At 61.3% G+C, this 55143-nt stretch carries 61 protein-coding genes and 1 pseudogene (2 of these 62 cut by a window edge); 25 read left to right on the top strand and 37 right to left on the bottom strand.

What is annotated here, in order from left to right; translation table 11 throughout:
* The 3 genes from M1D51_RS21780 to M1D51_RS21770 form a co-directional block, all read right to left on the bottom strand.
* Window positions 1-687: the 5' portion of a bile acid:sodium symporter family protein gene (locus M1D51_RS21780; RefSeq protein WP_458108013.1), read on the bottom strand. The gene continues 309 nt to the left of window position 1, outside the view; 687 of the gene's 996 nt are visible here — the first part of the coding sequence; the start codon lies at window positions 685-687; its stop codon lies off the left edge, out of view.
* A 151-nt stretch (window positions 688-838) separates the two neighbouring features.
* Complete coding sequence (locus tag M1D51_RS21775; protein ID WP_458108012.1) at window positions 839-2335, bottom strand: SulP family inorganic anion transporter; 1497 nt, start codon at window positions 2333-2335, stop codon at window positions 839-841.
* A 42-nt stretch (window positions 2336-2377) separates the two neighbouring features.
* Window positions 2378-3484: a GTP pyrophosphokinase gene (locus M1D51_RS21770; protein ID WP_172323360.1), complete on the bottom strand. Its 1107-nt coding sequence runs from the start codon at window positions 3482-3484 to the stop codon at window positions 2378-2380.
* A 110-nt stretch (window positions 3485-3594) separates the two neighbouring features.
* On the opposite strand from M1D51_RS21770, the gene M1D51_RS21765 reads away from it, so the two are divergent.
* The gene (locus tag M1D51_RS21765; protein WP_172323362.1) at window positions 3595-4416 is read left to right on the top strand and encodes an alpha/beta hydrolase fold domain-containing protein; all 822 of its coding nucleotides are present in this window, start codon (window positions 3595-3597) and stop codon (window positions 4414-4416) included.
* Between the two features lie 40 nt (window positions 4417-4456).
* Window positions 4457-5392, top strand: a complete 936-nt coding sequence (locus M1D51_RS21760) for a carbohydrate kinase family protein (protein ID WP_458108011.1) — start codon at window positions 4457-4459, stop codon at window positions 5390-5392.
* Window positions 5393-5451: 59 nt separating this feature from the next.
* Here M1D51_RS21760 and M1D51_RS21755 read toward each other — a convergent pair whose 3' ends face one another.
* Complete coding sequence (locus M1D51_RS21755; RefSeq protein ID WP_458108010.1) at window positions 5452-6513, bottom strand: glutathione S-transferase family protein; 1062 nt, start codon at window positions 6511-6513, stop codon at window positions 5452-5454.
* A gap of 139 nt (window positions 6514-6652) precedes the next feature.
* Between M1D51_RS21755 and M1D51_RS21750 the strand changes: the two genes are divergently transcribed.
* From M1D51_RS21750 to M1D51_RS21735, 4 genes are all read left to right on the top strand, one after another.
* Complete coding sequence (locus tag M1D51_RS21750; RefSeq protein WP_026540958.1) at window positions 6653-6994, top strand: helix-turn-helix transcriptional regulator; 342 nt, start codon at window positions 6653-6655, stop codon at window positions 6992-6994.
* A gap of 387 nt (window positions 6995-7381) precedes the next feature.
* Entirely contained in the window at window positions 7382-8224 is an 843-nt protein-coding gene (locus M1D51_RS21745; protein WP_458108009.1) for a HipA domain-containing protein, read from the top strand.
* A 38-nt stretch (window positions 8225-8262) separates the two neighbouring features.
* Window positions 8263-9072, top strand: coding sequence for an HAD family hydrolase (locus M1D51_RS21740; RefSeq protein ID WP_458108008.1), 810 nt, complete (start codon window positions 8263-8265; stop codon window positions 9070-9072).
* 68 nt (window positions 9073-9140) lie between these two features.
* The gene (locus M1D51_RS21735; protein WP_458108007.1) at window positions 9141-9965 is read left to right on the top strand and encodes an isocitrate lyase/PEP mutase family protein; all 825 of its coding nucleotides are present in this window, start codon (window positions 9141-9143) and stop codon (window positions 9963-9965) included.
* A 31-nt stretch (window positions 9966-9996) separates the two neighbouring features.
* Here M1D51_RS21735 and M1D51_RS21730 read toward each other — a convergent pair whose 3' ends face one another.
* Window positions 9997-10902, bottom strand: coding sequence for a methyltransferase family protein (locus M1D51_RS21730; protein ID WP_458109634.1), 906 nt, complete (start codon window positions 10900-10902; stop codon window positions 9997-9999).
* A gap of 2 nt (window positions 10903-10904) precedes the next feature.
* Complete coding sequence (locus M1D51_RS21725; RefSeq protein ID WP_458108006.1) at window positions 10905-11771, bottom strand: NAD-dependent epimerase/dehydratase family protein; 867 nt, start codon at window positions 11769-11771, stop codon at window positions 10905-10907.
* Window positions 11772-11935: 164 nt separating this feature from the next.
* On the opposite strand from M1D51_RS21725, the gene M1D51_RS21720 reads away from it, so the two are divergent.
* From M1D51_RS21720 to M1D51_RS21695, 6 genes are all read left to right on the top strand, one after another.
* Window positions 11936-12208 (top strand): hypothetical protein, encoded by a 273-nt coding sequence (locus M1D51_RS21720; protein WP_458108005.1) that lies wholly within the window; start codon window positions 11936-11938, stop codon window positions 12206-12208.
* A 13-nt stretch (window positions 12209-12221) separates the two neighbouring features.
* On the top strand, window positions 12222-13019 hold the full coding sequence (locus M1D51_RS21715) for a glycerophosphodiester phosphodiesterase (protein ID WP_172326138.1): 798 nt from the start codon (window positions 12222-12224) through the stop codon (window positions 13017-13019).
* Between the two features lie 126 nt (window positions 13020-13145).
* Window positions 13146-13424 (top strand): hypothetical protein, encoded by a 279-nt coding sequence (locus tag M1D51_RS21710; protein WP_172326134.1) that lies wholly within the window; start codon window positions 13146-13148, stop codon window positions 13422-13424.
* 5 nt (window positions 13425-13429) lie between these two features.
* The gene (locus M1D51_RS21705; RefSeq protein ID WP_172326135.1) at window positions 13430-14032 is read left to right on the top strand and encodes a flavodoxin family protein; all 603 of its coding nucleotides are present in this window, start codon (window positions 13430-13432) and stop codon (window positions 14030-14032) included.
* Between the two features lie 57 nt (window positions 14033-14089).
* Window positions 14090-14308 (top strand): hypothetical protein, encoded by a 219-nt coding sequence (locus M1D51_RS21700; protein ID WP_172326136.1) that lies wholly within the window; start codon window positions 14090-14092, stop codon window positions 14306-14308.
* Window positions 14301-15440, top strand: coding sequence for a baeRF2 domain-containing protein (locus tag M1D51_RS21695; protein WP_458108004.1), 1140 nt, complete (start codon window positions 14301-14303; stop codon window positions 15438-15440). Before M1D51_RS21700 ends, M1D51_RS21695 begins: the two co-directional genes overlap by 8 nt.
* Window positions 15441-15510: 70 nt before the next feature.
* On the opposite strand, the gene M1D51_RS21690 is transcribed toward M1D51_RS21695, so the two are convergent.
* Window positions 15511-17331 (bottom strand): glycoside hydrolase family 2 protein, encoded by a 1821-nt coding sequence (locus M1D51_RS21690; protein WP_458109633.1) that lies wholly within the window; start codon window positions 17329-17331, stop codon window positions 15511-15513.
* Window positions 17332-17396: 65 nt separating this feature from the next.
* Here M1D51_RS21690 and M1D51_RS21685 point away from each other — a divergent pair, with 65 nt between their 5' ends.
* Both M1D51_RS21685 and M1D51_RS21680 read left to right on the top strand, forming a co-directional pair.
* A complete protein-coding gene (locus tag M1D51_RS21685) occupies window positions 17397-18368 on the top strand; it encodes a D-2-hydroxyacid dehydrogenase family protein (RefSeq protein ID WP_458108003.1) in 972 nt (323 codons plus the stop codon).
* A 62-nt stretch (window positions 18369-18430) separates the two neighbouring features.
* On the top strand, window positions 18431-19573 hold the full coding sequence (locus tag M1D51_RS21680; RefSeq protein ID WP_458108002.1) for a glycerate kinase: 1143 nt from the start codon (window positions 18431-18433) through the stop codon (window positions 19571-19573).
* On the opposite strand, the gene M1D51_RS21675 is transcribed toward M1D51_RS21680, so the two are convergent.
* Window positions 19574-19816 carry a DUF2630 family protein gene (locus tag M1D51_RS21675; RefSeq protein ID WP_172326051.1) on the bottom strand — a complete coding sequence of 81 codons (243 nt, stop codon included), beginning with the start codon at window positions 19814-19816 and terminating at the stop codon, window positions 19574-19576.
* 88 nt (window positions 19817-19904) lie between these two features.
* Between M1D51_RS21675 and M1D51_RS21670 the strand changes: the two genes are divergently transcribed.
* Entirely contained in the window at window positions 19905-20348 is a 444-nt protein-coding gene (locus tag M1D51_RS21670; RefSeq protein WP_458108001.1) for a YdeI/OmpD-associated family protein, read from the top strand.
* Window positions 20349-20352: 4 nt separating this feature from the next.
* Here M1D51_RS21670 and M1D51_RS21665 read toward each other — a convergent pair whose 3' ends face one another.
* The gene (locus M1D51_RS21665) at window positions 20353-21096 is read right to left on the bottom strand and encodes an MBL fold metallo-hydrolase (RefSeq protein ID WP_458108000.1); all 744 of its coding nucleotides are present in this window, start codon (window positions 21094-21096) and stop codon (window positions 20353-20355) included.
* Between the two features lie 149 nt (window positions 21097-21245).
* Between M1D51_RS21665 and M1D51_RS21660 the strand changes: the two genes are divergently transcribed.
* The 3 genes from M1D51_RS21660 to M1D51_RS21650 all read left to right on the top strand — a co-directional run bounded on the left by M1D51_RS21660 (window position 21246) and on the right by M1D51_RS21650 (window position 23139).
* Entirely contained in the window at window positions 21246-22229 is a 984-nt protein-coding gene (locus M1D51_RS21660; RefSeq protein ID WP_458107999.1) for an alpha/beta fold hydrolase, read from the top strand.
* Window positions 22230-22270: 41 nt separating this feature from the next.
* Window positions 22271-22714, top strand: a complete 444-nt coding sequence (locus M1D51_RS21655; protein WP_458107998.1) for a hypothetical protein — start codon at window positions 22271-22273, stop codon at window positions 22712-22714.
* A gap of 125 nt (window positions 22715-22839) precedes the next feature.
* A complete protein-coding gene (locus M1D51_RS21650; RefSeq protein ID WP_458107997.1) occupies window positions 22840-23139 on the top strand; it encodes a hypothetical protein in 300 nt (99 codons plus the stop codon).
* A gap of 76 nt (window positions 23140-23215) precedes the next feature.
* On the opposite strand, the gene M1D51_RS21645 is transcribed toward M1D51_RS21650, so the two are convergent.
* Window positions 23216-24469 (bottom strand): MFS transporter, encoded by a 1254-nt coding sequence (locus tag M1D51_RS21645; protein ID WP_458107996.1) that lies wholly within the window; start codon window positions 24467-24469, stop codon window positions 23216-23218.
* A 55-nt stretch (window positions 24470-24524) separates the two neighbouring features.
* Between M1D51_RS21645 and M1D51_RS21640 the strand changes: the two genes are divergently transcribed.
* Entirely contained in the window at window positions 24525-25478 is a 954-nt protein-coding gene (locus M1D51_RS21640; protein ID WP_458107995.1) for a DUF5937 family protein, read from the top strand.
* A 47-nt stretch (window positions 25479-25525) separates the two neighbouring features.
* On the opposite strand, the gene M1D51_RS21635 is transcribed toward M1D51_RS21640, so the two are convergent.
* Both M1D51_RS21635 and M1D51_RS21630 read right to left on the bottom strand, forming a co-directional pair.
* Entirely contained in the window at window positions 25526-26077 is a 552-nt protein-coding gene (locus M1D51_RS21635; RefSeq protein WP_172324481.1) for a dihydrofolate reductase family protein, read from the bottom strand.
* Window positions 26078-26115: 38 nt separating this feature from the next.
* Window positions 26116-26442 (bottom strand): hypothetical protein, encoded by a 327-nt coding sequence (locus M1D51_RS21630; protein ID WP_458107994.1) that lies wholly within the window; start codon window positions 26440-26442, stop codon window positions 26116-26118.
* A 596-nt stretch (window positions 26443-27038) separates the two neighbouring features.
* Between M1D51_RS21630 and M1D51_RS21625 the strand changes: the two genes are divergently transcribed.
* A complete protein-coding gene (locus tag M1D51_RS21625; protein ID WP_458107993.1) occupies window positions 27039-27317 on the top strand; it encodes a hypothetical protein in 279 nt (92 codons plus the stop codon).
* Between the two features lie 996 nt (window positions 27318-28313).
* Here the strand turns inward: M1D51_RS21625 and M1D51_RS21620 are convergent.
* Together M1D51_RS21620 and M1D51_RS21615 are read right to left on the bottom strand one after the other, a co-directional pair.
* Window positions 28314-28619 carry a hypothetical protein gene (locus M1D51_RS21620; RefSeq protein ID WP_458107992.1) on the bottom strand — a complete coding sequence of 102 codons (306 nt, stop codon included), beginning with the start codon at window positions 28617-28619 and terminating at the stop codon, window positions 28314-28316.
* The gene (locus M1D51_RS21615) at window positions 28606-28908 is read right to left on the bottom strand and encodes a DUF2089 family protein (RefSeq protein WP_458107991.1); all 303 of its coding nucleotides are present in this window, start codon (window positions 28906-28908) and stop codon (window positions 28606-28608) included. Before M1D51_RS21615 ends, M1D51_RS21620 begins: the two co-directional genes overlap by 14 nt.
* A 438-nt stretch (window positions 28909-29346) precedes the next feature.
* Between M1D51_RS21615 and M1D51_RS21610 the strand changes: the two genes are divergently transcribed.
* On the top strand, window positions 29347-30135 hold the full coding sequence (locus M1D51_RS21610; protein WP_458107990.1) for a hypothetical protein: 789 nt from the start codon (window positions 29347-29349) through the stop codon (window positions 30133-30135).
* Between the two features lie 576 nt (window positions 30136-30711).
* On the opposite strand, the gene M1D51_RS21605 is transcribed toward M1D51_RS21610, so the two are convergent.
* Window positions 30712-31485: an SDR family oxidoreductase gene (locus tag M1D51_RS21605; protein WP_458107989.1), complete on the bottom strand. Its 774-nt coding sequence runs from the start codon at window positions 31483-31485 to the stop codon at window positions 30712-30714.
* Window positions 31486-31645: 160 nt separating this feature from the next.
* Here M1D51_RS21605 and M1D51_RS21600 point away from each other — a divergent pair, with 160 nt between their 5' ends.
* Complete coding sequence (locus M1D51_RS21600; RefSeq protein ID WP_458107988.1) at window positions 31646-32242, top strand: TetR/AcrR family transcriptional regulator; 597 nt, start codon at window positions 31646-31648, stop codon at window positions 32240-32242.
* Between the two features lie 117 nt (window positions 32243-32359).
* Here the strand turns inward: M1D51_RS21600 and M1D51_RS21595 are convergent.
* The 4 genes and pseudogenes from M1D51_RS21595 to M1D51_RS21580 form a co-directional block, all read right to left on the bottom strand.
* Window positions 32360-32901 (bottom strand): annotated as a pseudogene (locus M1D51_RS21595) (GNAT family N-acetyltransferase).
* A gap of 455 nt (window positions 32902-33356) precedes the next feature.
* Window positions 33357-33536, bottom strand: coding sequence for an SDR family oxidoreductase (locus M1D51_RS21590; RefSeq protein ID WP_458107987.1), 180 nt, complete (start codon window positions 33534-33536; stop codon window positions 33357-33359).
* Window positions 33537-33612: 76 nt separating this feature from the next.
* On the bottom strand, window positions 33613-33975 hold the full coding sequence (locus tag M1D51_RS21585; RefSeq protein ID WP_458107986.1) for a MauE/DoxX family redox-associated membrane protein: 363 nt from the start codon (window positions 33973-33975) through the stop codon (window positions 33613-33615).
* Window positions 33976-34112: 137 nt separating this feature from the next.
* Window positions 34113-34679 (bottom strand): type 1 glutamine amidotransferase domain-containing protein, encoded by a 567-nt coding sequence (locus M1D51_RS21580; RefSeq protein WP_458107985.1) that lies wholly within the window; start codon window positions 34677-34679, stop codon window positions 34113-34115.
* Between the two features lie 192 nt (window positions 34680-34871).
* On the opposite strand from M1D51_RS21580, the gene M1D51_RS21575 reads away from it, so the two are divergent.
* Window positions 34872-35363, top strand: a complete 492-nt coding sequence (locus M1D51_RS21575; RefSeq protein ID WP_458107984.1) for a DUF2975 domain-containing protein — start codon at window positions 34872-34874, stop codon at window positions 35361-35363.
* On the top strand, window positions 35363-35587 hold the full coding sequence (locus M1D51_RS21570) for a helix-turn-helix domain-containing protein (RefSeq protein ID WP_172324240.1): 225 nt from the start codon (window positions 35363-35365) through the stop codon (window positions 35585-35587). The genes M1D51_RS21575 and M1D51_RS21570 overlap by 1 nt, the downstream gene beginning before the upstream one ends.
* Before the next feature lie 24 nt (window positions 35588-35611).
* Here the strand turns inward: M1D51_RS21570 and M1D51_RS21565 are convergent, their stop codons facing one another.
* From M1D51_RS21565 to M1D51_RS21525, 9 genes are all read right to left on the bottom strand, one after another.
* Window positions 35612-36685: a hypothetical protein gene (locus tag M1D51_RS21565; RefSeq protein WP_458107983.1), complete on the bottom strand. Its 1074-nt coding sequence runs from the start codon at window positions 36683-36685 to the stop codon at window positions 35612-35614.
* Entirely contained in the window at window positions 36682-37281 is a 600-nt protein-coding gene (locus M1D51_RS21560) for an ATP-binding cassette domain-containing protein (RefSeq protein ID WP_309138378.1), read from the bottom strand. Before M1D51_RS21560 ends, M1D51_RS21565 begins: the two co-directional genes overlap by 4 nt.
* A gap of 1085 nt (window positions 37282-38366) precedes the next feature.
* Window positions 38367-39026: a hypothetical protein gene (locus M1D51_RS21555; protein ID WP_458107982.1), complete on the bottom strand. Its 660-nt coding sequence runs from the start codon at window positions 39024-39026 to the stop codon at window positions 38367-38369.
* A 519-nt stretch (window positions 39027-39545) separates the two neighbouring features.
* Entirely contained in the window at window positions 39546-40619 is a 1074-nt protein-coding gene (locus M1D51_RS21550) for a Gfo/Idh/MocA family protein (protein ID WP_458107981.1), read from the bottom strand.
* Window positions 40620-40643: 24 nt separating this feature from the next.
* Window positions 40644-41663, bottom strand: a complete 1020-nt coding sequence (locus M1D51_RS21545) for a LacI family DNA-binding transcriptional regulator (protein ID WP_458109632.1) — start codon at window positions 41661-41663, stop codon at window positions 40644-40646.
* Between the two features lie 45 nt (window positions 41664-41708).
* Window positions 41709-43166, bottom strand: coding sequence for a GH1 family beta-glucosidase (locus tag M1D51_RS21540; protein WP_458107980.1), 1458 nt, complete (start codon window positions 43164-43166; stop codon window positions 41709-41711).
* Window positions 43166-44068: a carbohydrate ABC transporter permease gene (locus tag M1D51_RS21535; RefSeq protein ID WP_458107979.1), complete on the bottom strand. Its 903-nt coding sequence runs from the start codon at window positions 44066-44068 to the stop codon at window positions 43166-43168. Before M1D51_RS21535 ends, M1D51_RS21540 begins: the two co-directional genes overlap by 1 nt.
* Window positions 44065-45162 carry a carbohydrate ABC transporter permease gene (locus tag M1D51_RS21530; RefSeq protein ID WP_458107978.1) on the bottom strand — a complete coding sequence of 366 codons (1098 nt, stop codon included), beginning with the start codon at window positions 45160-45162 and terminating at the stop codon, window positions 44065-44067. Before M1D51_RS21530 ends, M1D51_RS21535 begins: the two co-directional genes overlap by 4 nt.
* Window positions 45163-45225: 63 nt before the next feature.
* The gene (locus tag M1D51_RS21525) at window positions 45226-46542 is read right to left on the bottom strand and encodes an ABC transporter substrate-binding protein (RefSeq protein ID WP_458107977.1); all 1317 of its coding nucleotides are present in this window, start codon (window positions 46540-46542) and stop codon (window positions 45226-45228) included.
* A 444-nt stretch (window positions 46543-46986) separates the two neighbouring features.
* Here M1D51_RS21525 and M1D51_RS21520 point away from each other — a divergent pair, with 444 nt between their 5' ends.
* Window positions 46987-47838, top strand: a complete 852-nt coding sequence (locus M1D51_RS21520; RefSeq protein ID WP_458107976.1) for an alpha/beta fold hydrolase — start codon at window positions 46987-46989, stop codon at window positions 47836-47838.
* A gap of 20 nt (window positions 47839-47858) precedes the next feature.
* Here the strand turns inward: M1D51_RS21520 and M1D51_RS21515 are convergent, their stop codons facing one another.
* The 9 genes from M1D51_RS21515 to M1D51_RS21475 all read right to left on the bottom strand — a co-directional run.
* Entirely contained in the window at window positions 47859-48656 is a 798-nt protein-coding gene (locus M1D51_RS21515; RefSeq protein ID WP_458107975.1) for an ABC transporter permease, read from the bottom strand.
* A complete protein-coding gene (locus tag M1D51_RS21510; RefSeq protein ID WP_026547193.1) occupies window positions 48653-49369 on the bottom strand; it encodes an ABC transporter ATP-binding protein in 717 nt (238 codons plus the stop codon). Before M1D51_RS21510 ends, M1D51_RS21515 begins: the two co-directional genes overlap by 4 nt.
* Before the next feature lie 29 nt (window positions 49370-49398).
* Window positions 49399-50220, bottom strand: coding sequence for a hypothetical protein (locus M1D51_RS21505; RefSeq protein ID WP_458107974.1), 822 nt, complete (start codon window positions 50218-50220; stop codon window positions 49399-49401).
* A 66-nt stretch (window positions 50221-50286) separates the two neighbouring features.
* Window positions 50287-50940: a response regulator transcription factor gene (locus tag M1D51_RS21500; RefSeq protein ID WP_458107973.1), complete on the bottom strand. Its 654-nt coding sequence runs from the start codon at window positions 50938-50940 to the stop codon at window positions 50287-50289.
* Window positions 50937-52091: a sensor histidine kinase gene (locus M1D51_RS21495; RefSeq protein ID WP_458107972.1), complete on the bottom strand. Its 1155-nt coding sequence runs from the start codon at window positions 52089-52091 to the stop codon at window positions 50937-50939. Before M1D51_RS21495 ends, M1D51_RS21500 begins: the two co-directional genes overlap by 4 nt.
* Window positions 52054-53874 (bottom strand): ABC transporter ATP-binding protein, encoded by a 1821-nt coding sequence (locus tag M1D51_RS21490; protein ID WP_458107971.1) that lies wholly within the window; start codon window positions 53872-53874, stop codon window positions 52054-52056. Before M1D51_RS21490 ends, M1D51_RS21495 begins: the two co-directional genes overlap by 38 nt.
* A complete protein-coding gene (locus tag M1D51_RS21485) occupies window positions 53871-54302 on the bottom strand; it encodes a lasso peptide biosynthesis B2 protein (RefSeq protein ID WP_458107970.1) in 432 nt (143 codons plus the stop codon). Before M1D51_RS21485 ends, M1D51_RS21490 begins: the two co-directional genes overlap by 4 nt.
* Window positions 54286-54600, bottom strand: a complete 315-nt coding sequence (locus tag M1D51_RS21480; protein ID WP_458107969.1) for a PqqD family protein — start codon at window positions 54598-54600, stop codon at window positions 54286-54288. Before M1D51_RS21480 ends, M1D51_RS21485 begins: the two co-directional genes overlap by 17 nt.
* Window positions 54597-55143: the end of an asparagine synthase-related protein gene (locus M1D51_RS21475; protein ID WP_458107968.1), read on the bottom strand. The gene runs 1115 nt beyond the window's last position; only the last 547 of its 1662 coding nucleotides appear in the window; its start codon lies beyond the right edge, outside the window — the gene reads right to left on this strand; it ends in the stop codon at window positions 54597-54599. The genes M1D51_RS21480 and M1D51_RS21475 overlap by 4 nt, the downstream gene beginning before the upstream one ends.

Below are 55143 nucleotides of genomic sequence, written 5' to 3'. Positions count from 1 at the left end.
CGCAACGATCAGTGAAATCACGACGGCGGAAGCCCACGGAAGTGCCGGAAGAACCTTTGCGACGAGCTTCGAAAGGAAGAGCCGGGCGAGCAGGCCGCCGATCACCGGCAACAGTACGGTTTTCACGATGTCCATCACCATGGCCCCGGCATCGATGTGCAGGAAGGACCCGGCAAGGAAGAGAGTCAGTGCAGGGGTAACGATGGGTGCGATCAGCGTGGAAACCGAGGCGACGGCTACGGACAGGGCAACATCGCCCTTTGCCAGGAAGGCCATGACGTTGGAGGCGGTGCCGGACGGAGCGCAGCCAACCAGGATCAGCCCGACGGCCAGTTCCGGAGGTAGTTGCAGGAGTACTGCGATGAGCCAACCGGCACCGGGCATGATCACGTAGTGGGCAACGATGCCGAGCGCTACAGCCCAAGGACGCCGGGCCACCGAGGCGAAGTCAGGCGGCGTCAGCGTGAGGCCCATGCAGAACATGATGACGCCCAGCAGATACGGAACGGCCACGCCCATCGGTTTGAAGAGGTCCGGAATCAGGAATCCAAGGATGCCGGCAACCACCACCAAAAGCGGGAACACCGTGACGGCAATACGCGCAATCTTGGCTTCCGCAGCAAGCGCGGCGTTAACGGGGGCCGCGGATTCTTCTGTTTCTGATGGTGAATTGGTTGCCTCAAGCATTCATCCATGCTCACATTCACCCCGCGAACCCGGCCACTTCGTGACATTCGGCGGAGCGTATATGTCAGATGTCCGCCGTTTCCAACCCAACTGAGTAACAGTTAAAGCTGTTTTGAGCGCTCATACCGACTGTAACTGTTACTCAGTTGGGTCAGGAGTTGAGCTTCCCCGCCAGGCGCTCGCGCATCCGAACACTGGCCTCGTTGAGCCCGATGAACTCCACGTCGCGCCCGTGGTTCCGGTACTTCTCAGTCACCGAATCAAGCACCGCCACCGTGGAGGCATCCCAGATGTGGGAACCATGGAGATCGATGATCACCCGATCTATGCCCTCTGAGGAATCCTTTGCATAGTCGAACTGCGTGTACAGATCGTTGGACGAAGCGAAGAACAGCTCGCCGTCCACGGTGTATGTGGCAACATTCTCGCCGTTGAGCTCAAGTTCGGTCCGCTCCACCGTCGCGAAGTGGGCTACCCGCCGCGCGAACAGCACCATGGCGGTCAGGACGCCGACGCCGACACCCACCGCGAGATTGTGCGTCGCCACCACGGCGGCAACAGTGACGAGCATGACCGCGGTTTCGGACTTCGGGAGACGCTTCAGGGTTGAGGGTCGGATGGAATGCCAGTCGAACGTAATCAGCGAAACGAAAATCATCACAGCCACCAGGGCGGCCATGGGGATCATGCCTACAACATCGCCCAGGACAACCACCAGGACCAGCAGGAATACTCCGGCCAGAAAGGTCGAGAGGCGGCTTCGAGCCCCGGAGCCCTTGACGTTGATCATGGTCTGACCGATCACCGCGCAACCGCCCAGGCCGCCGAGGAAACCGGTCACAATGTTTGCAGCACCTTGTCCCCAAGACACCCGCGTCTTGTTGGAGCGCGTGTCCGTGATGTCGTCCACCAGCTTGGCGGTCATCAGCGATTCCAGCAGGCCCACCAGCGCCATGGACAGGGCGAAGGGCGCGATGATCTGGAATGTCTCCAGGTTCAGGGGAACGTTGGGCAGGAAGAATCCGGGCAGGCTGTCCGGGAGTTGGCCTTTGTCGCTGACGGTGGGAACGTCGATGCCACCCAGCACGGTCACCAGTGTGATGACCACGATCGCCACCAGCGGCGCAGGAATGGCGGTAGTGATGCGGGGTAGTCCGAAGACGATTACCAAGCCCACGATGACAATCGGATAGACCATCCACGGCACGTTGAAGAGCTCGGGCATCTGGGACATGAACACCAGGATTGCCAGGGCGTTGACGAACCCGATCATCACGGATCTGGGGATGAAGCGCATCAATTTGGTGACACCCAGGACCGCCAGGATGATCTGGAAAACGCCAGCCAGAATGATCGTTGCAATGAGGTAGTCGAGCCCGTGTTCCTTCATTACCGGCGCGATCACCAAGGCCACGGCACCGGTGGCCGCGGAGATCATGGCAGGACGCCCGCCAACTATGGCAGTAACCACGCCCATGGTGAAGGATGCGAACAACCCAATGCGTGGATCAACGCCCGCAATCACCGAGAACGCGATGGCCTCGGGTATCAGAGCCAAAGCCACTACGAGCCCGGCAAGGGATTCCGTCAGCAGACGGCGGGGCGAGCGGAAGGTCGCCCGCAGTGACATGAGTTGCTCGGGAGTCATGGGTCCTTACGGTCCAATTGCCCTAGAACATACGTAGCTGTCCTAAAGCGCAGTCTGGCGGTAGCGCTCAATCTGCTTAAGGCGCCGCTGGAGGCTGTCGCGCCGCGGGTGCGGGACGACGTCGGGCGCCTCAGCGGTGAGATCGATGTGTTCGGTTCCGTACTGCCACAGCAGGAGGTCATCCAGGAGGCGGTCGGGACCGGGGGAGTAGCGGTGGTCCAAGGCCTTGCGGACCTCGGTGATGCGGTTGGCACTGAGCAACCCGGCCAGCTCCACGGTCTTGGTGAGGCCGTGGGCGGCGAGCAGTTCGGCAGCCCATCCCCAGTCGTCATCAACTTTACGGTCAACGTGCGGCAGCAGCGTACGCCAGACGTCACGGACCCGGTTGGGCGTCAGGGGCATGCCGCCATCGCCTTCAAGGTCCCAGTAGCCGCGGACTTCCTCGTACCGCTCGTGAAGATCGGCGAAGGCGCTCTCCACTGTTTCCAACATGGCAGCTGTTGCCGTGAATTGACGGTCAAAATGGGGTGTCCAGGCACGCGGGTCTTCGGCCTTGAAGCGGATGTCGTGTTCGATCTCGCTCCACGCGTGGGCAAAGACGGTACGGATCTGGCATTCGAAGAAGTAGCTGCCATTGGCAGGCATGTCCGGGTTGAAGACCTGCTGGTATTCCTTGACGGCCTCGTTCTGGATGGTGCGCAAAATGAGGTGCCGGCTGGAGTATCCGTAGGTTCCCGACTCAATGGAGCCGATGTCCTTCTCACGGTCGCCGCGGCAGTCAAAGAGCTGGCGTTGCCGCTTGATGATGTTGGCCACGGCGGCATTCTCGGCCGGAAGCTTGGTGATGACGCGGATGCCCACCATGTCATTCAAGGTGCGGAAAGGATCCGGGAACTTCAACAACCGAGGTCCGCCCGGCTCCAACGGATCGTCGGTGCGGGAAATCTTTTCCCGGAACGACTCCACCGTTTTGGTCCGTCCCGTGACAAACAACGGAGTGACTTCAGCGTCGTTCAGCATGTCCCGCAAAGTGAGCAGAACATCGCGCGTGACCCGCTTCAGGGCGGGGCGAACGCGTTCATAGAGCGCTACGTTCGCATCCACTGCATCGCGCTGTGCCTGGTCCAGGCTGTCCCAATTGCTTGCCATGCCCCCAGCTTACGGGGCGGGTCCGACACTCAACTGAGCCACCCGCCGTCGGGGTGCCTCTAGCCAAACTAGTGAACCGTCACGATAGGCTCAGTACAAAGGAGGGCGCAATGTTGCGGCACAAGTACAGCTACGGCGAACACCCCAGCCAATGGGGCGAACTCTTCATACCTGAACCGTCCAACGGAAACCATCGCGGCGCGTCTGCGGTTGCCGGAGGAATCGCCGTGGTGATCCATGGCGGTTACTGGCGCTCACAGTACGGCGCGGAGCTCGGTGAGCCTCTTGCGCGGGACCTCGCAGCGCACGGCATCACCGCATGGAACCTCGAGTATCGGCGGGCCGGCAACGGCGGTGGTTGGCCCCATACGTTCGAGGACATCCTGGCTGGCATCGACCACCTGTCCACCATCGCCGGCGATCACAACCTCCAGCTCGGCAAGGTGGTAGCCCTGGGACACTCGGCAGGCGGCCATCTGGCCGTGTGGGCTGCGGGCCGGCAGCGGCTTTCAGGCATAGGCACGCCAGACGCCGATCGCCAGCTCCAGCGAAGCCCTGAGGACAACGCCGTGCACTTGACCGGCGTCGTTAGTCAGTCCGGTCTCCTTAACCTGGCCGCAGCGGAGAAGTTGAACCTCAGCAACGGCGCCGTATGCAACCTGATGGGCGGCGATTCCGCTAGATACCCCAAACGGCATAAGTATGCGGATCCCATGAGTTCGCTGCCCTTGGACGTGCCCATATATGCCGTTCACGCCACGGATGATGAGGATGTTCCAGCCAGCCAATCCGAGGCATACGTCGCTGCGGCAACTGCTGCAGGTAGCGCGGCCCAGTTGTTGCGCGTCCCCGGGGACCACTTTGACCTGATCGATCCCAAGGCCGTGGCGTACAAGAAGTGCCGCGAATTGGTGCAACGGCTGCTCTCGTAACTGGTGGTCCGTGGCTGCCGTCCTCTGGCAGAGTGGTGCCATGCTGACAGTCATTGGTGAGGCCCTGGTAGACGTCGTTCAACGCTCCTCCGGAATCGAGGCGCACGTTGGAGGAAGCCCGCTCAACGTTGCCGTCGGCCTGGCCCGGCTGGATCATCCGGTGCAGTTCATCGGCCGCTATGGCCGGGACGCTTATGGCGATTCCATTGCTGCACACTTGCGTTCGAGTTCGGTCATGGTGCCGCTTCCGCCCGACCAGAAGCCAACCAGCGTGGCCACCGCGCAGATCGACGACGACGGCGCCGCCACCTACGCTTTCGACCTCGCGTGGGAGCTGCCCGGGCTCGCCGGACGGTTGCCCCTCATGCTGCAGGGTTCTACGCTGCTCCACACCGGGTCCATTGCCACCTTCCTGGAGCCAGGCGCTGCGGAGGTGATTGCCGCCGTCGAGTATGCCCATCCGAGCAGCACCATCAGCTTCGACCCCAACTGCCGTCCCAGCATCATCACGGACGTTGAGTATGCACGGACGCAAGCCGAGCGTTTCGTGGTGCTGTCCGACGTCGTGAAAGCCTCGGATGAGGATCTTGAGTGGCTTTATCCCGGTGTTGATCCGTTGGAATCCGCACGCCGCTGGCTGACCTTGGGCGGCGCGGAGGGCCCGGCTTTGGTAGTGGTGACGCGGGGATCACTGGGTCCTTGGGGCGTTACCAGGGCAGGGGAAGCACAGGTTGCCGCGCCGTCCGTGAACGTGGTGGACACCGTGGGCGCGGGCGATTCGTTCATGGCTGGACTGTTGTCCGCGATTGTGGACCACGGGCTGGATGGCGCGCAGAACCGCGCAGAGCTCCGGGCGATGCCTGCAGAAACCTTGGAAGCCATCATGGATCACGCCACGCGGGCGGCCGCAGTTACGGTCTCACGGGCAGGCGCGAACCCGCCCACACGCGCCGAGCTCAATCACGGCCCGGCATAAACGAGGCATAAACGCGCGGGCACAAACGCGGGGCATAAGCGGGCATGGGCCAAGGGACGTTAGCCCGCCCCGTGCCCCGCAGCTACTTCCTCGCCGGCCTTCACCGGTCCCGGCGGAGTGCCCTCACCGAACGGGCTTCCGCCCAGGGCCTCGCGTCCGTGCGCGGTGAGCCAGCCGGATAGATCGGGTCCGGCGGGGACGATCTGCGTGGGATTAATGTCCTCGTGAACTATGTAGTAGTGCTGCTTGATCTGCACGAAGTCGATGGTGTCCCCGAACCCCGGTGTCTGAAACAGGTCCCGGGCGTAGGCCCACAGTGCCGGCATCTCGCTGAGCTTGTTCCGGTTGCACTTGAAATGGCCGTGATAGACGGCGTCGAAGCGTGCCAAGGTGGTGAAAAGCCGCACGTCGGCCTCGGTGATCGAATCACCCACCAGGTACCTCTGCCGGGTCAGCCGCTCCTCGAGCCAGTCCAAAGCGGTCCACAGCCGGGTATAGGCGGCGTCGTACGCTTCCTGGGACCCGGCGAATCCGCACCTGTAGACGCCATTGTTGACCTCGGTGAAGACGCGTTTGTTGACGGTGTCGATTTCCTCGCGCAGGTGCTCCGGGTACAGCTGCGGTGCGCCCGGACGGTGGAACTCAGTCCACTCCGAGGAGAAATCGAGGGTGATTTGCGGGAAGTTGTTGGTCACCACCTGGCCGCTGGGAATGTCAACTATGGCCGGAACCGTGATGCCCCGCGGGTAGTCCGGGAAACGGCGGAAGAACGCTTCCTGCAGGCGTTCAATGCCGAGCACAGGATCTTTGCCATCGGGGTCCAGGTCAAAGGTCCAGGAGCGGGCGTCGTGAGTGGGGCCGGGCTGGCCCAGGCTGATGACATCCTCAAGCCCCAACAGCCTGCGCACAATGACCGCACGGTTGGCCCAGGGGCACGCCCGCGCTGCAATCAACCGGTAGCGCCCCGCCTCCACGGGCCAGCCAGGCTCGCCATTCGCTCCGGCCGCGCCGTCCCGGGTGATCCTGTCCTCGATGTAATTGGTGTCCCGGGTGAACTCGCTGCCGGTGACGTACGCCCCGCGGGTGCTGTGTTCTTCGACTTCGCTGGTCTTCTCACTCATGACTTCACACTATGCCCCGGATCTGGACAATCTCCAGACAACTCCCTCCGTTCCAGACAGGCATCGTCTTGAAGGTGGCGGTACTGCTACAATAAAACATGCCTAAAGGGCTATAAGCGATGTTTTAAGAAGGCTGGTTATGGCGAAGCGTAGCGTCCCCCTTCGTCCTCATATTCAGGACGCCCTAACCGTGTGGGGGCAACTCATCCGCCAAGGACGAACAGAACGAAAATGGACCGCAAAGGAACTGGCGGCTCGTGCGAATGTCTCGGAGCAGACGGTACTCGCAGCTGAGGCCGGCAGCCGCGGTGCGGCCGTAGGCACCATGATGGAACTCGCGGACCTCGTAGGCGTTCCCATCTTCGGTATTGAAGACCGTGCAGAGCTGGCGATTCGTCGTCAGCGTGGGGAGGAGATGCTGGCTCTCCTACCCAGCCGTGTGCGCCGACCGAAGAGCAGGAGTGTCGATGATGATTTCTGACGAGCTCTATGTTTGGATTTGGCTGCCGGGCGGAACCGAGCCTGTGGTAGCCGGGAGGGTGGAGCAATCCGGGCCGCTCGTCACGTTCATTTACGGCCTGAATTACAGATCCCGCCCGGACGCTATCAGCCTGTTCGCCCCTGAGCTTCCCCTTCGGCCAGGAGTGCAGGAGCCTTCAGACGGACTGAGCATCGCTGGCGTTCTCAGGGATGGCAGCCCCGATAGGTGGGGTCGCGGTGTCATTGAGAGGAGGCGGAATGTTGCCCCAAACTCCCTTAGGGAGATCGACTACATGCTGAGTTCGGGTTCGAACCGCTTCGGCGCTTTGGACTTCCAGGTTGATCGGGATGAGTACGTGGCCAGGGATGACTCGGCAACCTTGACGAGTTGCACAGTGCCGCCACCATCCTCGATGAAGGCGGCGAGCTTTCGGCAAGTCTTGACGCAGCCATGATTCATGGCACCAGCCTCGGAGGTGCGCGTCCCAAGGCGACGCTCACTGAGGATGACGGGAGCGAGTGGCTCGCAAAGTTCTCGTCGTCCGACGACCGCGTCTTTTCGGTGGTAAACGCTGAGGGGGCGATGCTTGAACTAGCCCGGCGCGCCGGTATGAACGTGGCCGATAGCAAGGTTGTGCCGTCTCTCGGACGGGAAGTCCTTCTTGTCCACCGATTCGACCGTGACGGGGCGGGCGGGAGACGCCACGCAGTGTCGGGCCTGACCATGGCCCAGACGGACGAGATGTACGCACGATACGTGTCATACCCCCAGATCCTTGATGTGCTCCGCGAGTACGCCAAGGATGCCACCAAGCCGGGACCAGAGCTGTTTCAACGCATCGCGATGAATATTGCCATTAGCAACAACGACGATCACGCGCGAAATCACGCGGCGTTCTGGGACGGGAAACATTTGGAACTGACACCGGCTTACGATCTGGCCCCAGGGCAGAGGTCCGGCGATACTTTCGAACAGGCGATGCGTTACGGACGCGGTGATCGCGGCGCGAAGGTCTCCAACTTCGCAGCTTTGGTGGGCGAGTCCGAGACATACGGGCTCAGCGCAGCACAAGGCCGGGAGATTATTGACAATCTCGTGTCGAGTATCCGTGACAATTGGGACGCTGCTGCAGATATTGCACGGCTGGGTAGGGCAGACAAACAGAGGCTCTGGGAAAAGCAGGTGCTCCCGAGAGCGGCGTTTTTCGACTATGAACCTGACCAGCTGTAGCGGTGAAGGACGCACTGCCGCCCACGTAGACTGGCATGATGCGGCTCGTAGCAAGCGATATTGACGGCACCATCCTCGGTCACGACGGCAAAATCAGTGACCGCACCATCAAGGCATTCCAGGCGTGCCGCGACGCGGGAGTGGAGCTCGTCTTCGTCACGGGCCGTCCACCGCGCTGGTTGTACCCGCTCCAGGAGCAGTTGGGTCACAGCGGGATCGTGATCTGTTCCAACGGGGCCGTGGTGTGGGATCTTGAGACGGAAAAGGCCTTGTCCTCCAGCGTTTTGGATGCTGCATCCGTTTTTGAAGCCCGCCGTATCATCAAGTCCATCAGGCCGGACGCCCTGTTCGCCGTGGAGACGCTTACGGGCTTCCAGCTTGAGCCGGGCTTCATTGAAAACGAAACCAGCGAGTTGCTCGCTGAGTTCACCCCCGCACCGCTTGCCGAGACGCTGACGGCGGATGACGCCGTCGTGAAATTCCTGGCCATCACGCGCAAGGGTACGCCGGACGAGTTCCTGGCCGAGGTCCAGCCGGCGGTCGAGCATCTGGTGAGCACCACACACTCGGCACCGCGGACGGCCATGCTGGAGATGTCCGTTCCGGGCATCAACAAGGCTGTGACGCTGGCCAAGTACGCCGAGTCCCTGGGGATTGAAGCCGCTGACGTGGTGGCGTTCGGCGACATGCCCAATGACATCGAGATGCTTCGCTGGGCCGGTCACGGTTACGCGATGGCCAGCGGGCACCCCGAGGCCATCCTCGCTGCCGGGCAGCAGGCGCCGCACTTCGACGACGACGGCGTGGCCCAGGTTCTCGAGGCAATGCTGACGGAGCAGCGGGTCTAGTCAGGCGCTGCACTGGTAATGTCCGATTCCCGCCAGCCAGATTCCGCACCGGCTGATGGAATGAACTCATGAGCTTCGAACACCACCAAACAGCCGCCCACTTCCGATACCTTCACACGAGCCAAAAACCCTTGGCGTTGAGCAACGCCTGGGACGTGGCCAGCGCTGTCATTACTGCGGCTGCAGGGGCGCCCGCTGTTGCCACTACCAGTGCGGGAGTCGCCTGGTCGCTGGGCCTGCCCGACGGCGACCGACTGGACCGGGAGCGCGCCGTTGCCGTAGTCGCAGGCATCGTGGAAGCCGTCAACGTGCCCGTCACGGCGGACATCGAGGGTGGTTTCTCCGACACGCTCGAGGGAGTCGCTACGACAGTCGCCGGGATTGTTGAGGCCGGTGCCGTTGGAATCAACATGGAGGACGGCTCCAGGCGCCCGGAGGAATTCTGCGCCAGGATTTCGGCTGCGCGGGGTGCCGCACGGAGTGCAGGCCGCGACTTGTTTATCAATGCACGCACCGACGTCTTCCTGGCCGGTGCCGGCACTGTTGAGGAGCAGATCGCGGAAGTCCTGGCCCGGGCCGAACAGTATATTGAGGCAGGTGCCGACGGCATCTTCGTCCCGGGAGCATCAGAGGCAGGGACCATCGCCGCCCTGACCGCCGGGATTTCCGTCCCCGTCAATGTCATGGTTGGTGCGGGATCGCTCAGCGTTAGTGAGCTTGGAAAGCTGGGCGTGGGCCGGGTCAGCCTGGGATCCAGCATCGCCCAAGCCGCTTACGCTGTTGCGCAGCGCGCAACTGAGGAGCTGAACACGGCGGGCACGTACACCACGGTGGCGCAAGCCTTGGATTACGGCTTCCTCAACGGGCTGATGGACTCGTCGACCAAGAACTGAGGGTCTCCCCATTACTGCAAGGGAGGTCCTTTCACCGGCGGGGAATCCAGCAGCGCACTGAATCACGGTATCGCTGGAACTCAGTGCCGAACCGACGTTCCAAGTCCGCTTCTTCGTGCGGCCTTACAGCGTAATTCCACAGCAGCGAGCCGAGCACGGCGTAGGCGATCACCAACCACGAGCCCAGCATCATGCCCACGGCTGCTCCTTGGGAAATGCCGGCCACGGCCATCGGGTTCCGGACCCACCTGTATGGCCCGGCGACCACCAGCCGATTTGGCATGGAGGAGGGCAGCGGGGTGCCGCCTGCCGTGGAGGACATGGTCACCGCCGAAGCAATGCCCAGGAAACTGGCCAGCACCAGCAAGGCCAGCCCGGTAGGCGCCGCCGCGGAGGGGAACGGCACGGCAACCTGCCAGCGCTGCTCGAGCCAGGAAAGCAATGACGGCACTACCACCAGGAAGAATCCCCAGAACAGGACCAACTGAGCCATGGTTGCCGCCACGTTGGCTGCAGTGCTGCAGTGGGTGGATGCCGGCCGGAACGCGAACGGTCCCTGCACGATCAGTTCCGTCGGCACCCGGCCCCGCACCAGAAAGAACAACGCGATAGCTGAACAAGCGGCGGCGGCGATCATGATCAGGACGCCCCACCCCGCTTCAGTAGTGATGGTGGCGTAGGCGGCCAAGGTGATCGCAACGAGGAGCGTCCAGCCGGTGGCCACGGCTGCTGCTGCCCTGACGCCGAAGGCCGCGATACCCGAGCCGATGACGAACAGTGGAACGTCAAAGGCCGCCACAAGGACGGGGTCCAGACTGCCGAGCGTTGCCCCGCGCACCGTTGGCGACAGGAAAACGGCAATCCACCATGTCAGTCCAGCCACGGCCTGCACAGCGAAGTAGGCCCGCCCCCACAGTTGAGCCCCCTGAGCCCCCATGGTCACGGGTGCCGCACGCCCTCTCCGGCCAGCAACGCGCGGTAGCCCTCTTTGTAGGTGGGGAAGGTGGGTTGGAAGCCGGTGGCCCGCAGCCGTTCGTTGGAGCAGCGTTTGTCGCCGGGGCCGGCGTCGGACGCGCCCTCAGGTGCCGCCGTCGGGGGTTCCGGGCATTGCAGTTCAGCGGCGAGGAACCGCATGACGTCCCCCATTTCCGCTGCTAGGTCATCGACGCCAACATAGACGGAGTCCGGGGTGGCTTCCATGGTGGTGAGGTGCACGATCATGGCTGCGGCGTCGTCGCGGTGAACGCGGTTGGTGTGCCGCGGTTGGGCGGGGATAACGGCCTTGCCGCTGCGCACCTGGTCGATCAACCGGGTTCGTCCCGGCCCGTAAATTCCGCCCAGCCGCAGGGATATGGGCTGGCTGCTGGTTCCGCGTGTCCGGCTGGACAACAGCTCTTCCGCTTCCACCAGGACCTTGCCGCTGAACCGGGTGGGCTCCGTGGGCGTCGACTCGTCCACAACAGCTCCGCCGGAATCCTTGTACACAGCCGTGGAGGAGACGAACAGGATCCGTCGCGGCTCGATCGCTTGCCGCTCCAGTGCATCCAGGACGTTCTTGACCCCGTTCAGGTACGCCGCCCGGTAAGCCTCTTCGGTGGAAGCGTCGGCGGCCACAGCCACAACAACAATGTCCACGTCCTTGGGCAGTTCCGGCACTGAGGTGGAGAGGTCCGCGAAGACCCCGCGGATCTCTTCGGGAAGCTTCCCGGGGGAGCGGCGCAGGCCCACCACGTCATGTCCCGCAGCTGCGAAGCGCAGTCCAACTTCGGTTCCAAGGTCGCCGCAGCCGGCAATCAACACAGTCATGCCCCCAGTTTGCCAGTCCCACAGTGTCACCAGGTTCCCAGCTTCCATACAACCGGCGTTCAACTTGCCGCCGTAGGCTTCCAGCCAAGAACCCGTTTGCACGGTGAAATTTGCAGGGTGAAATTCGCACGGTTTATCTGTCTCATCGAATTTGTAGGGGAACCATGGCTAAGCGTCGGATCAACAGCATCAATAACGCACCGTTGCGGCGTATCGAACCGGATCATCACTGGCGTTCGCTTCGCCAGGGCGATCGCGTCAACGTCACGCTGATGCCCGGCTTCGAGTCGGCGGGCGTGGTGGACGCCGTCACCGGCGATGCCACTGCGGTCTGGGTGGAGCTCGACGGCGGTCGCGGCCGTACGCTGGTGCACGTCAGCGACGGCGTCGTGATTGTTCCGCAATCGACGACGACGGCGGTCCCGCAGGAGAGCTAACCGCACCTTGGCGATGGGCTACGCTACGGAAGTGACGCTGCCCTATTTCCTTCGCAAGGACGGTTCAGTAGGCCCTCTGGCCTTCGCTCACCGGGGTTTCTCCTTGGACGGCCTGGAGAATTCCCTGGCTGCCTTCCGCGCTGCAGTGGAACTCGGAACGGTGCACCTTGAAACGGACGTGCACACCACGGCCGACGGCGTACTCCTGGTGTTCCATGATTCCTCCCTGGACCGTGTGACTGATTCCGCGGGCAAGGTATCGGAGCTGACCGCAGCCCAGGTTGCTGCTGCCCGGATCGGCGGGCTGGAGCCGGTTCCCACCTTTGATGAGTTGTTGACGGCCCTGCCCCATGCCCGGCTGAACCTGGACATCAAGGACTGGAACTCCGTGGGTCCCATGGCTGCGGCGATCGAACAGCATGGCGTCCATGATCGGGTGCTGGTCACCAGCTTCTCGGACAGGCGGCGCCGTGCGGTCCTCTCCAGGCTTTCCCGCCGGGTGGCCTCTTCAGCTGGCAGCTCCCTGACCGCGCTTTTCGTTCTACTTGGCCCCGTGCTTCCGGTTCCCTTGGCACGCAAGCTGCTGTCCGGCGTCGACGTCTTCCAGGTTCCGGTTCGCTACGGGCGGTTGCCGGTGGTGACTCCCGGGTTTATCCGTCGCGCCCATCGGCTGGGACGGCAGGTGCATGTGTGGACCATCAACGAGCCGGGGGAAATGGAACGGCTGCTGGACCTGGGCGTTGACGGGCTGGTGTCGGACCGCTTGGACCTGCTCAAGGAAGTCCTTGTTCGCCGCGGCCAGTGGGTCTAACTCGTCGCAACAAATTACTCAGTACCCTTTCTATTTGGGCCGGATCGGCGCTAGGGTCGAAGTGTCCGTACTCTTCGCCGGCAGCCATGACGCTCTCTGTCGGCACGGGAAGAAAGGAACCTGAACATGGCTTCGGAATCTCACACCACCACGGATCACGACGAAATCCGCAAATGGGTGGAAAGCAACGACGGTAAACCGGCCAGCGTCAAGAAGACCGGCGACAAGGATGACGTAGGTATCCTGCGTATCGACTTCCCGGGCGGGGCCGGGGAAGATTCCCTGGACCACATCAGCTGGGATGAGTGGTTCGAAAAGTTCGAGGAGAGCAAGCTCGCTTTCCTGTACCAAGCAAAGAAGGCCAGTGGCGAGGACAGCACGTTCTTCAAGCTGGTCAGCCGCTGATACCCATGCGGGCCCTGGTACTGAACTGCACGCTGAAGCCCTCTCCGACGCCATCAAATACGGACGTCCTGGCCGACGTAGTGGTTGAGGCGCTTCGTGAGAAGGATGTGGACGTCGAGGTGATCCGGGCAGTGGATCACCACATACCGCCCGGCGTTGAAACTGACATGGGGGAGGGCGATGAATGGCCCAGGATTCACGAGCTCCTGAAATTCAGCGACATCCTCATCATTGCTACGCCTACGTGGCTCGGCCAGCCGTCCAGTGTGGCCAAGCTGGTGCTCGAGCGCATGGACGCCATGATTTCCGAGAAGAAGGACGACGGAACCTACGCGGCCTACAACAAAGTGGCCGGAGTGGTTGTAACGGGTAACGAGGACGGCGCCCACCACGTGATCAGCGAGGTTGCCGGTGCGCTGATCGACATCGGGTTCACCATTCCGGGGCAGGCATGGACCTACTGGAACATGGGTCCGGGTCCGGGCCCCTCCTACACGGAAACCGAGCACGGGCACGAATGGTCTGAATCCACGGGAAAGACCATGGCGGCAAACCTGTTCGCCGCTGCCACCGCACTTAAGGCGAACCCACTGCCGCCAGCCGGCTAACCCTGCGGCCGGCCCTGCAAGTACATGTGAATCAACTAGTTGGATAAGGAGATTGCCGTGGCTGAACGAGGAAACACCAAGCACGGTGCGCATCTGGATGAACAAATGCAGCACGAAGCTGAGGGCATGGTCAGGGGCACCAAGCCCGCCCATGTTGAAGAGGCGCGTGAAACCGAACCCTTCCCGGATGAAACCGATCCGGAGGAAGTCAGGGAGGCGCTGAACCCCAACACTGGCAAGGGGGAAGCTGGCGGAGGAGGGGTATCCAATGAGTGAGCAGCTTGCCAAGTATTCCGAGCTCTTCCGCGCCCCGGGCCCGTGGTGCATGGCCTACGTGGATGCCAGCGCCGGCACCGTGGATGGACTGGAGAACGCAGATGTGCAACCCGATAACGTGCGCAACACCCTCCAGGGACTGGGCGCCTCCGAGGATGACCTACAAGCCATTCATGGGGCCATCCAGCCGGCAAAGGGCGAGCCCGCGCCGGTGAGCCGCTTCGTTCTGGTTGGACAGGGGAAAGTGGTGATTGACGAAGTCCTGCCGGGTGCGCTGGTGGGGCCGGAAGTCATTTCCAGGGATGAGATTCCCAACCTTCTGCCCTTGCTGAAGCACCACCCTGGCGGTTTTGCCTATGTGGTGGTGGAAGCCAGCCGTGACGAAGGTGAGATCCGGCTGTACAAAGCTGGTGCGCCGGCAGTGGAGGAAAGCCAGCACATTCAAGGCGACGACGATTCCCTCAAGAAAGTGCCGGTTGGTGGCTGGTCGCAAGGCCGCTACCAACGGCACACGGAAGAGGTCTGGCGGCGCAATGCCGATCAAGTCGCCGAGGAAGTCAGCAGGATTGTGCGGGAACGGCATGCAAAGCTCGTAGTGCTCGCGGGTGATATCCGTGCGCGGCAGTTGGTGGCTGATCAACTCTCTGAAGAGAGCAAAGCCATCCTGTCCACCGTTGACTTCCACACCTTGGCTGCAGGATCGGACAGGGAAAAGTTCGACGACCAGATCAACTCCCTCGTAGCGCAGCAGTGGGCCGCTGAGCAGCAGCAGCTCATGGACCGCCTGGCGGAGCAGGAGGGGCAGGCAAATCCGCTCTCGGCCACCGGGATTGGTTCGGTTGTTCACGCGCTCCAGCAGGCGCAGGTTGACGTCTTGATTCTCGACGACGGCTCACTCGCCGAGCACAACTTGCTCGCCTTGAGCGCCGAGCCATGGGTGGCCAGCTCCGAGGGCGAGTCGCTGGGCGCGGACGTTGTGGACAAGGTGCCTGCTCCCGCAGCGCTCCTGCGTGCGGCAGCGTTGACTGATGCGCGTGTCCTGCTGGTGCCGTCGGGTGTGTTGCCGGAGGGAGTCCAGGTGGCCGCGTTGCTTCGCTGGCCGACCGGTCCGGAAGTGCCGGGTGGTGCCTAGGTACTGTCTTGGGAGGTGAATGGGCCGGGGTCTATCGCCCCGGCCCTTTCATTGCTCCTTTGGCCCGCTGCTAGCTGTTCTGCGTTTCGATCGCGGCTGGCCGGGCCTGGCTGGCGCGGATTCGTTCCAGATCGAATTTGTTGCTGCGATCGAAGGTGAAGATGCCATTCTTTTCCTGGAAAACGTCCGTCAGCTGGGTGTAGCAGTAACCGAACATGTCCGGGTTATCCAGCAGCACGGAGCAAAGCCCGTCAAAGCGTGTGTAGAACTCTTCCTCGCTGCTGACCCGCTGGCCGTAGCCCCAGGAGGAGGCTACGTCGCTTCCGTCCACAGCCTGACGTGCCTCAACTTCGTTCCACCAGATCCCGCCGAATTCCGAGACGAAGTACGGCTGGCCGGCGTAGGGCACTGAATACTCCTGGCCGTCCGCGGTCCGGTTGATGTAGGGCTTGCCGTCGGCGAGGCCCTGCTGTTCCAGCCTGAAGCGGTCCGGGTCCTGCTCATAGGAGTGGGAATCGTAGATGTCGGTTTCCCGGATGCGGTGCGAGTACCCGGAGGCGTCGATGACCGGGCGCGTGGGATCGGCGAGCTTGGTGGCCAGGAACATGGCTTCGGTGACGTCATCCAGCACCGTGGGTCGATCATGCATCACTTGGTGGGTCTCGTTGAGCGGGCACCAGCCAATGATGGACGGGTGGTTGAAATCGCGCTTCAAGACTTCCAACCATTGCGCCACAAAACTCGCTGTGGGCTTTTGGTTGTGCCCCACGGTTCCTCCACCGGAAACGCCCCAGTCTCCGAACTCGCCCCACACCAGGTAGCCCAGCCTGTCCGCATGGTAGAGGAAGCGCTCCTCGAAGACTTTCTGGTGCAGCCGGGCGCCGTTGAAGCCTGCGGCCATGGACAACTCGATGTCCTTGATCATGGCGGCTTCGTCCGGAGAAGTCATGAGTGACTCGGGCCAGTAGCCCTGATCCAGGATCAGTCGCTGGAAGACGGCCTTGCCGTTGATGCGGACAACCTTGCCGTCCAAGGCGATCGACCGGACAGCCGCGTAGCTGCTGACCTGGTCAACAACGTTGCCGGACTCATCGTGGATGCTGACGCTGAGGTCATAGAGGAAAGGGTCTTCGATGGACCAGGGGCGCAAGGATTCAGTGGGGATGGTCAGGCGAAGTGATGGCGTGAGGTCCAGGTCCGCTTTTGCCTTGGCCTCAACACGTACATCGCCTTTGTCGCTGAGGACCGCGGTGATGGTGTGCCCGCTCCGATTCTGGTTGACAGGCACCTCAAGTGTGATGCTGGAGTCCGCCAAGTTGGGGGTCATCCGGAGGCGTTTGATGTGGACCTCGGGGACCGCTTCCATCCATACCGTCTGCCAGATTCCGGTGGTCCGGGTGTACTGGCAGTGGGTGTTGTTGTACCACGTGGCCTGCTTGCCGCGCGCCTGCATTTCGTGCCGGGAATCCCTGGCCCGCACCACAATTACTGCTTCCGTGCCGGGCTCGGCCACTCCTCCGAGGTCCGCGGTGAAGGGCGTAAAGCCGCCGCGGTGCCGGGCAACTTCAACCCCGTTCACCCAGACAGTGGCGTCGTGGTCCACCGCGCCAAAGTGCAGCAGGACGTTCTGCCCGGCCCATTCCTGCGGGACGGTCACTGTCCGCCTGTACCAGACGGCTTCCATGAAATCGACGTGTTCGATCCCCGAAAGGGCGGATTCCGGTGCGAACGGAACCAGGATCTCGCTGTTGAGTTCGCGGGTGGTGAGGCCGCGCTCCAAGCCGGAGTCACCGGCGTCGATCTCGAATTCCCAGGTGCCGTTGAGGTTCAGCCACCTGTCACGAACCAGTTGCGGGCGCGGGTGCTCGGGTTTGGGCATGGTGGAGGTCACATTTTGGCTCACACTCAAAAACCTAACGTGAGATGGGGTTGAGTACCACCAGCCACCGCGCGAGGATGAGTAGCGTGACCCGATTCCGTTTAGCCATCCTTGATGATTACCAGCAGGTCTCCGGCGATTACGCCCCGTGGGATTCACTGCTCGACGACGGCGTGAAGGTGAGCGTCTTCAGCGCACCTTTCCTTTCGGAAGAGCAAGCCGTGGCCGCTTTGGCGCCGTTCGACATCATTGTGGCGATGCGCGAGCGAACCCGATTTCCACAGGACGTCCTGGAAGCGCTGCCCAACCTGAAGCTGTTGGTGACCACTGGCATGGCCAACGCCGCTATTGACCTTGAGGCAGCATCAGAGCGGGGCATCGTGGTGTGCGGTACGGGTGGCTCTCCGGCGGCGGCTCCCGAGCTGACGTGGGCGTTGCTGCTCGCGTTCGCCCGAAACCTGACTGTGGAGGAGAACTCCCTGCGGGCCGGCGACTGGCAGACCGGCGTCGGGTTTGAACTTGAAGGCAAGACGCTCGGAATCGTCGGGCTGGGCAAGATCGGCAAGCGGATGGCGGGTTACGCCAAGGCATTCGGCATGGACGTCCTTGCCTGGAGCCAGAACCTCACGGCTGAGACTGCCGAAGCTGCCGGTGCCCGGAAGGTCAGCAAAGAGGAGTTGTTCCGGGAGTCTGACGTGGTGACCCTTCACCTCCGGCTGTCCGAGCGGTCCGAGGGAATTGTGGGCGCCAAGGAACTGCGCCTCCTCGGGCCGGAGGGTCTGCTGGTCAATACAGCTCGCGGGCCTTTGGTGGACGAGGCGGCCCTGATCCAGGCGCTTGAGGAGGGGTGGATCCGGGGAGCTGCCCTGGATGTGTTTGATGAGGAGCCGCTGCCGGCGGGGCACGCGCTGCTTCATTCCTCGCGGACTGTCCTCTCACCGCACATCGGCTATGTGACGCACGAGAGTTACCGGCAGTTCTACGGCGGGGCGTTCGAGGACGTGAAGGCGTGGCTCGATGACGCTCCTATGCGGGTGATCAACGGGTAGTGCCAACGCCCACGTTACGCTGTGGGCAAGCGCTTTCCGGGCAAAGCTGGCAAGATGGACCCATGCGTATCCTCATCGCCCCGGACAAGTTCAAGGGATCACTGACCGCCGCCGAAGCCGCGTCAGCCATGGCCGAAGGCGCCCTCCGCGTTTACCCGGATGCCGTGACCACGCAGTTCCCGGTGGCCGACGGCGGCGAAGGCACCCTGGATGCCGCCATCGCCGCCGGATACGAGGAACGGAACAACGCCGTTGTTGGCCCCATCCTCAAACCGGTCGGAGCCTCTTGGGCCATCCGCAAAGATGCTTTTGGCGGGGCAAGCGCCGTGATCGAAACTGCCATGGCTTCCGGGCTGGCCCACATGGAGCCTACTCCTGAGAACTCGTTGCGAGCCCACAGCTACGGTTGCGGCCAGCTCATCGCTGCCGCCCTCGACGCCGGCGCCACCGAGATCGTCCTCGGCTTGGGCGGCTCTGCAATGTCCGACGGCGGCAGTGGCGCCTTGCGCGCGTTGGGGCTCAAACCCCTGGATTCGGCCGGTAATGTGGTGCCGCTCGGCGGAGGTTCCTTGACCGACGTCGTTGCCTTGGATGCCTCCGGGCTGGATCCGCGGCTGTCCGCCGTGAAGTTCCGGATCGCCGTCGACGTCCGGAATCCGTTGTTCGGACCGGAAGGTGCGGCACACGTTTTTGGTCCCCAGAAGGGTGCGGACGAGGACGCTGTTGAAAAGCTCGACGCCGGTCTTCGCAACTGGGCATCGCTCCTTCGGGAAACCACTGGCCGCGATGTGAACGTTCCGGGAGCTGGAGCGGCGGGTGGGTTCCCGGCGTCGTTCCTTGCCTTTACTGACTCCGCGCTGGAAGGCGGCTTTGCGCTGGTGGCGGGACTGACGGGTTTGGCCAAGCACCTCGGCGAGGCTGACTTGGTCATCACCGGGGAGGGGTCCATGGACGAGCAATCGCTCACCGGCAAGGCGCCGATCGCCCTGGCCGATGCTGCCAGTGTGCACGGGATCCCGGTAATCGCCGTTGCCGGGCGAATCACTGTCACGCCTGAAGACCTGGCCAAGCACGGCATTGTTGCCGCTGCCCAGCTTTTGGATGTCGCGCAGCGCAAGGACGGCGTCCCGGATGTGGCCGACGCCGTCGCCAACGCGGCAAAGTACCTCGCGTGGGCTACGAGCCAGGTGCTTGAGGGCGCGTAGTTACTGCCGGTAGCCCTCTACTTCGCTGACGGGTCGCGGCTCGGCTTCATCGGGGTTCTCCCCGGCGTCCTTCTTGGCGCGACGTTGGCGCAGCAGGTCCCAGCATTGATCCAGCTGGGCTTCAAGCTGGGCTAATCGCGCCCGGTTGTCGTCGCCGTCGTGTTCTGATCCTGCGGAGTCGCGAAGGCGGTGTTCCTCTTCGACCAGTGACTGGATGCGTTCCAAAAGATCCTGGTTGTCCATCTCTTCTCCTTGCGTTTGTGGGCGGTTATCTCGAAAGTAGTCCTGTGGCTGCGGTGCGTCTACCGGTGACCGGCGGCATACTTGGGACATGGAATTCACAACCACGATTGTGGGCGACGGAAACAAGGCGGGCATCGAAGTTCCTCCGGAGGTGGTTGATGCCCTGGGTGCGGGGAAGCGACCCCCGGTGGTTGTGACCATCAACGGGAAGAGTTACCGCAGCAGCATCGCCGTGATGGGCGGCAAGTACATGGTGGGCGTCAGCTCGGCGAACCGTGAACTGACCGGAGCGGCAGCGGGGGACACTGTGGGCGTTGGCCTCGAAGTGGACACTGAACCCCGGGTAGTAGAGGTTCCTGAAGACCTGGCTGCTGCGCTGGATGCCGAGCCCGAGGCGAAAGCTTTCTACGGAACGCTCAATTACAGCGCCCAGCGGCGCTACGTGGAACCGATCGGGGATGCAAAGACGCCGGAGACCCGCGCGCGACGCATCGCCAAGGTGGTCTCTGACTTGAAGGCCGGCAAGAAGTAGCATCCTAGGCAGGGCCGTTCGCCTTGGCGATGGCAACCGCTTCCTCGATGCCCCTTGTCCAAGGTTCACCATGCCCCGGGAGCACCAGGCCGGCGCGGGTCTGTGCCAACTGCTTGAGCGATGCGAGGTTGAGTGCGCTGTCGGCAGTGGCCGCGCCGGCGACGATCCTCGGTCCGGTTCTCTGCGTATACGGATCCATGGTGACAAGCGCGTCACCGCTGAAGAGGATCCCGCGTTCCCGAAGGAAGAGTCCGCAGTGGCCGCTGGTGTGGCCGGGGGAGAAGACTATTTCCGGGCTGCCGGGGACGGGTAGTGCGCCCGTGCCCGGAAAATGCTGGAGCTCGTGGACGCCCTTGACGTTGAGCACACCGGCCTTGGTCATGCTGGCCATTACGGGCAAGCCCTTGGGGTGGGTCAGGGCGAAGACGAACCGGGAGCATTCGTGCCGGTAGCGGTACGGATGTTCAGCGATGTATGAGTCTTCGCGATGTACCCACACGGGAATGCCCAGCTCTTGGTGGAGGCGTTTGGCCAAACCCAGGTGATCGAAGTGGGCGTGGGTCAGGACCAGGGCGCGAATATCCTGGAGGGAGTGGCCCAAAGCCCTGAGCGACTTCTCCAGTGGTGTCCACATGGCCGGGAGCCCGGAGTCGATCAGCGTGAGCCCGTCGCGGCCTTCCACCACGTAGAAGTTCACGTACGCGTCCGAGTAGCGGTGGACCCCGTCTGCCACCTCGGTCATTGCCATGGTTGCTCCCCTTTCCCGGGCCGTCAGTTGAGGGCGCTGCCACCACTACCATAAGCATGCTTAGTATCTGCGGCAAGGGTGGTCTTGCTGGGGGACGGGCCAGGATCGACCACGTCATAGGGGTGCCCCCGCCAGTCGGATTACGATGAATGGATGCCCGTCGCAGCCGGGCTGACTTGGAATCACTTGGGGGAGCAGTGGAGCACGCATCGGGCTGGGTAAACGTACCCCACGCGCAGATTTACTGGCAATCGACGGGTAACCCGGATGGTGTGCCCGTCCTCTACCTTCACGGTGGACCGGGTGGTTCGCTGGGCAGGGGAGGGTACCGAAAGCGCCACGACCCCCGCCGCTTCAGAACCATAGGCTTGGATCAACGCGGGTGCGGGAAGAGCACGCCTACTGCTCAAGATGACCTCCTACATCTATCGGTCAACACCACGCAGACCTTGATTGAAGACATCGAGGCGGTCCGTACCCATTTGGGGATTGAGCAGTGGATTGTCACCGGGGTTTCATGGGGCAGTACGTTGGCGCTCGCGTATGCCCTGCAGCACCCCAACCGCGTACTGGGCATTGCCCTGGTTGCTGTGACAACAAGCAGCCGGACCGAGATCCAGTGGATCACGGAGGATGTCGGCCGCGTTTTTCCCGAAGAATGGAGTCGATTCCAGGGCGACTCCGGAGGAGCGCCAGGCGAACGCCTTGTGGAGGCTTATGCCAGGCGTTTGGCTGGGGAGGACCGCGATGACGCCCACCACGCAGCGCTGGCTTGGGACCGCTGGGAATCCACGCACATATCCTTGGACCCCAACTGGACCCCCGGAAAGATGTTCGACGACGATCGGCAGAGGATGACTTTCGCCCTGTTGGTGGCGCACTATTGGGCCAACGACGGTTTCCTCGCCCAGGGGAACGAGATCATGCCCCGCGTCCATCAGCTCGATGGAATTCCCGGCTATCTGATTCATGGCAGGCGGGACATCAGCGGCCCCGTTGCTACGGCATGGCAACTGCACCAGCGATGGCGGACGAGTCAGCTGCTGGTCATGGAGGATGAGGGCCACGGAGGTCCAGCCAGTATGGCGGCGCTCACGCAGGCCGTGGAAGAACTCGCAGCCAGGATCGTGTGAAGATCATGAGCGGTACAAAGAATTGATGTGAGGGGCTAACCATGGTCTACGACCGGGAACGTGAGCGGCGCGATGACGCTGTGTACGCGGAACATAAAGAAGCTGTGGCGCGAGGCGAGAAGCGCGTCCTTCGCCGGACCCGCACAGGTGAGCTGCACAGCTATCCCGCAGACGAGATCGGGTTTACACCGGGCCGAGGCCAGGCGCAGGTCAGCACGTGGTGGGGTATGGCCATACTGGCCGCTTTTGGGGCAGCGGTATCCATTGCCATGGTGGCGCTGTTGATTGTGCCCGTCCTCCAGGGAAGCGGACCATCATGGGGCTTGCTGTGGCCCTTGGGCATTGCGGGCTTTTTGACTTGGTACGGGTTCAAGCTGTCCAGGGATGAGTATCGGGCCACGCAATTGCGCGTGAAACGCGGTTCCCCTAAGCCGGGCAACGGCAGCGTCGATCTGAATTTGCTGGAGTTGGGGAGCCGTCGGTAGGCCCGGGGTCGAGGGCAGTCACCGAAAAGCCCTTACCCTCGGCGCGGACTTGCGCTATCTTATTCCCACCTGCGTCGGGCTGGCTGGGGAGCGCACGCCACGTCACAACAAAGCGAGGTAACACAATGCGAATCAAAATTCTCTCCGCTGCCCTCTGTGTAGGTGCGCTGACGGCGTTGTCGGCGACGCCGGCTTTCGCTGCAGGACAAGTGGAAAAGGGCCCGGAGAACTCCAACTCCATCTGCTCATACTCGGGCCTGAATGATCACCCCGATGCGGCCTACCCTGAAGGTGGCCGCGTGCAGTCCTACGGCCAGGGCGTGAGGCAGGGACTCAAAGACGAACTGGCTGAGCGTGGCGAATCGCCCAGCCTGCTCTGCAACGGACACCGGCTTCCTTGGCAGGAAGTGACCGGAAGCCACTGACCCTGCGCTTGAAAGAAGACAGGTGCCTCCCGCACGATGAATTCCGCGGGAGGCAGCTGTTGTCAGCTCACCGCTCTCAGGTGAGTTCCGGCGTCGTCGATGCCTTCCGCGCAATCAGCGCGATTCCCGCCGCGCACCCAAGGAAGACGGCACCCAGAATGCCCCACCCCAACGCGCCATGTTCGACGACGGTGGCCGTCACCACGATCGGTGCGAGCATGGCCCCGAGGGCCGATCCCATCCCGAACATCCCTTGGTAGGCCCCCGCCTGGAGCGGGTCGGCGAGTTCGAAACTCAGTCCCCACGCTCCCGCCTGGGACAGAATCTCCGCAAATGAGTGCAGGAGCGCGGCGCCGCACAGGAGCGACACGGCCGCCACCACCGGCACTCCTCCCGCCGTTGCGTAGAGCACGCAAGCCACGGCCATGAGCACACCACCGGTCATGACGATCTTTCCTGCGCGCCGTGGGTCGTGCGTTCCGCGGGAGAGCGGCACTTGCAGGAGAACGACACACAGAGTGTTGATGACCAGAATGGCGGATATCAGGACATCCGGAGCACTGGTGTCCTGCGAAATCCACAGCGGCACGCCCATCTCGGCAAGGCCGAACTGCGTGCCAAAGATGCCGGACAGGATGGTCAGCACCACATAGCGGCGGTCTCGAAAGGGGGAGACGCGTCGCTGCGGGGGCGGGTCGGCCGGGTCATGACGCGGTGCGTCCACGCGGGTGGGGAGGCGGCGCAGGTGCAGTGCGCTGAGGAGGTAGACGAGGCCCGCGCCGATCATCATTGCCCGGAAGGCTTCGGCAGTTCCGGCCAGCAATGCGAGTCCGGCGACCATGCCTCCGAGGGCGATACCCAGATTCGTTACGGTGCGGAGGACCGCGCGGGCGTTCACGCGGTTCGGACCTTCAAAAGCCCGGGCAATGATCGCCGAGCGCGTGGCGTTCGCTCCCCGGTTCACGCCTACCGCGATACAGGCAATCACGACGGCGGTGCTGAAGTTCGCAGCGAACGTATAGCTCGCGATCGCGAGACCTTCAATGGCGACCATGCCCACCAGGAGTCGACGGGCGGAAAAGCGGTCAGCGAGCCGGCCGCCGATATAGGACGTCGCGACTCCCACGCCGCTGGAAACCGAGAGAATCACGGCGATTTCGACGGCGCTCAGCCCAACGAAACGGCTGAAATACAGAACCGTCAACGTGAGGAAGATGCCGCGTCCTACTGTTGCGACCAGGATGGCAGAAGCGAGGATCCTGAGGGTGGGGTCAGAGAGGGCGGCGCGGAGGCTGTGCTCTGCGGCTGAGGTTGCGGGTGATGTGGTCACCACCTAGTTCTGTCACCCACTGACGGCCGGCGGTATTGATGTAGCGTATTGCTTCATGTTGAAGTACGAGTTGTCAGAGGCAGACCTGGGCGGTGTGCGGTTTGGCATCTCACCTTTGTGCGAACTTGGGCTTTCCCTGAGGGCCATCCGCGACCCCAGCCACTATCCACTGCAGTTGCCTTGGTTGCGCAGGACAGAAGAGGCCCGGTCCCGGTTGGACCTCGATGGACTGCTTGCCCTGGTTGATGATCGGCTCTGGACGCCGGACTTCCTGAACCCCCGCCCTCAGTCCCCACTTACTCGGATCGATGACGAGTTCACGGTTCTGGAGCAGATTTCGGCGGAGCAATTTCATGGAGACTTAATCCGCGTACACGGCACCGTTCCGGCTATCTTTTCCGGACCCGCAGGCCCGGCGGTCAATCGCTTGGTCCGTATCCTCAGGGAGTTCTGGGACACCTGCTTCGCGCCGCATTGGCCGCGCATGCGCACCATCCTGGAAGCGGACATCGTCTACCGCGGCCGGCAGATTGCACAGGGCGGGCTATTCACCATGCTCAACGACTTGTCCGGTGCTGTGGAATTCGACGGCCGGGTGATCTCCGTGAGACTCAAGAACCCGGCATCGAGGACCGAGAAAACCGAGGGCCTGGGGCTGACACTTGTTCCCACCATGTTCACCCGCAGGGCCTCGGCTCCCGTAAACCACGGCGACCCACCCATGCTGATGTACCCGGTGCGGGGGCAAGGTGCCATGTGGGAAGCGGAGCGCGTGACGAACCCAGCCGCCATAGTGGCCGTGTTGGGCGAGGTACGGACAAGCCTGCTCACGGCCTTGGCTGCACCGGCATCGTCCACCGAACTAGGGCTGCGTTTTGGCGTCACAACATCCGCCGTGAACCAGCACCTCAGGGTACTTCGGAACGCCGGACTGGTGACATCCACCCGCTACGGACGCAGCGTGCTCTACTTCAGGAGCGAGCTTGGTGCGGCGTTGCTGCTGGGGTGACTTCACAGGCGGGACGACGACGGCGGGTGGCTGCCGTCGTCGTGCTTTCAGTCCTTGCGGAGACTGTACGTGCTGATCACGTTGCCTTTGCCGGTGGCGGACTGGTTCTCCAGCACGAGGCGGTGCAGAGGGTCGCCGTCCTCAAAGAGGCGTCGGCCACTGCCGGCCACCACTGGGTGGGTCATGAGGGTGAGTTCGTCGAGGACGCCTGCAAAAAAGAGTTGGCGAACCAGTGAAATACTCCCGCAGACGGCAATTTCGCCTCCGTCGCGGCCCTTTAAATCGGTGACAAACTGCTGCACGTCGCCCTTAATGAGCTGCGAGTTCTCCCACTCAAGGGGCTCTGTGAGCGTGCGCGATGCCACGAACTTTTCCACGGGATTGATGAAGGCGGCAAAGTCCTCGTCCCGAGGTGCGTTGGGCCAGTATCCGGCCCATTCCTGGTAGGTGATGCGGCCCAGCACTACGGTGTCCACGGAGTTGATCATCTTGGTCAGGCCCGTTCCCAGTTCGTCGTCGAAGCTGTCGAACTGGAAGTTGAAGGGGTCCTGAACCACACCGTCAACGGAGTGGAACAGGCCTGCGGTGACTTTGCGCATCATTTTCTCCTGGTGCGTGGCGGTTTTGAGTGGCGGTATCAGGCGGCGCGGCTGGCCGTCTGGAGTTCGCGGGATGGCAGGGCGGTCACGTTGTTGTGGTCCTGGCTCAGGCGCACGGGGACCTCATGAATTTCGGAGTAGACCTGGAGTTGGCGCAAGGCGTCCTCATCAATGGTGGCTTGGGACAGGTCCATCTCAACTCCCAAACCGCCGCCAAGGCTCTTGGTGCGCTGAACCACCGGGTAAAGACCCTGAAGGCTCAAAGTGGTCACACGACCGGTGGCGGCGATCTGAATTTGTTCACCGTCAACGTCGACCCGAACAACAACGGAGAGCTTCTCGCTGGCCAATGCACTGCCTTTCATCCTTGCTGCCACGCTGCAGCGTCCCCCAGCGTATGTGGCATGTGTGACCTGCGCAACATTGTGGCGGTGGGCGGTGAGGGAGTTGGGTTTCATCGGCGCTGCGTCTGAAGATCGTCGGCTTCGGTCGCTGCGAACCCATGCTTGGGTGTGGGCTGTTGAGTCCATACCTAACTGTCCCGGAAGTTGTCTTTGTGACAGTTGTTTGTGAGAGCAGTTTTGGGACAACATACGGGACTGAAATGTTACGTGGATGCTCAATCGGCAATGCACCAGTGCTCAAAAGTGCCTTGATGAGTGCCCCGAAACCGTCTGCAAGATGCCCAGAGTGGACGCTCTTTAAGTCCGCTTAACGGGTGCTGCGCGGCGGCGGGGTGCCGCTACGGCCAAAAACAGCCTGGTGGGACCGTGACAACGTGGGTGTCCCAGTTCCAAGGGTTTCGAGACGGCCGGGAGCGGCTTCCACTCCCGGGTAGCGGCCAGTTGGGCCCAAGGAACCAGCGGCGATCCCGGGACTACCGACGGTAGGCTGAACCGATGACGTTGGGGGACACAGGGCAGCAGCTGCACCGCATGAGCGACAGGATGTGGGGCGTGCGATGAGCATTTTCCTGCTTATACCCGCGATAACCCTGGTCCTTTGGCTTGGCCACGCGGGCTTGGCCATCGCCGGCAGCCCTGCTGCGCGCTACACCCGCTGGGTCCTGTTTGGCGGGCTTCCCGTCCTGGCCGCAGGGATGCTTCTTTCAGCCGGAATATTCGGGTTCATGTTCGCAATTATTTCCATCCTGACGTGGCTCGGAATGATGCTCCTGGAAGTCATTTTCACGATAGCGTCGTTAGCCGTGAGGGATGCCCGGGCGAAGAAGGCAGTTTGAAAGCCGCGAGATCCGGAGGGTAGCCCTTCTGACTCCGGCCGAAGCCCGCGCCGGACGGGAAGACAGGGACGTGCCGCCCACGGGCCGCTAAGATGCGAGCCGTCGGTAGCCACTAGGTAGGTATGGAATTGACTACTTTGGATGAGGTTCAGCGAGATCTCGAGGCGCGGGGTTTGCCCTCTCCATTGCGTTCGCAGACACCGTCAGGGGCCCAAGCTCTCATCTGGGGGCCTGAGCTGAACGGTGCCCAGCTGTGGCGGGCCACCGGTGAACTGTCGGGAAGGCTGCCAGGATGGCACATATTCTCCTACGGTGTGGAACCGTCGGACCTCGAAGAACTTTCCGAAGCATGGGCCGAGCAAGGCCCCGGGGTCCGAAGAACTCCCACCCTTGCTCGACGCCGACGCAACCGAGGGCCTCGACAGAGCGCCCCAGTCAGTGGTGTCCCAATGGCAGTGTCCCGGTTCCAAGGAAGTGGGACGGCAGCCGGGCGAACATGGCGGACAACTACAGGGATGCTGTGCCGCCGAGACTGTGTCAGGACTGGTGCTGCTCGCGTGCTAGAGCCAGATGTCCTGCCTTGTATGGGGGAAACCAAGCGGGGCAGGAAACCTACCGTACCAGCCGGCCTCCGGGACCGCTGGCAGTTCATGTAATAAGCGCCTGCCCATCTGGTTGCTGCACGTCCGTTCGTCGGGGTCGCCGAAAGGTGACATCGATTTTCGAAGACGCGGTTCTTGTCATTCAATGGGGGATTAACGGCTAATCTATAAAAGGCACTTAGCGCTCTAATCAATCATGACGATAGAAACAAAATGCGTGCAATTTTGCTTCGCATTTGCTCAGATTGCCGCTCGTTCTGGCCAGCGTGTCGATGACTGGTTTGGGCTAATTACAGCCGCATCTACCATTGGGCCCGTGACGGTTCTGCTGTCGACGCCATGATCATCCGGATCCTCGAAATCCGGGGATCAACTAGACCATCTACTAGCGCCTCTACCTCAATGACCTGCTCGCATTGACGCTGTCAATCCGAGCATTTTCGCTGTCAAGACGCTTCCGGTAAGACACTTGGCCGGACCACCAAATAACTAGCAGGCCGACCATGACGACACCTGCGCTTATCCATGCCCCTGGCCCGGAAAGAATGCCGTTGGCGGCCAGGATGACGGCGGCGACGAGCCAGAGTATCGGAATGATTGCTCCGAGGAACTTTTGCCTGCGGTTTGACAGGATAAACCGGTGCACTGCAGCAACGGCAATGAGGCAAAGAGTGGCCACCGTCGGATTAATGTTGTCCATAATTTCCCCCTGATTGTTTATGGTGCAATTCTATTATGCGCTTGGCGGCATCGCGGGTTATACGCCCTTCGATGGCCATGGCAAAAACTTTCTGTGAGAACTCATCAACGCTCGTGCTCTCGGCTAGCTGTATTTTCTCGATGATCTTGTCCAAGCGGCTACGCACTGTCGGGTATGAAACGCCGTATTCAGAAGCCAAGGCTTTAAGGGAGCCGGAGTGAAGAATCATGGATCTGATGAAGCCGAGGTCGCTCTCGCTCAACTCGTCCATCCATGCGTTGGTCTCCATATGAATAATGTTAAAGCCGTCTTTAATATTATTCAAGTCCCGAGTTGCGCCTTCCCATCTCCAAGCAGGCAAAATGTCCTCTGCTTGGCGCAACTACCAGGTTCTGCGGGGCTGCAGGCCACTGCATGGGTCCAGTGCCGGACCCCGGCTCGACGGGCGCGACATCGGCGGAACCGAGAGTCCATTCGATTTGCGTCGCTCAAAGTAGATCCAGCGTCTCTGATCGGGACGCGTCCCACTTCCAAGGAAGTGGGACAGCGTTTAGAACCTCGAACCACGCGCCTGGGGTGCATGAGTCTAGATCAATGTCAGGGCAACTCGTCATTGTCACGGGTTCCGTGCCGGAGGAGACTTGAGGGGACGGCAACCAATCGTGGACCGTCCGCGGGGCCACCCGGCTGCGAGGCCTCACAGCACCTTGTAGTGGCTGGTGGATCAATGAGTTCCATGACTCGCCCCGAAAAGGCCCCTCAGCGGTCGCGTCAGCTCTTGCCCTTGGTGACTATCGCACTGATCGGATGTCTCGGCGGGTGCGAGTACGAATCTAAAGACGCCTCCTTCCCGTCTGCCAGTTCTCCGATTACCGAGGCTCGCACGGACCCACCGCTGCCGGGGAGTCGCGACACTCGCACAGTCCGCACGCTGCCGGAGAGTGGTGATATCGACGCCGGCACATACCTGGTCCCCGTCGCCGGCTATACGGAGCCTTTCCAGATCACCGTCCCAGACGGCTGGTTTGCTCTCGACGGTAACAGCCTGGGCAAGGACGACCCGGATCACCCGGCTGAATGGGCCGTCTACCTGACTCTTTCGCGCGCGTACTATGTGGCGATGGACGCATGCACCTGGCGCGGCGCCCTTGCCGATTCCGGTCCGTCGGCCAAGGCCTTCATTGACGCGATGGCGGCGCAGTCGTCAACGGCAAGCACCCCTGCCGCCAAGATCCTGGTAGGCAATTACTCCGGCTTCGAGTTCGACCACACCGTCGAGGGCAACGTGGACATCACAGCCTGCGACGGCAGCGGGCTATGCATCCACTCGGAAGATACACAACGCTGCTCAAGCGGGTACAGGAACCAGAATCAACACGAAACCTACCGGGTGGTCGACCTGAACGGCAAGCGGGCTGTCGTAGCGGTGGGCCATATTGACGAATCGATCAATCCCGAGCTGCTGAGGGAGGCGCGCACTGTATTCGACTCGATCGTGTTCGAGTCTACAAAGTGACCAGCTGATCCGATGGCCGATCCCGCCCACGGGTGATGGTTTAAGCGCCAACCACCGACCACAAACACCGCGAAATAGCACCGAGAGCCACACTGGACTACACACTGATGTGTCCCACTTCCTCGGAAGTGGAACAGCCCAGAGTGGGACGCTGCAGCAGCTGATGGAATCAGTTAGTGCACAGAAGCTTGGACCCGACCTTGGTGCCCTTTGCCCAAGACGGAACCAGACCCCATTTTGCGATCAGCAGACGCCGGTCGAGGGTGCCCTCCTATAGGCGTTCGGCCGCGATCGGCTTTTTCTGGGTCGGAGCGACGTCCCAGCTCGGCCTTGGAGGGCAGACTCAAGGGCTTCTTCTACGGTGCGTGAGGCGGCGCCATAGGATTCCTTCCCAGTAGGGCGGTCTAGGATTTCTGATTGCACGAGGGTGGGTAGCAGGCTCCTGCCATGGCTGCACTTGCGAATATCACTACGGGTCCTGCGAGCAGGGCTCCGCCAGCGAGGATGACAGCCGCCCTCTGCGGATGTGATGCGTTAGAGCGCGGACGCGGTGAGCGTCCGGATGGTGCTGGTGAGTTAGAGGTTGGTGCCGCCGGTGGCGTCGATCTTCTGCCCGGTGATCCAGCGCGCTTCGTCGGAGGCAAGGAAAGCTACGATGCTTGCGATATCGTCGGGCTGGCCAATGCGACCCAGGGCGCTGCTGGCAGCTACCCCGGCCTGGGCTTCTTCGTTTCCGCGGAGCCAGGCAGCGTTGATGTCGGTGTCCACGACGCCTGGGGCGACCGAGTTCACGGTGATTTCCCTGGGCCCAAGATGTTTGGCGAGGGTCAGTGTGAAGGCTTCAATGGCGCCCTTGGTGAGGGCGTAACCGATGATTTCCGGGAATGCTATGCGGGTGACGCCGGAAGAGATGTTGATAATGCGGCCCCCGTCAGCGATTCTGGTCAGCCCTTCCTTGACGATGAAGTAGGGTGCGTTGACGTTGATGGCCTGCTGGGTAAGAAAATCTTCCCGGCTGAAGTCTTCAATGGCCCCACGCAGGGTGACCCCGGCATTGTTCACGAGGACGTGAATTGGCTGGTTCAAGACTCCGGCTTCGGCAGCGGCTTTGTCGTAGGCGGCCCAAAAATCCTGTGCTGCGGTATCGGCTCCAAGGTCTGCCTGGAAAGGGAACGCCTTTCCTCCCGCAGCTTCGATGGAGGCCGCCACGTCCGCAGCCGCCTTCCCGTCCCGTCCGTAGTGGACAGCAACAGTCAGGCCCGCGGTGGCAAGGCGGGAGGAGATTGCCGCGCCGATCCCTCGGCTGGCTCCGGTCACAACGGCGATGTGGTCTTTGTGTGTTTCGCTCATGAATGAGATACTTACATACGTTTAGCGATCACTATAAGAAAGATGTCGAAAACTTAGATGTGGCGCTGGCCACAGCTTGAAAAACCACTCTCGTGGAGGCAGCCGGAATAGATGCCGGCTGCTGGGGGCTCTTCTTGAGAGGAACGACGAGAGGACGACGATGTCAGGAAAAGCAGGCCAAGGCCGGAAATTCAATATCGACGACGCCCTGGAAGCAGCCACTTTGGTCTTCTGGGACAGCGGATACGAGGGCACCTCCTTGGCGGAGCTCACAAAAGCCATGGGCATAAATCCGCCCAGCCTGTATAAGGCCTTCGGCTCCAAGGAGGACCTCTTCTTCTCCGTTGTGGACCACTACAACGCAACCCACGGAAGCTTCATGTCCGTCGCCTTCGCAGAAGAAGAATCCGGACTGAAACTCATGCGTCGGCTGCTGATAGAAGCCGCCGACCACTACCCGTCAGACACGTTCCCGGGAGGCTGTCTGGTGATCAGCTCCGCCGTCGCGGTCACCTCCGCGAACCGCCACGTCGCCGAACGGCTGTCCAAAATGCGCAACGACAACATCCTGGCCATGGCAGAAGCACTGACCAAGGACCGCGAAGCAGGCCGGATCCCCCAATCCACCGACACCCATGCAATGGCAGCCTTCGTCGGAGCGACACTACAAGGAATGAGCCAGCAGGCCCGCGACGGCGCCAGCAAAGAAGACCTTCTCCGCATCGCCCACTACGCCATCACCGCGATAGAGGCATGACAGTGAACAGCACGTGGAACGAGTTTCCGTACGTCCCGCCGGTTCGGGCGTTCCACTTCCAAGGAAGTGGGACGGCGAAACCGCGCCGGAGCAGGGAGGCCCGCTTAGCGTGATTTCCTAGCGTGTAGGAAGACGCGAGTACATGTACATGTCTTTGCGCTGGCCGCCAATCTCCAGCCAGCTCCGCAATGTCCCTTCACGTACGAACCCGCTGCGCTCGGCTGTTCGCCAGGAGCCCTCATTCCAAGGCTCGACGTAGAGTTCCAATCGATGAATCCCGGGTTGCGCAAGACCCCAGGCGGCGAGGGCACCTAAAGCAGAGGAGGCAGCTCCCTTCCCCGATGACTTGGCGCCACCCAATAGCCAATGCTCGCCCGACCTTGGCTGAGGTTCTTGAGCCACAGCCCGATTTGGCCCACCGCCTGATCAGATGAGGAATCAGCAATAGCGAAGGAGTACCCGGTGCCATCAACTAAGCGTTGGTGCTGTCTTGCAATGAAGGCCAGAGCTGCCTGGTGTGAACCGCTGGCGGGAACTGTCGTGATGGTGGGAATCAGTGGATCGTCCGAGGCTTCCTGGACTACTGGAGCGTCGGCTGTCGTAAACGGTCGGAGCGTGTAAGGCGGCGCGACGATTACAGGCTGCTCCAAGGGATTCATTCTCAGACTCTACGCTGAGCCCCAGCGGCAGTAACTGAAGTCACCGAAACTGTAGTCTCCGACTTTCGAGGAAATGGAACGCACGATCGGATTAGTGACTTGCAGCGCTCCTTGTCATTGCCGGCTTTTGTGCGTTTGCGCTTCTTCCCGCGAAGGCTAGCATCACGGCAGCGGAGCCGATGAGGCAGGCGCCGACGAGTGCGGGTGTCTGGATCGAGATTCCCACGCGTGGTGCTCCACCGGCGGATCCGGCGGTAGTTCCGGCGTTGAGCACGACTACTGCGGCCCCGGAGGCTATGGTTTGGTTTCCGCGGGGTGCGGTCTAGGATTTCTGATTGCATGAGGGTGGTAGCAGGCCTGCGAGCAGGGCTCCGCCAGCGAGGATGACAGCCGCCCTGTGTGGATGTGACGCGTTAGAACGCGGACGCGGTGCGCGTCCAGATAGTGCTCCTGAGTTAGAGGTTGGTGCCGCTGGCGGCGTCGATCTTCTGCCCCGTGATCCAGCGTGCTTCGTCGGAGGCAAGGAAAGCCACGATGCTTGCGATATCGTCGGGCTGGCCCACGCGGCCCAGGGCGCTGCTGGCAGCTACCCCGGCCTGGGCTTCTTCGTTTCCTCTGATCGGGAAGCGTTCCAATTCCAAGGAAATGGGACGAGAAAAATCGAGCCATCCCGGTCTCAATCACCGGACATCAGCCTTGTGCCTGGCCGTTCTATGAGAAGCGGGTGGCTAATCTCTCGAAGTGCTCGATGTTGTCGATCCCCACTGCCCAGCAGAACCAGATAGCGGCAACGGCGAGCAACAGCACGATCGTCCCGCCTACCAACCGGATCGGGTTCCGCGGTCGGGCCAAAAGGGAGAGGCCGGCCGCTGCCGCCGACAACCCCGGAATCAGCATCGATAGGGCCATCACCCACTGCCTCTCCGGGATCCTGTTGCGGTAGTACGAGCCAGGGTGGTCATTGGGGTCGTGGATGAATCCGGACGTGACAGCGACGAAGGTTGACGCCAGCGTCAGGCACAACAATACGAAAGCCCAACCCAGCCATACATTCCCGCCCCAACGCTTCAACATGCCTGCCATCAAACCACGCCGGCTGGGCCAACTAAGCCTCTGGATGCTGACGGGGGGTATACCAAAAGGCAAGTGCCGCCGTCGTACTTCTTGTGAAGGTACGACGGCGGCACTTGCCATATGGGGGTCGGAGACCGCTAGGCGGTCTGGCCGGCGTGCTGGCCTTCCGAGATCTCTTCAACAACCTTGCTGTTGAAGGCGGGAAGATCGTCAGGGTTGCGGCTGGTGACCAGGCCTTGATCCACCACCACTTCCTCGTCGGTCCAGTTGGCGCCCGCGTTCTTCAGGTCGGTCTGGAGCGTGTGATACGAGGTGACATTCCGCCCCTTGATCACTCCGGCTTCAATGAGGATCCACGGACCGTGGCAAATCGAGGCCACCGGCTTGTGCTGCTCAAAGAAGGCGCGCGTGAAGTTTTGTGCGTCCTTGTCGACGCGGAGATGATCGGCGTTCACGACGCCTCCAGGGAGAACCAAGGCGTCGAAATCGGAGGCGTTGGCATCCGCCACTGCAAGGTCGACGTCGAAGATGTCACCCTTGTCCACGCCGTTGAACCCCTGGAGTTTTCCCGTGGAGGGAGCTACGAGAATCGGCTCGCCGCCGGCATCCTTGACTGCCTGCCATGGGCTGGTGAGCTCTACCTGCTCCACGCCGTCCGTCAGCAGGAATGCGACCTTCTTGCCTGCGATGTTGTGTTCTGACATTGTTCCTCCTCCATTGCGCGGCGGGGTGCTTTTTGAGCGTGGGCCGCCACTGTGAGAGTTGTTTGTCTGACCTGTTCAAGCCTAGGGAAGGACCCTTTAGTAAGCAAGCTGAGTAATGCACCAGGGGCGGCTTCGATTGCTTAAGTATCGAGTATCGATAGAATCAGGTTGTTGTTCGATAAAGGAGTTTCCATGGGAAAGCTAACGATCCTCGCATTGCGGATAGTGATCGCAATGGTGCTGGCGGGTTCACTGTTCGTGCAGTTGTGGATGGTTCCCCTGCTCTCAACTGATTTGGTTGAAGCCGGGGCGCCCGACGGACCTCGCATGGCGCTGCTGGTGGTCGTGGTCCTGGGGATCCTCTGTGTGCAGGTGGTTGCTGTCTGTGTGTGGCGGCTGCTGACGATGGTGCGGCGAGGGACTGTCTTTTCCCATGGAGCGTTCCGTTTTGTGGACGTGATTTTTGGTGCCATCGCTGCCGCAGCAGTACTGATGTTCGGCATCGCAGTGATTCTGGCGCCCGGCGATATTGCACCCGGAGTCGTCATGCTGATCTGCGGGGCAGCGCTGATGATCGGGGGAGTGGCCTTGGTTGTCTTGGTCATGCGGACCCTTCTCGCCCAAGCGGTAGCCCGGGACGTCGAAGCCGCCGGCCTGCAGGCTGAGCTGGATGAGGTCATCTAATGGCAATCATCGTGGATATCGACGTCATGCTTGCCAAGCGCAAAATGCCCGTAGGGGTGCTCGCCGAACGCGTGGGAATTACGCCGGCCAACCTGGCTGTGCTCAAGAACGGTCGTGCGAAAGCCGTGCGGTTTACAACGCTGGAAGCGCTGTGCGAGGTACTGGAGTGCCAGCCGGGGGATTTGCTGCGGTGGGAGTCTGATGATCAGAGGGCCATTCCATAGAGTCGTCGCCAGCTGGAAGCAAAGCTAGCTGCGTTCCCTAAAGTAGACAAAAAGCCGCGACTCACGACTATGCGTCGCGATGAAAAGACTTCCAGTGATAGCACCGAGACCGCTAAGCATGCCTATCGTCAGGAATTGGGTGTACAGGGCATCGGCGATCAAAGGTGCCCAAAAATGTGCTCCCAATACAACGCCCGCCGTGGCAACAGCGCCAGCGGCACCGGCCCATATTGTCGTCTCGACCAAAGTGATACGAGCAAGGTCACCACTCGTCACGCCGGCGTGGAGCGATGACGCGTATTCGAGCCGTCGTCGGGCTCCTCCCAGCAGCCCGATGGCGAACCCCAAGCAGGCTGAAATTGCGGCAGCGTATCTCGTGACGCGATTCTGGTACTCGTCGGCTCCCATAAAAACGAGGCCCAAGGTTGGATTCAACGTCGAAACCGATGCAGATGCTTCCCCTTGGGCGGTGCCCTGAGATGTGCGAATGACGGAGTCGAAGCCAGCAGTTGAGGGCCAGACATCGGCCCAGCATTCATCAGAGGGCCCACTTCCCAACGACGGTAACAGCACAGCGTTAGCAAGGCGGCTGTCTCGACCGTCGTCCTCTGGATACGGGAACACAGCCGCCACGGGTAATGGGCCCTGATCCGATTCCAAGATGTCCCCATGTCGAATCTTCCATCGATTCGCTAGAGGTTCGGAAATGAACACACCCGACTCCAAGGCAGTACCTAGGCCGAGAACCTCTTGGAAACCCAAAGTTGTCTCAAAGGCCGGAGTGGATACCCCAGGCAGGCTTAGGATGCGGATCGGTGCAACGGCCTTCATGGCTCCAGCTGACAGTATTCCGCTTGTGCCGGAGAGAGCATCACATTGTTCAGGGTCAATGCCGGCCTCAACTTTGAGGACGCGAATTGATGCGCCAGCCGTGCGATAATCGTGTGCGCGGTTGTCAAGTGCGGATACTGTCCACAGTTCGGCACAAGATACCAGCGAGATGGCCAATATAAGTGCGACGGATAGCCAGCCGCCCTTGGATGTGCCGCTTTGTAGGTTGCGCCAAGCCTCAAGGAGAACAACTGTAGTGCGCATCACGGCGAAGTGCTTCCAATGTCAGGCCTCATGAGATCTACAACTTCCGAACACGCATCCAGCGTGTCCTCGTCATGGCTGGCCACGATAACTACTGCGCCACTTCGAGCGAGGCCACCCAGCACTGAGTTGACCGTGGCAGCCGTTGCTCGATCGAGTTGCGCCGTTGGCTCGTCTACCAGAATCAGGTCAGGACTTCCGGCTACGGCCCGTGCAAGCATCAAACGCTGCGCCTCTCCACCTGAAAGTAGCGAGAAGCGCTTGCCAGCGCTGCTCTGCAGCCCGAATTCAAAAAGGCGTTGAAGAGCCAGCTTCTCGCTGCGGTCGCGGGACAGCCCTATGGCCAGGTAAGGCAGAGTGACGTGATCAAGAGCTGCGCGCTGCGCGACCCCCAGAGGATTTTGAAATACCCACCGAATTGTGGAGATGTTTGACCTTTGGATGTGGCCTTCTTTTGGTACTTCCCACCCAGCGATGATGGACAGCAGCGTTGATTTTCCTGAACCGGAAGGCCCCCTAAGGCCCCACACGGATCCAGCTCTGAATTCTGCATCCACGTTCTGGAAAAGGAAGCTATCTAATCCAAAGCCGTGCCCCACTCCCTGAAGACTGACTCTTGCAGTGCCCCCGTTACAGCTTGTGGACTTGCTCACTGACATTCTCGCGCTCCGATAGCCGAGCCTAAAAGAACCTCTTTTGGTGCAGAATTCCCGAAAGTGACTAGCACGGACCCGGCGCTTGAGCCGGCAATACTGATAGGAAAAGTGGTTCCGTCCGGTGACTCCACGCAAGCTGTGTCACCATGGACAGCAAACACGCCGGAGACGGGGACTCTAGCTACCTCCAGGGGAGAAACCAGTGCAGTCTTAAGGCTTAGTGGCTTTGGCATGGTGCTCGATTGCGAGGCCGCAAAATCAGGGCTCCGAGACACTTCGGCCAGCAGTGCCTCGTCTGTTACAAAACCGTCAGCGGATACCGGCGCCGATAGACTCCCGAAGGAAACGAGTCTCGCCCCTGCGGCCGGAGGTTGGCCGGAAGGAAAGACGACACGCAAGCTGCTGACAGTTCCAACGGTGGTAAGGAACGGAGTGCCAGGGGAATATTGAGATCCGAGTGACGCATTACAGGATTTCACGCGGACCTTTAGGCCGGGTAGCCAGAGAGTCTCTTCAAGATGGAGGACACCGTCACGGTTCTTCAGCGCCTGAGCGGCCTGGATCTTGAAGATGGCGGCACCTAGATCTGCTCCATAAGCGCCCGTCTCTGCTACATCGGAACCCATTGCCTTGAGCTGCGCGCGGAGTGCGTCGACATCCGGTCCCGCGGTCCCTGGGCCTATATCTCTATAGAACGGAACCGCCGAATGGAGACCGAGGGTCGGCCGACTGCTCAGCGAGGCCACTACACGACCTGATTCGATCTCACCGCCAGCTGTGCACACCGTCGAAGTGACAGTGCCCGAGATGCCCAGCTGGGCCTCCAAGGATTGACCTGCCTCAACTTCTGCAGCCACAGTGCGTTCATCTCGAAATTCGGTCATGGTGATGACAGCAGACGTTGCTTCACTCGGGGGACGGAGCGCGGCGGGTGTAGCCAGGGCCGTTGTCCCAAAAACAGCGACCACCGCGGTGGCCGCACCCGAGACCGCAACAAGCGCATACGACAACCAAGGTGAATTCCTCACTCAGGGTGTCGCCTTCACAATGGTCATATTAGCGCCGACGAAACAAGCTTGGGCTTCATCACCGTAAGGGTCGAATGGCACCCGGTCCTTCAGTGCATTTCCTCCGCTTACTTCGGAGCCGATGGCCTTCCTGAGATCGTCGAATGAGAAACTTGCATCAACAAGGCCCTTGGTTTCAAGGCACTTGTGTGCGATTTCATACGGATTCGTCAATAATTCGGGATTACCTTGTTGAATGCCATAGAGCTCGCTGATCACATTTGTTGTGCCCTGGGCGCACCTGGTCACGATTGACATGGCAGACTGAATCGACTCCCCGTCTGACAAGGGTGTGTTCTCGACTCGATACAGGCCGTTGCTAAGCCGAGTCAACGTAATGGGCTTGCCGGAGTCTGCCATGCAATTCCCGAAACGGCTGTAGGCCTCATCATAGTCTGCTTGGTCAATCCTTCCGGAATCCTTGGCTCGCCTCAGGACGTCAGTATCGAATTCTTCCAGATTGGGATCATTGAGTGCGGTGATGACTAAGTCGCTAAAGTTGTTGGCAATGTGTCGTCGCTCGGAACTCCCTTGGTCGCCGCCTGAGCAGGAGGCGACCAAGGGGAGCATGCAAGCGACGAAGAGTACAGACGCGAGGGATCTGGCGTTGATTGACTTCACCACTAGGATTCTTTCGCCTAGGAGATACGGATCTGGTACGCCTCGTGGGTCCAGCTATAGCCGCTAACGTGCCCAACAGAATATGTCCATGATGGCGCCCCGTAATACCAGTAGTTGCCAAGATGGGCGACTGATTGAAGTCGTTGAGCGTAGTTGAAAATTTCCACCTCAGCGTGCGCATCCCACCAATTCGACCAATTGTTTGTTATGCCATCCACTGCTGCAGATGAGGGCAGGGCTGAAGAAAGCGCGATTCCACTTGCTATGGCGACAACGCTGGCGCCGGAAACAATCTTTTTTGCTAGGTTCGCAGACACATTAATTCCCCAATGTTTATCCCAAAGCTTGTGCGCCGGGAGTGAGTCATGCCTATCACATAGTTTGCCCATCCGCCATTTTTCGACACCGGGAGTGCTTTCTAATTCGCGCTATTGCCAGCTCATCCTTTGGGGTTTTCGAAATGAATGTGATTCATATCACGTCCCGATGGCTGCCCGATTAAAGTCTCAGCGGAAATAATCAGTTTGCTTCTGTTGCGGTGGGAGTCTGATGATCGCTCGAATACCGCAGACCCATCTGCCGACGAGCCTCATCCAGCAGTTCCATCATCCCAACCGACTCGCCAGGGGTCATGAACGGGCTCTCGGTCAGTCCGGCCTGCAGGCACCGGGTCACCTCACGCAGCTCGTAGCTGAAACCATGCCCGAGCACCTCAAACTTCTCTGTCCGCAACGTGCCGTTGCGTGGCTGGATGATGAGCTCGGCCGGGTTGAACAGGGGAGCGGAGGAACGCAGCCAACCCTCGGAACCGCCCACGGTCACTACGCTGGGGCACTCCGCGCCGATTGAGGTGATGAGCTGGGCATACGCCCCGCTCGGGTAGCTCAGGGCCAGGGAATTCTGCAGGTCCACGCCCTCGGGAGTCAGGACACCACTGGCAACCATGCTGCCTGGCTCGCCGAAGACTCCATCCGCCCATGTCAGCGGATACACGGCGAGGTCCAGCAACGCCCCACCCCCGGCTGCCGGGTCCCAGATCCGTGCAGCGGGATCGTAGGCAGGCACGAAACCGAGGTCAGCCTGGAGCCAGCGCGGCTCCCCGATCTCCCCTGACCGCAGGATCTGGACGGCGCGGCAGAAGCTGGGCAGGAACCGGGTCCACACGGCTTCCATCAGGAAAAGCCCCTTATCCCGGGCCAGTTCAGCCAACTCCTGCGCCTGCGAGGCATCCATGGCGATCGGCTTCTCGCACAGGACGTGCTTCCCCGCAGTTAGGGCGGCCAGCGCGACGGCGTGATGCTGCGCGTGCGGCGTGGCGACGTAGACGACGTCGACGGCGGGGTCAGCCAGCAACCGCTCGTAGCCCGGCGTCGTTCCCGTATCCGAGTAGGCCGTGGCGAATCCGAACTTCGCCGCAAAGGCCTGGGCAGAGGCCTCGGAGCGCGAACTGACAGCCTGGAGGACGGCGTCTTCAAGGAGCGCAAGGTCTTCCACCACGCGTTGGGCAATGGAGCCGGTGGCCACTACTCCCCAACGGATCGGGCGGCCGGTTGCGACCGAAGGCGCGACGGTGCTGACAGGAGCAGGAAGCATGGACAGGCCTTTCAAGGCATGGGGCTAAACGGAATCGCGGATCACGATCGAGGTAGGCATTCTTGTGACGCGTTCTGCCGGCTTACCTTCGATCAGGTTCACCAGGGTCTCGGCCATCTTCTTGCCGAGTTCAACAATCGGGTGATGGACAGTAGTTAGGGCGGGGGTCACCGAGGTGGCAAAGGAATCGTCATCAAAACCCACGACGGCGATGTCCTCCGGGATGCGAAGACCCCGCCCTTGGATAGCGGTGTAGGCACCGGCGGCCATCTGGTCATTCGCTGCGAAAACGGCGTCAACGGGAACACCGCGGTCCAGCAAACGGTGCATGGCTTTTGCGCCGGAGGCCAGGGTGAAGTCGCCCTCCTCCATCAGGCCATCCCCAAGACCCTCCTCCCGCACGGCGGTTCTCCAACCGGCCAGGCGATCCAAGCCAGGGGGCATGTCCTGCGGGCCAGCTATGGTTGCCACGTTCCTTCGGCCGCTCTGGGTCAATAACTTGGTGACTTCGTAGGCAGCTTGTTCGTTGGCCACGTCCACGTAGTAGCTTTCCTTGCCGCCCACCAAGGGGCGCCCGGCGAACACCATGGGAAGGGACCCCGAGAGGTGCGTCCAGGAGTTATCGCCGCTGTGGTGCGAGACCACCAGGACGCCGTCCACGTTGCCGCCGAGCAGGAAGCTGCGGGTTTTCTCCGGCTTCGACTCGGAGGAGATCACCATGTTCAGCGTGTACTCGGTATCGGTGAGATACAGGGCGATGCCTTGGACCACTGAGGCGAAGAACGGATCCGCGAAGACCTTGGACGTTGACTCCGGAACGATCAAGGTGACCGCATTCGCCCGCCGTTTGGCCAAGGAGCGGGCTGCACGGTTTGGCGTGTAGTCGAGTGCGAGGATGGCCTTCCTCACCGACTGCGCCATTTCAGGGTCAACACTCGGGCTGTCATTGACCACCCGGGACACGGTGGCCCGCGACACCCCGGCCAAGGCAGCCACCATCTCAAGGGTGGGTACCGGCCGGGGGCCGCTGGTGTCCTGCGTCATGGTCATCTCCGGAACGTAAAGAAAAGTATGCCTCTGAAGGCTACTTTAGGCGTTCGCGGTGACAGCGGCTGATGCTTTGGCCGCTGCGATGACCCGGGAGTAGGCCAGTCCGCTGTCCTTGACCGTGCGCTCGAAAGTGTCGTAATCCACGCGGACCACCCCGAATCGTTTGCCGTAGCCCCAGGACCACTCAAAGTTGTCCAGGAGGGACCACACAAAGTAGCCGCGCACGTCGGCGCCTTGGTCGAGTGCTTCCCCCACCGCCGTGACGTGGTCCAGGACGAACTGGGTCCGCTCGGCGTCGTGGACCGCGCCGTCGGGACTGACGACGTCGTCGTACGCGGCGCCGTTCTCAGTGATGTAAAGCGGCGGCAGCGCAGGATACTCCTCGCCCAAGCGCACCAAGAGCTTCCGCAGTCCGTCCGGGTTGACCTCCCAGTTCATGGCCGTACGCGGCAGCCCACGACTCGGGAAGGAAATGTCTTCCGAACCGATCCAGCACGACGACGTCGGACGGGTTGCACCGCCCGAGTGGCCGTCGCCGTGTTCAGCAGTGGGGTGTCCGCTGATGAGGTCATCGTGGTAGTGGTTGACGCCCAGGAAATCGATGGGAGCACCGATGATGTCCAGGTCGCCGGGCTTGATGACATCCCGGATGCCGAACTGCTCAAGGTCATTGAGGGTGTCCTCCGGATAAGCGCCGCGGAGGATCGGATCCAGGAAGATCCGGTTCTGCAGCGAATCAAACCGGCGTGCGGCGTCGAGGTCCACGGGGTCGGAAGGATCCCGCGGAATGGAGTTGCTGAGGTTGAGCGTGATCCCCAGCTGCTGGGCGCCGCGGCCCCGCAGCTCATTGACTACCAGTCCGTGGGCGAGGTGCTGGTGATGGATGGCCGCGACGGCTGCTTCCGGTTCCTGGCGGCCGGGTGCGTGCACGCCCGCCGCATAGCCAAGCAGGGATGAGCAGAATGGTTCGTTGAACGTGGTCCAGTGCTGAACACGGTCACCGAGGGCCGAATAGACATCGTTCGCGTAGTCGACGAAGCGGTAGGCGGTGTCGCGGTTGGCCCAGCCGCCCTTCTCCTCCAGCGCCTGCGGCAGGTCCCAGTGGTAAAGGGTCAACCAAGGGAGGATGCCGGCGTCGAGCAGTTCATCCACCAAACGTGAGTAAAAGTCCAAGCCTTCGGCGTTCGCAGTCCGGCCGCCGGGCCGGACGCGGGACCAGCTGGTGGAGAACCGGTAGGAATCCAGGCCCAGCTCCTTCATGATCCTGACGTCCTGGGGCATGCGGTGGTAGTGCTGCACCGCGTCCTTCAACGTCTCGCCGTTGGCAATGGCGCCAGGAACGCGGGCGAAAGCGTCCCAGACGGAATCTTCCTTGCCGCCTTCATGGCTGGCGCCTTCCACCTGGGCTGCGGCGGTGGCCGAGCCCCAGAGGAAGCCCTCGGGCCACACCCTGTTAAAGGGAGGGGTCGCGGGGTGGTTTGTTGCTTCGAATGGCATTAGCCCTTCACTGCTCCTTGCATGATTCCGGATATGAGTTGACGCCCCGCCAGGACGAAGAGGGCCAGTAGCGGAAGTGTTGCCATGACGGCGCCGGCCAGGACGATCGAGTAGTCCACGTAACGGGCCGACTGCAGTTGGCTGAGCGCCGTCTGCAAAGTGGGGTTGCCGGCGTCGAGCACCAACAGGGGCCAGAGGAAATCGGTCCACGCCGTCATGAACGTGAACAGGCCCAGGATTGCCATGGCCGGACGCGCCGCGGGAAGTGCCACATGCCAGAACGTGGAGATCATGGACGCGCCGTCCATGCGTGCCGATTCGATCAGCTCATCCGGGATCACGTCCACCAAGTACTGCCGCATGAAGAAGACGCCAAACGCTGTCACCAGAGTAGGAATCACGACGGCGCCGATCTCACCCGTCCAGCCCAGCGTGCGCATCAGCATGAACAAGGGGATGATGCCCAGCTGCGTCGGGATGGCCATGGTGGCGATCACTGCCACCATCAGCCAGTTCCGGCCGCGGAAGCGCAGTTTGGCGAACGCGTATCCGGCAAGGGTGGAGAACCCCACCACGGAGATGGTGATGATGCCGGAGATCAGGACGCTGTTGCCGAGTGCCAGCCAGAACGGGACGGTGTCGAAGACTTCGCCCACGTTGGTCCAGAAGTTGCCGCCAGGGAGCAGCGGCGGCCAGGTTTCCCCGAGGGCTTCGTTGGAGCGGCTGCCGATGATTACGGACCACCAGAGGGGGTAGGCCGAGGCCAGGAAGAACGCAATCAGGAGCCCGTAGGTGAGGAAGCCGGGGCGCCGGCCGTTGCCGAAGAGGGCTTTCCGTGTGGTCAGTGATCGGGAGGTTCGCTGCGGTGCCGGTGCTTGTGGCCGGTTTTGCGTGAGGGTCATTTCCCGCTCCTCGGGGTCGAGTCTGGTGCCGCTACCGGTGCGGTTACCGCCTGGGCGGTGAGGCCGGCGTCGTCCGCTTTTGCCTCCGCTGCCGAAGAACGCTGACGACGACGGCGGCTGGCTGCTCCGCGATCGTCGCCGTTGGTGGCGATGCGGCGGGAGATCAGCCAGTTCACGATGCCGAAGAGCAGGATGATCAGGAACAGGAGCCAGGCGATGGTGGAGGCCTTGCCGAAGTTCTGGCGCTGGAAAGCCATCTCCCACAGGTACAGCACGGTGGTCTGGAACTGGCGCGCCGTTCCGCCGGCCGCAACGGGATCGAACAGCCTGGGCTCGGTGAAGATCTGCAGTCCGCCGATGGTGGCGGTGACAATGACGAACACCATGGTGGGGCGGATGCTCGGCAAGGTGATGCTGAAGAAGCGGCGCATGGAGCCGGCGCCGTCGATTGCTGCGGACTCATAGATATCGCGCGGTACTGACTGCATGGCGGCCAGGAGGATCAGCGCGTTGTAGCCGGTCCAGCGCCAGTTCACCATGGTGGCGATGGCGATGTGGCTGGGAAGGGTGTCGTTCTTCCACATGACGGGATCGATGCCGAAGCTGGACAGGATGTTGTTGATCAGCCCGTACTGCTCGCCGAACATGTTGGTGAAAATCATGGCAACAGCCACGGGAGTCACAACGTAGGGGAGCAGGATGCTCATGCGCCAGAACGTCTTTGCACGCAGGTTCTGGTCCAGCACCGCGGCGATGATGGTGGCCATGATCAGCTGCGGGATGGTGGAGATCAGGAAGATGCTGACAGTGTTGAACAGGGAGTTCCAGAAGAAACGGTCCTGAAGTACTTCCGCGAAGTTTTGGAATCCAACGAATTCTCCCTGGCCTTTGAGCAGGTGCCAGTCGAAGAGGGAGACGAAGAACGTGTAGCCCAAGGGAAAGAGACCCACCAGGGCGAACAGGATGAAAAACGGGGCGATGTAAAGGTACGGGGACGCCTTCATATCGAAGACGTTCAGGCGTTGGCGAAAGGTCGGTTTCGGTTTGGTGGCGGCCGTTCTGCCGGCGGCCGGGCGATTCAAGGTGGTGGTCATGGTCGGGTCTCAGACTCTGTGAGGGGGCCTCCGGTTTCCCGGAGGCCCCACGGCCGGGTGCTGCTAGTTGTTGACCACGAGGTCGTTGAGGAGCTTGACGGCTTCATTCCAGGCTTCATCGGCGGTGCCCTTGCCCGAGTCGAGCATCTTGAGGGCGGGGCCGAAGACATTTTCCTGGATCACAGAGTCATCCGGACCCTTGAACTGGGCGATGACACCCTCGGCGCGGGATTCAAAGATGGCGCCATAGGGAGCATTGTTGAACAGTTCGTTCGGCTTTGCTGCTTCAACGATCTTTGCCTGTGCTTCCAGCGTGCTGGGGAAGTTGTTCGCTGCAGCAGACTGCTTGATCTGCTGCTCGGGTGCGGTCAGCCATGCTGCCAGCTTGGCTGCTTCAGCCGGGTGCTTGGAGGTCTTGGGAACCGAGAGGAAGGCTCCGCCCCAGTTGGAGGCACCGCCGGGGAAGACGTCGGCTACGTCCCAACCGCTGGCTGCTCCGCCGCCAGCCGACTCGAGCTGGCCCTTGATAGTGCCGAGCATCCAGGCCGGGCAAACGTGGGTTGCGAAGGAACCGTCAACAAATGCCTTGCCGTTACCCCAGTCGAACTGGGTCTGGTTGGAGGACAGGCCATCGGCAGTGCCGGCAGCGAGCATGTCGAACTTTGCCCGCATTTCCTTGTTGCCCTCAACATTCAGCTTGCCGTCCTTGGTGTAGTAACCCTCATCCATCTGGTTGACCATGGAGTTCCACACGAAGCCGGACTGGTCATACCAGGCCTTGCCGGTTGCCTCTTTGTACTGGCGGCCCAGCTTGAAGTACGTATCCCAGCTTGCGTCCTTACCGCCGAAAAGCTCAGCGACTTTCTCGCGGTCGCTAGGCAGGCCGGCTGCTTCGAAGAGCTTGCCGTTGAAGCACAATGCCTGCGGCCCGATGTCCGTGCCGTAACCGATCACGCGGCCGTTGGGATCGGTGCCCTGCTTGAACTTCCAGTCCACCCAGTTGCCCTTGATGTCCTCGGCGCCGTGCTCCTTGAGGTCCACGAACTGGTCCGAGACCTCCATGATGGAGCCGAGCCAGCCTTCCTCGATGGCCGTGACGTCGCTGAGGCCCGAGCCTGCCGCCAGTTTGGTGAACGCATCGGTGCGGGCGTTGGAACCACGGTCAATGTTGGTGGCCTCGATGGTGACGCCGGGGTTCTGCTTCTCGTATTCGGCATACAGGTCGTCGTATCCGAAAGTGCCGAAGGTGGTGACGGTCAGCGTGACGGGATTGTCTGCGCTCGCCGCCTTATCGCCTCCGCCGCTGCAGCCTGCGGCCACGAGGGCCAGTGAGGCTACGCCCGCCAGGGCAGTGAATTTCCTTAGTCGCGAAAACTCCACGATCACTCCTTTGTGTGTTCGAGCGACCGTACGCCTAGGGCGAGAGAGCGCTCTCTGGGATGTGGGTTCACAGTATGTGCTGTGGGTCACTCACGTCAAGAGAGCGCTCTCTAGATGGGTTCTGTGTCGTTGTGAGTCGGCCCGCCGAGGGGTTAGATCTCCTGCCGCCGAGGGGTGAGTTCTCAAGTTGGTGAGGGGTTAGCTCTCGGGGGTATTGGGGGCTCTTTCTGCCGAGAACTCACCCCTCGGTGGGCCTCTCACTCACCTGCCGCCGAGGGGTTAGGTCTCAAGTTGGTGAGGGGTTAGCTCTCGGGGGTATTGGGGGCTCTTTCTGCCGAGAACCCGCCCCTCGGTGGCTGCGTACCGCTCACTGTTGATGCTCACGAGTCCTCAACTCGTCACGTTTGACCCGCGATCACATGCCGCCGGTGTTAGCGTTCGAGGGTGCATTCTGTTGACTGCGGGGCGGGGACCCCAATCCTGATCATCCACGGATTCTGTGTCGATCATCGCCTACTGCTGGGGCTCGACCCCGTGTTCGAAGCTCACGGTCAGTGGCGGCGGGTCTACGTGGACTTGCCGGGCATGGGCCAATCAGCGGCAGGACCCGAGATCGATAGCGCGGATGCCGTGGCCGAAACAGTGGTCTCCTTTGCCCGGCAGACCTTCGGTGCCGAAAAGTTCGCAGTCCTCGGAAACTCCTTCGGCGGCATGATCGCCCGTCACATGGTCGCCGAATTCGGGGAGCAGGTTCTTGGCCTGGCGCTCCTTTGCCCAGTGGTCGTTGCGGATAACGGGTCCCGAACCCTGCCTGCCAAGACAGTGCTCCAAACAGACCCGACCCTTTTGGCGGCCTTGGAACCCGCGGATGCGGCCGACTATGAGGCCATGGCCGTGGTCCAATCCCCCGAGAATTGGCTTCGTTTCCGAGACGCGGCTCTGCCGGGGTTTCGAGTCTTTGATCAGGCAGCAGTCCAGCGGATTTCCAGCAGCTACGCACTCCGTACCGAGCCGGAAAATCGCTTTGCCAGCTTTAGGGGGCCCACGCTTATTCTCGCTGGGCGCCAGGACCATGTGGTGGGGTTTGAGGATCAGACTGCGCTGGCGCGCAGCTACGCACAGTCCACCACCGCCGTCCTGGATCGGGCCGGGCACAACGCGCATCTGGACCAGCCGGAGCTAACGGCTGCCCTCCTTGGTGAGTGGTTGGAGCGGGTCAGTGACTGGAAAGAGCACGGCGTCGCCGCACGTTCTATTGAGAACCACGACGGCGGTCCCCGCCCGAGCCTTCGGTGAGGACCGCCGTCGTGCTTCAGTCAGCCGCGGACGTCACGCGTGCTGAACCTGAACCCTGCAAAGGCCACGAGGCCGGCTGTCCAGGTGAAGGTTACTATCGCGGCGGTGAGAGAACCCAGATCTGCATTCGGATAGGAACCTGTAACCAGGCCTGGGTCGAACAGCAGGACCCCGGCCACAGTGGGTAAATAGGCAAAGGCTGGAGTCAGCAGCAGCAACATCAACGACAATTGCGACACCACAATGAGCGTAAACAGCGGTATCAGCGTCTGTTTGAGCAGGATGCCCAGTGCGAACCCAATGAGGGCTATGGCATCCCAGAAAGCTATGGCACCAACCCAGCGGAGAAGGAGGCCTGCCGGAACGGTCCCGTTGATGACGGAAAGTTCGCCGAGACCAGACTGGGATAGCAAGCTCAACAGCGGAATGGTGACGAGGCCCAGCAGTGTGACGAACACTGTCAACGCAGCGCATTTCGCCAAATACAGGCGCTCGCGGTTCGGCGCGGCCACCAGGCTGCTCCGCAGTTGGCCCGACACGTATTCACTCGATGCGGCTATGACGCCGATGACAATGATTCCGATCAGTCCCAGCGCAACCCAGTCAAAACCCACCGTCTCCGGGCTCGCTCCTGGTGCAAGCCCGGGGTCGTTGGTTCGGAGTGCGTCTCCCACCGGGGCCGCCTGGGACCACCCGATGAGAACAACGATGAGACACGTCAGGGCTGCAGTGATCCATACGGACCTCAACGTGATGAGTTTGGTGAGTTCGGCGCGGAATAGGCTGGACTTCCGGGTAGTGTCCACCAGCGTAGTCATACGGCGTTTCCTTTAGCCGCACTGCCGGTCCAATCGAAGTAGGCGGCTTCCAGGTCATGGTGACCGGCTACCAGATCATCGACGTTTCCGGACTGAACAATGCGGCCACCGGAAATGACCACGATGTGGTCAGCGACGTGCTGGACCTCATTAATGAGATGGCTGGAAATAAGAACCGTCTTGCCGTTGGCTGCAAGGGTCCTCAGGAGCCCCCGGATCCAGCGAATGCCTTCGGGATCCAAGCCGTTGGTCGGCTCGTCGAGAACAATAATGCGTGGATCGCCGAGGAGGGCCGCAGCGATGCCCAGTCGCTGACCCATACCCAGTGAGTACGCTCCCACGCGCTTCCGGGCGGCGTCCGAAAGCCCGACGACCTCCAGAACTTCACCGATCCTCGACTGCGGAATGCCGTTGGATTGCGCAAGCCAGGTGAGATGGGCCTTGGCCGTGCGGCCTTTGTGGGCTCCCGAGCCGTCGAACTGGGCTCCTACGGTCCAGAGGGGGGCGGTGAGGTCCCGGTAGGGTTTTCCCTCGATGAGAGCGGACCCGCTGTCCGCCCGATCGAGGCCTAAAAGCAGACGGAAAGTTGTCGATTTGCCGGCCCCGTTCGGCCCGAGAAAGGCAGTAACTTTCCCGGGCTCGGCAGTCAGTGAGACGTCGATGATTCCGTCCGACTGCCCGTATTTCTTGCTCAAATTCTTGATCTCGATCACTGATTGATCTCCTTGGTAGTCGATGTCACTTAGCGGCGAACTGGTTGGCGGCGGAACAGAACAAGTGCAGCGATCAGAGCCGCGACCACCCAAACCGCGAGGACCAATCCGCCCGTAGCAGGTCCCAGGTCGCCCGGCGCAGGAGGCGGCAATTGGTAGAGCTGGGCTCCGGCCTTATCCGGCAGGAACTTGGCGAAGGGGGTGATGTTCACCAGGTACGTGGAGACAATGAGGGCCATCGCCAAGACAGTACCCATGGCTGCCAGCCCGCTGCGCAGGACCACCGACAGGGCGTAGGTGAACAGGGCGATGAGGATCCAGTAAAGGACCACGCCCCACAGGATTCCTGATCCCGCTTGTGGAGTGGCTGCTATCTGGCTGCTTTCGGCGGTGCAGTCGATGACCACGCAACGAATCCCGGCCGACCCGAACACACTCAGAACCGCCGTGACGAAAACGGCAACGACAATCACAATCGCTTTGGCCGCCAACACAACACGGCGCTGCGGGAGGCTGATCAAGGTGCTCCGAAGAGAGCCAGTGTCCGATTCCTGGTGCATGGACCATGCCGCCAGAAGGATGACCCCTATTTGTCCATAGTGGAGGATGACCAAAAAGGCCGTGCCAGCCTCAAGGCCGGCTGCCTCGCCAGGTCTCCCTGCTTTATGGGCAGCGTCGATCAGGCTGGTCAGTATCCAGGAAAGAAGCACCGTGAGCAGCACCGTTCCTGCCATGGTGTTGAGGCAAAGACGCAGTGTCAGAAGTTTGGTGGTTTCGGCCCTGATGGCGCGGATCATGGTGGTTCGCGATCCCGTCCGCACATCGGAGGTCGCGTTGGAAGATGCTGGCATGACTCAAGTCAATCCGGCCCGGCACCGCTTGTCTGTCTGCAGGTGTAGACAGTTGTGTCACCCAAATTAGACGGTCGAGGGGCCGACCAAGCCGCTTTCGTAGGCGATAACTACGAGTTGTGCCCTGTCCCGGGCGCCCAGTTTTGTCAGAATTCGACTCACATAAGTCCGCGCAGTGGTTCGCGTGAGAAACAGGGCCGCTGCTATCTCGTTATTGGAGGCGCCTTGTCCGATGAGGGTCAAGGTTTCGCGTTCGCGAACTGTCAGTTCGCTGATGCGTTCGTGTGCGGCCGGGCCCAGAGTGAAGCGGTCTATGAGGCGGCGGGTGATCTCTGGGGCGAGGAGGGCGTTTCCTTCATGTGCGGTTCGGATTGCCTTGAGAATGTCAGGCAACGGCGCGTTCTTGAGAAGAAAGCCGGAGGCACCCTGGCGGAGCGCCTGATAGACGTAGTCATCCATATCGAAGGTGGTCAGCATGACCAGCCGGGTGCGGGACTTCCGTGATGCCAGAACCCCCGCAGCTTCAAGACCGGTCATCCGGGGCATTCGAACATCCATCAACGCCACGTCGGGTTGATGATCCATGATGGCTTCTACGGCCTCTGCGCCGTCCACAACCACGGCGGTCACCGTCATGTCCGGCTCATCCTCGATCAAAAGGCGCAGCGATGTCCCGATGTGAGCATCGTCGTCTGCGATGAGGACGCTGATCTCGTTCATCGGTGTTCCACCCTCGCTGCAGTTCCCGGCAGTGAAACAGCCACCCCGTATCCATTGGCCTCCCGTCCTGCTTGAAAGGTTCCGCCCAATAACTCAGCCCGTTCACGCATTCCTGTGAGTCCGTGACCGTTCTTGGAAGCCAATGCTGCCCCCGGACCGTCGTCGAGGACGCTGATTCGCAGGTCGTCGCCTTCGGTCCTGATGGTGATCCGGCAGGTTTTTGCTCCGGAATGACGGATCACGTTTGTCAGGGCCTCCTGAATGATCCGATACGCGGTGGTTCGCTGCGCGGCCGGAAGGCCCTGGGTACTTTCGTCGGCGTCGATCACAACAGATATCCCGGCTCGTATGGCCGGCTGCGACAGCTCCTGCACCAGTTCCGGAAGGCTTCCCAGGGGAGTGTCGTCAGCCGCTTCACTGCGTTCCCGGCGCATCAAGACCTGGAGTTGTCTCAACGCGTCACGGGCGTCGGACTCGATGCCCTGCAGCGCGGATCGTAGATCGTCTGTGGTGGACGACTTTACATGGGCCACGACACCTGCCCGCAGTCCAATCCCTCCCAGGGTGTGAGACAGCACGTCGTGGATATCACGGGCGAGCCGAAGCCGTTCCTGCGCGCGGGCATTGCGCTCGGTTTCGTACCGCATGCGCTGGGTGCGGATTCCCAAGACCCACGCTGCCCCGATGATGACAGCGCCAAGGATAATTCCCCGGATGCGCGCTTCGGCGCCCTCGGCGGAGACAAGAAGCAAGGATGCGAACAGAAGAATTTCCAGCGCGATCAACCATGCAGGAAAGAGGCGTGTCCCGAATCTTTCCGCGGCGATGTAGAGACAGAGCCCGGTAAGCAGGAAAGGATCCTCAGTCATTCCTAAGGCCCACCCCGCCGCCGTGACGGCGCCGGTCCAGGCAGCGGCAAGCCACGGAAACCGGGACCGAAGGCAGAGCCCGAGGACAACAAGGCCCCCCAGGGCCAGCTGGACCAGCCGTCCTGGCGATTCCGGCGGAACCACGGTGATCCAAAGCCCGGCCACCACAATGAGGCCGACCAGACCGTTTAGCAGAACCCGAATAATCGTTTCCCGGACTACGGAGGGGCGAACGTTTTCTGGATCAGCGCTGCGCGTCGTGCTCGGGTGTCGTTGCTTCATAGGCCATCTCATTTGTCAGGAATTGGTTCTGAGCGAGTTCCCGATAAAGAGGCGACGTCTGCATCAATTCTGTATGGGTACCGCTTGCCACGACCTTGCCTTCATCGAGCACCAGGATCAAGTCAGAGCTTTGCACGGTGGCGAGGCGGTGGGCAACGATGACCAAGGTGCACCCCGAAGTTACGTCGGCGATGAGTTCCCTCACCCTTTCCTCGCTCACCCCGTCCAGGTTGGAGGTCGATTCGTCCAGAAGAAGCATCGAAGGGTTTGCAAGCAAGGCCCGGGCCACAGCAATTCGCTGCCGTTCTCCTCCGGAGAGGAGCACGGCTCCTTCACCGACCTCCGCGTCGAGGCCAAGTTCTGACCTCCGAAGGATAGATGTGAGATTCAGTCGTTCAAGAATGGCCATCATGTCCTCGTCGGAGGCATCCGGACTCCCTATGTTTAGGTTGTCCCGGAGGGTCCCGGCAACAGCGGGTGCGTCCTGCTCGACATAGGCGATGTTGGCCCGGACCGCTGACCTGGCTACTTGGTTGACGTCGGTTCCGCCGAACAAGATTTGCCCATCGGAAGCATCGTAGAAGCGGGCGATGAGGTTCAGGATAGTGCTCTTACCTGCCCCGGAAGGACCAACGATTGCAACTCGCTGACTTGATCCGATCTGGAATGAGACATCGCTCAACGTTGACCGCTGACTGGACCCTTCCGTCTCCTCGGAAGGATGGTCGTACTCAAAGCTCACACCACGGAAAACCAGGCTGGAATCTCTGATGGTGGGGACCGTGTTGCCCGCAACGACGGGTGTGTCCCGTTCGGTGGGGAGCTGCAGGATTTCGTTAATACGCGCCACGCCTCCAAGCGCTTCCCCTATGGCACTCACGGTGCCGAACAGTTGGCCGAGGGGCATGATGAGGAGGAACAGGAAGAGAATGAACGAAACGAGGTCGGCCACCGTCAATTCGCCCGATGCCACTCTTAGCCCGCCGACTCCTATAACGGCGAGGAAGGTCACTTGCATGGCGATGGAGGAAATAGGGGAAACCAATGCTGTAGTGGCCGCGACGCGTAGTCCAATGGTCCAGACGCTGTTCGCGTCTTCCTTAACGCGTTGGGATTCACGTGTACTTGCGTTGGCTGCACGCACAGTTCGTGTCGCTCGGATGGCGCGGTCCATGGAGGACGAGAGCTTCCCCAGGGCAGTTTGTACGCCGAGGCTGGCGCGTTCGATGTAGGAGGTGACCCAAACGACTGCTGCGACCGAAACCAGAGCGGCTCCCAAGGCAATGATCACCAGAACGGGGTCCAGGAAGAGCATTGCCACGAGTGCGCCGATGATGGTGAAAACACCTGCGAAGGATTCCACAAAGCCTTGGCTCAGCATGTTCCGTATCACTGTGGTGTCCGTCGTCACGCGTGCCACAAGATCGCCTACGCGGCGCTGGTCCAATGTGGGAACCGGAAGGTGAAGGATGTGGTCGATGAGGTTGTGGCGAGACCTCCTGATGGCGGTCTCGGCGGTGCGCTGGATTAGGTACTGCCTGATGCCACCAAGAACTCCCCCCACAAGGATGAGCCCACCAACAAGCCATGGCAGGAGTTCCAAGGGCTTGGAAGCGCTGACTCGGTCGATCACTTCACGGACCAGCAAAGGTTGTGCCAAAGAAAGCGCAGATCCCAAAAGGCTGAGGATCACGATGAGGACAACGAGTCGGCGTTGAACGGCTACGTGACGGAACAATTCAGTCAGTCCGGCACGTCGAGAGGTATTGGCTGTGGTCTTCATTTGTTGCTCGTTTCTCCGGGCTGAGCCACGGTGAGGACAGGGACGTAGCTGCGGATACGATGCGGCTCGTCGATCGGCACCCCGTCCACTTCAATCCATGCATGGGCAGCGAAGGGCTCAAGTTGGTATCCCGTTTTCCATCCCGGAGAGTGACCTTCCATTCGACAGAGCATGAAGGCTGCGATCGACCGCTGCAGGCACCCCTCGCCGGCGCAGCGGGCACTAACGGCACATACGGCCGCCCGTATGAGTCGTGCTTGTTGGGCGTTGGTGGAACGAACTGGATGCGAAAGGCCATTGAGAGCTGACTGAAGAAGCGTCGGCGGCAGCAAGGTCATCACCCAGGCGACGCCGACCACCGTGTGAGTCCGCAACCGGAACAGCCCCTGTGGCACGACGGTCGGCTGTGGACTAATGGGAAGGCTCATGCCTGACCCTTCGGATAATTCCGGACTGCTGTAGTTCACCAATCAAAGCGTGGACATCCTGGCGAACACGGTTGTGGTCAACTCCGTAGGATTCAGAGATTTTGTCAACGACGTCACCCACCTGGAGGTTTTGGTCGATTGCAGCCATGACGTCGGCTGCTGTGCCGTTTCCACGCCAGTAAGTGCCGCCGCGGGCGTCGAAGACCGTTACCCCGTCATCATCTATGTTGAAGGTGATTTTCGGTGAAGGTTGGAATACGTCTCCCGCTGCAATGGTGCGGGTTGTCTTCTTCCTCATTGAATGGTCCTGACCCATCTCTCGACGCCGGCGAGTTGTTCGATTTCAAAGAGTTCATCCGTGCTGACTACCGGCATGCTCAAGGCATCGCGTACAGCGTCAGGGTTGATATGGCCCATGTCCACCAGATAACTTTCGTCGAAGAGGCGGGACAGATCGTGTCGACGCTTCTTGTACTCGGTGAACAGGTCGGAACTGTATTCACCCTTGTCTTCGCGAGTGAACAACCAGCGGGGGGCAACAGGCACCGTCGCCCGTGCCAGGAGCGGTTTGTTGCCGCGCGTTCCAATGAGGATGTCTGTAGGCAGACTCAGAACGAGACGGACTACCGCATCGTCCAAGTAGGGCGCCTCCCAAGCGACGCCGAGGTGTTCGTAGGCATGATTTACTTGCCGCACAATTTCGCCTTGGAACATGATGGCCTCGGTCATCTGATGCCTGAAGCGATCTTTATGGTGCGGACTGGCTCCTTGTCTGAGCGCATCCTTCGCTTTTTCCGCCACTACTTCCCGGGTTTCTGCTGTGGCGAATTTGGAGATGCCG

Source organism: Arthrobacter sp. R3-55 (assembly GCF_054161505.1).
The sequence above is the reverse complement of the archived record's forward strand: the minus strand, read 5'-3'. Positions and strand labels throughout refer to the sequence as shown.

Bases quoted from the DNA above. Each gene is read 5' to 3' on its own strand.
- M1D51_RS21630 (WP_458107994.1), bottom strand. From the start codon at position 26,442: ATGAAAGGCAGTGCATTGGCCAGCGAGAAGCTCTCCGTTGTTGTTCGG.
- M1D51_RS21655 (WP_458107998.1), top strand. From the start codon at position 22,271: ATGGTCTACGACCGGGAACGTGAGCGGCGCGATGACGCTGTGTACGCG.
- M1D51_RS21715 (WP_172326138.1), top strand. From the start codon at position 12,222: ATGGGCTACGCTACGGAAGTGACGCTGCCCTATTTCCTTCGCAAGGAC.
- M1D51_RS21660 (WP_458107999.1), top strand. From the start codon at position 21,246: ATGGATGCCCGTCGCAGCCGGGCTGACTTGGAATCACTTGGGGGAGCA.
- M1D51_RS21540 (WP_458107980.1), bottom strand. From the start codon at position 43,166: ATGCCATTCGAAGCAACAAACCACCCCGCGACCCCTCCCTTTAACAGG.
- M1D51_RS21545 (WP_458109632.1), bottom strand. From the start codon at position 41,663: ATGACGCAGGACACCAGCGGCCCCCGGCCGGTACCCACCCTTGAGATG.
- M1D51_RS21575 (WP_458107984.1), top strand. From the start codon at position 34,872: ATGGGAAAGCTAACGATCCTCGCATTGCGGATAGTGATCGCAATGGTG.
- M1D51_RS21585 (WP_458107986.1), bottom strand. From the start codon at position 33,975: ATGTTGAAGCGTTGGGGCGGGAATGTATGGCTGGGTTGGGCTTTCGTA.
- M1D51_RS21635 (WP_172324481.1), bottom strand. From the start codon at position 26,077: ATGCGCAAAGTCACCGCAGGCCTGTTCCACTCCGTTGACGGTGTGGTT.
- M1D51_RS21600 (WP_458107988.1), top strand. From the start codon at position 31,646: ATGTCAGGAAAAGCAGGCCAAGGCCGGAAATTCAATATCGACGACGCC.
- M1D51_RS21710 (WP_172326134.1), top strand. From the start codon at position 13,146: ATGGCTTCGGAATCTCACACCACCACGGATCACGACGAAATCCGCAAA.
- M1D51_RS21500 (WP_458107973.1), bottom strand. From the start codon at position 50,940: ATGAACGAGATCAGCGTCCTCATCGCAGACGACGATGCTCACATCGGG.
- M1D51_RS21695 (WP_458108004.1), top strand. From the start codon at position 14,301: ATGAGTGAGCAGCTTGCCAAGTATTCCGAGCTCTTCCGCGCCCCGGGC.
- M1D51_RS21770 (WP_172323360.1), bottom strand. From the start codon at position 3,484: ATGGCAAGCAATTGGGACAGCCTGGACCAGGCACAGCGCGATGCAGTG.
- M1D51_RS21530 (WP_458107978.1), bottom strand. From the start codon at position 45,162: ATGACCACCACCTTGAATCGCCCGGCCGCCGGCAGAACGGCCGCCACC.
- M1D51_RS21535 (WP_458107979.1), bottom strand. From the start codon at position 44,068: ATGACCCTCACGCAAAACCGGCCACAAGCACCGGCACCGCAGCGAACC.
- M1D51_RS21750 (WP_026540958.1), top strand. From the start codon at position 6,653: ATGGCGAAGCGTAGCGTCCCCCTTCGTCCTCATATTCAGGACGCCCTA.
- M1D51_RS21515 (WP_458107975.1), bottom strand. From the start codon at position 48,656: ATGACTACGCTGGTGGACACTACCCGGAAGTCCAGCCTATTCCGCGCC.
- M1D51_RS21735 (WP_458108007.1), top strand. From the start codon at position 9,141: ATGAGCTTCGAACACCACCAAACAGCCGCCCACTTCCGATACCTTCAC.
- M1D51_RS21615 (WP_458107991.1), bottom strand. From the start codon at position 28,908: ATGGAGACCAACGCATGGATGGACGAGTTGAGCGAGAGCGACCTCGGC.
- M1D51_RS21775 (WP_458108012.1), bottom strand. From the start codon at position 2,335: ATGACTCCCGAGCAACTCATGTCACTGCGGGCGACCTTCCGCTCGCCC.
- M1D51_RS21680 (WP_458108002.1), top strand. From the start codon at position 18,431: ATGCGTATCCTCATCGCCCCGGACAAGTTCAAGGGATCACTGACCGCC.
- M1D51_RS21550 (WP_458107981.1), bottom strand. From the start codon at position 40,619: ATGCTTCCTGCTCCTGTCAGCACCGTCGCGCCTTCGGTCGCAACCGGC.
- M1D51_RS21605 (WP_458107989.1), bottom strand. From the start codon at position 31,485: ATGAGCGAAACACACAAAGACCACATCGCCGTTGTGACCGGAGCCAGC.
- M1D51_RS21625 (WP_458107993.1), top strand. From the start codon at position 27,039: ATGAGCATTTTCCTGCTTATACCCGCGATAACCCTGGTCCTTTGGCTT.
- M1D51_RS21705 (WP_172326135.1), top strand. From the start codon at position 13,430: ATGCGGGCCCTGGTACTGAACTGCACGCTGAAGCCCTCTCCGACGCCA.
- M1D51_RS21720 (WP_458108005.1), top strand. From the start codon at position 11,936: ATGGCTAAGCGTCGGATCAACAGCATCAATAACGCACCGTTGCGGCGT.
- M1D51_RS21670 (WP_458108001.1), top strand. From the start codon at position 19,905: ATGGAATTCACAACCACGATTGTGGGCGACGGAAACAAGGCGGGCATC.
- M1D51_RS21580 (WP_458107985.1), bottom strand. From the start codon at position 34,679: ATGTCAGAACACAACATCGCAGGCAAGAAGGTCGCATTCCTGCTGACG.
- M1D51_RS21485 (WP_458107970.1), bottom strand. From the start codon at position 54,302: ATGAGCCTTCCCATTAGTCCACAGCCGACCGTCGTGCCACAGGGGCTG.
- M1D51_RS21725 (WP_458108006.1), bottom strand. From the start codon at position 11,771: ATGACTGTGTTGATTGCCGGCTGCGGCGACCTTGGAACCGAAGTTGGA.
- M1D51_RS21505 (WP_458107974.1), bottom strand. From the start codon at position 50,220: ATGCCAGCATCTTCCAACGCGACCTCCGATGTGCGGACGGGATCGCGA.
- M1D51_RS21665 (WP_458108000.1), bottom strand. From the start codon at position 21,096: ATGGCAATGACCGAGGTGGCAGACGGGGTCCACCGCTACTCGGACGCG.
- M1D51_RS21650 (WP_458107997.1), top strand. From the start codon at position 22,840: ATGCGAATCAAAATTCTCTCCGCTGCCCTCTGTGTAGGTGCGCTGACG.
- M1D51_RS21740 (WP_458108008.1), top strand. From the start codon at position 8,263: ATGCGGCTCGTAGCAAGCGATATTGACGGCACCATCCTCGGTCACGAC.
- M1D51_RS21760 (WP_458108011.1), top strand. From the start codon at position 4,457: ATGCTGACAGTCATTGGTGAGGCCCTGGTAGACGTCGTTCAACGCTCC.
- M1D51_RS21620 (WP_458107992.1), bottom strand. From the start codon at position 28,619: ATGGACAACATTAATCCGACGGTGGCCACTCTTTGCCTCATTGCCGTT.
- M1D51_RS21685 (WP_458108003.1), top strand. From the start codon at position 17,397: ATGAGTAGCGTGACCCGATTCCGTTTAGCCATCCTTGATGATTACCAG.
- M1D51_RS21675 (WP_172326051.1), bottom strand. From the start codon at position 19,816: ATGGACAACCAGGATCTTTTGGAACGCATCCAGTCACTGGTCGAAGAG.
- M1D51_RS21610 (WP_458107990.1), top strand. From the start codon at position 29,347: ATGAGTTCCATGACTCGCCCCGAAAAGGCCCCTCAGCGGTCGCGTCAG.
- M1D51_RS21490 (WP_458107971.1), bottom strand. From the start codon at position 53,874: ATGAAGACCACAGCCAATACCTCTCGACGTGCCGGACTGACTGAATTG.
- M1D51_RS21730 (WP_458109634.1), bottom strand. From the start codon at position 10,902: ATGGGGGCTCAGGGGGCTCAACTGTGGGGGCGGGCCTACTTCGCTGTG.
- M1D51_RS21640 (WP_458107995.1), top strand. From the start codon at position 24,525: ATGTTGAAGTACGAGTTGTCAGAGGCAGACCTGGGCGGTGTGCGGTTT.
- M1D51_RS21480 (WP_458107969.1), bottom strand. From the start codon at position 54,600: ATGAGGAAGAAGACAACCCGCACCATTGCAGCGGGAGACGTATTCCAA.
- M1D51_RS21495 (WP_458107972.1), bottom strand. From the start codon at position 52,091: ATGAAGCAACGACACCCGAGCACGACGCGCAGCGCTGATCCAGAAAAC.
- M1D51_RS21755 (WP_458108010.1), bottom strand. From the start codon at position 6,513: ATGAGTGAGAAGACCAGCGAAGTCGAAGAACACAGCACCCGCGGGGCG.
- M1D51_RS21570 (WP_172324240.1), top strand. From the start codon at position 35,363: ATGGCAATCATCGTGGATATCGACGTCATGCTTGCCAAGCGCAAAATG.
- M1D51_RS21765 (WP_172323362.1), top strand. From the start codon at position 3,595: ATGTTGCGGCACAAGTACAGCTACGGCGAACACCCCAGCCAATGGGGC.